General features: G+C 61.3%; 56 protein-coding genes (2 of these 56 cut by a window edge). 28 read left to right on the top strand and 28 right to left on the bottom strand.

Going from position 1 to position 56,184, the window contains the following annotated elements; genetic code table 11:
• Positions 1-525, bottom strand: the 5' end (the start) of a protein-coding gene (prpR, locus tag IT763_RS06745; RefSeq protein WP_206195283.1) for a propionate catabolism operon regulatory protein PrpR. The gene continues 1,062 nt to the left of window position 1, outside the view; the window shows 525 of its 1,587 coding nt (coding positions 1-525); its start codon is at positions 523-525; the stop codon falls past the left edge of the window.
• 244 nt (positions 526-769) lie between these two features.
• Between prpR and prpB the strand changes: the two genes are divergently transcribed.
• From prpB to IT763_RS06765, 4 genes are all read left to right on the top strand, one after another.
• Positions 770-1,660 (top strand): methylisocitrate lyase, encoded by an 891-nt coding sequence (prpB, locus tag IT763_RS06750; RefSeq protein ID WP_016928535.1) that lies wholly within the window; start codon positions 770-772, stop codon positions 1,658-1,660.
• Between the two features lie 33 nt (positions 1,661-1,693).
• On the top strand, positions 1,694-2,857 hold the full coding sequence (gene prpC / locus IT763_RS06755; RefSeq protein ID WP_016928534.1) for a 2-methylcitrate synthase: 1,164 nt from the start codon (positions 1,694-1,696) through the stop codon (positions 2,855-2,857).
• 50 nt (positions 2,858-2,907) lie between these two features.
• The gene (locus IT763_RS06760) at positions 2,908-4,359 is read left to right on the top strand and encodes a bifunctional 2-methylcitrate dehydratase/aconitate hydratase (protein WP_115436699.1); all 1,452 of its coding nucleotides are present in this window, start codon (positions 2,908-2,910) and stop codon (positions 4,357-4,359) included.
• A 79-nt stretch (positions 4,360-4,438) separates the two neighbouring features.
• A complete protein-coding gene (locus IT763_RS06765) occupies positions 4,439-5,068 on the top strand; it encodes a LysE family translocator (RefSeq protein ID WP_049299515.1) in 630 nt (209 codons plus the stop codon).
• Here the strand turns inward: IT763_RS06765 and IT763_RS06770 are convergent.
• The gene (locus IT763_RS06770; RefSeq protein WP_049299516.1) at positions 5,065-5,904 is read right to left on the bottom strand and encodes a helix-turn-helix transcriptional regulator; all 840 of its coding nucleotides are present in this window, start codon (positions 5,902-5,904) and stop codon (positions 5,065-5,067) included. The two genes, IT763_RS06765 and IT763_RS06770, sit on opposite strands and share 4 nt — an antisense overlap.
• A gap of 99 nt (positions 5,905-6,003) precedes the next feature.
• On the opposite strand from IT763_RS06770, the gene IT763_RS06775 reads away from it, so the two are divergent.
• Genes IT763_RS06775 through IT763_RS06790 form a run of 4 tightly spaced genes read left to right on the top strand, consistent with a single transcriptional unit; the run spans position 6,004 to position 11,016 of the window.
• Positions 6,004-7,428: an MFS transporter gene (locus IT763_RS06775; protein WP_033640935.1), complete on the top strand. Its 1,425-nt coding sequence runs from the start codon at positions 6,004-6,006 to the stop codon at positions 7,426-7,428.
• A 57-nt stretch (positions 7,429-7,485) separates the two neighbouring features.
• Complete coding sequence (locus IT763_RS06780; protein WP_206195284.1) at positions 7,486-8,115, top strand: FMN-binding negative transcriptional regulator; 630 nt, start codon at positions 7,486-7,488, stop codon at positions 8,113-8,115.
• Positions 8,116-8,153: 38 nt separating this feature from the next.
• Positions 8,154-9,113, top strand: coding sequence for a DNA-binding protein YbiB (ybiB, locus tag IT763_RS06785; protein ID WP_016928528.1), 960 nt, complete (start codon positions 8,154-8,156; stop codon positions 9,111-9,113).
• Positions 9,114-9,159: 46 nt separating this feature from the next.
• Positions 9,160-11,016: a M3 family metallopeptidase gene (locus IT763_RS06790; protein ID WP_151254862.1), complete on the top strand. Its 1,857-nt coding sequence runs from the start codon at positions 9,160-9,162 to the stop codon at positions 11,014-11,016.
• A gap of 63 nt (positions 11,017-11,079) precedes the next feature.
• On the opposite strand, the gene IT763_RS06795 is transcribed toward IT763_RS06790, so the two are convergent.
• Positions 11,080-11,715: a carbonic anhydrase gene (locus IT763_RS06795; protein WP_004939270.1), complete on the bottom strand. Its 636-nt coding sequence runs from the start codon at positions 11,713-11,715 to the stop codon at positions 11,080-11,082.
• 276 nt (positions 11,716-11,991) lie between these two features.
• Between IT763_RS06795 and IT763_RS06800 the strand changes: the two genes are divergently transcribed.
• On the top strand, positions 11,992-12,408 hold the full coding sequence (locus IT763_RS06800; RefSeq protein ID WP_049299520.1) for a putative T6SS immunity periplasmic lipoprotein: 417 nt from the start codon (positions 11,992-11,994) through the stop codon (positions 12,406-12,408).
• A gap of 68 nt (positions 12,409-12,476) precedes the next feature.
• On the opposite strand, the gene IT763_RS06805 is transcribed toward IT763_RS06800, so the two are convergent.
• The gene (locus IT763_RS06805; protein ID WP_016928525.1) at positions 12,477-12,737 is read right to left on the bottom strand and encodes a YdgH/BhsA/McbA-like domain containing protein; all 261 of its coding nucleotides are present in this window, start codon (positions 12,735-12,737) and stop codon (positions 12,477-12,479) included.
• A 169-nt stretch (positions 12,738-12,906) separates the two neighbouring features.
• The gene (locus IT763_RS06810; RefSeq protein WP_033640932.1) at positions 12,907-13,536 is read right to left on the bottom strand and encodes a flavin reductase family protein; all 630 of its coding nucleotides are present in this window, start codon (positions 13,534-13,536) and stop codon (positions 12,907-12,909) included.
• A gap of 118 nt (positions 13,537-13,654) precedes the next feature.
• Between IT763_RS06810 and rlmF the strand changes: the two genes are divergently transcribed.
• From rlmF to IT763_RS06840, 6 genes are all read left to right on the top strand, one after another.
• On the top strand, positions 13,655-14,620 hold the full coding sequence (gene rlmF / locus IT763_RS06815; RefSeq protein WP_170913119.1) for a 23S rRNA (adenine(1618)-N(6))-methyltransferase RlmF: 966 nt from the start codon (positions 13,655-13,657) through the stop codon (positions 14,618-14,620).
• A 210-nt stretch (positions 14,621-14,830) separates the two neighbouring features.
• Entirely contained in the window at positions 14,831-17,830 is a 3,000-nt protein-coding gene (locus IT763_RS06820) for a DUF4214 domain-containing protein (RefSeq protein WP_193842663.1), read from the top strand.
• 308 nt (positions 17,831-18,138) lie between these two features.
• Complete coding sequence (locus IT763_RS06825) at positions 18,139-19,443, top strand: PAS domain-containing methyl-accepting chemotaxis protein (RefSeq protein ID WP_206195285.1); 1,305 nt, start codon at positions 18,139-18,141, stop codon at positions 19,441-19,443.
• Between the two features lie 182 nt (positions 19,444-19,625).
• Positions 19,626-20,195, top strand: coding sequence for a TetR/AcrR family transcriptional regulator (locus IT763_RS06830; protein WP_197754618.1), 570 nt, complete (start codon positions 19,626-19,628; stop codon positions 20,193-20,195).
• 11 nt (positions 20,196-20,206) lie between these two features.
• Positions 20,207-20,845: an N-acetyltransferase gene (locus IT763_RS06835; RefSeq protein WP_206195286.1), complete on the top strand. Its 639-nt coding sequence runs from the start codon at positions 20,207-20,209 to the stop codon at positions 20,843-20,845.
• Complete coding sequence (locus tag IT763_RS06840) at positions 20,833-21,843, top strand: S9 family peptidase (protein ID WP_016928518.1); 1,011 nt, start codon at positions 20,833-20,835, stop codon at positions 21,841-21,843. Before IT763_RS06835 ends, IT763_RS06840 begins: the two co-directional genes overlap by 13 nt.
• A gap of 2 nt (positions 21,844-21,845) precedes the next feature.
• Here the strand turns inward: IT763_RS06840 and ybiO are convergent, their stop codons facing one another.
• The 6 genes from ybiO to dps form a co-directional block, all read right to left on the bottom strand.
• Positions 21,846-24,065 (bottom strand): mechanosensitive channel protein, encoded by a 2,220-nt coding sequence (gene ybiO, locus IT763_RS06845; protein WP_206195287.1) that lies wholly within the window; start codon positions 24,063-24,065, stop codon positions 21,846-21,848.
• Positions 24,066-24,219: 154 nt separating this feature from the next.
• Complete coding sequence (glnQ, locus tag IT763_RS06850) at positions 24,220-24,942, bottom strand: glutamine ABC transporter ATP-binding protein GlnQ (protein WP_004939230.1); 723 nt, start codon at positions 24,940-24,942, stop codon at positions 24,220-24,222.
• Positions 24,939-25,598 carry a glutamine ABC transporter permease GlnP gene (glnP, locus tag IT763_RS06855; protein ID WP_004939229.1) on the bottom strand — a complete coding sequence of 220 codons (660 nt, stop codon included), beginning with the start codon at positions 25,596-25,598 and terminating at the stop codon, positions 24,939-24,941. Before glnP ends, glnQ begins: the two co-directional genes overlap by 4 nt.
• A 102-nt stretch (positions 25,599-25,700) precedes the next feature.
• A complete protein-coding gene (gene glnH / locus IT763_RS06860; protein ID WP_019454486.1) occupies positions 25,701-26,444 on the bottom strand; it encodes a glutamine ABC transporter substrate-binding protein GlnH in 744 nt (247 codons plus the stop codon).
• Between the two features lie 339 nt (positions 26,445-26,783).
• Complete coding sequence (locus IT763_RS06865) at positions 26,784-27,050, bottom strand: DksA/TraR family C4-type zinc finger protein (RefSeq protein WP_016928515.1); 267 nt, start codon at positions 27,048-27,050, stop codon at positions 26,784-26,786.
• 142 nt (positions 27,051-27,192) lie between these two features.
• Positions 27,193-27,696, bottom strand: a complete 504-nt coding sequence (dps, locus tag IT763_RS06870; protein ID WP_016928514.1) for a DNA starvation/stationary phase protection protein Dps — start codon at positions 27,694-27,696, stop codon at positions 27,193-27,195.
• A gap of 357 nt (positions 27,697-28,053) precedes the next feature.
• Here dps and IT763_RS06875 point away from each other — a divergent pair, with 357 nt between their 5' ends.
• Positions 28,054-28,605, top strand: coding sequence for a shikimate kinase (locus tag IT763_RS06875; RefSeq protein WP_049299851.1), 552 nt, complete (start codon positions 28,054-28,056; stop codon positions 28,603-28,605).
• Here the strand turns inward: IT763_RS06875 and nanQ are convergent.
• Together nanQ and rhtA are read right to left on the bottom strand one after the other, a co-directional pair.
• Positions 28,587-29,054 (bottom strand): N-acetylneuraminate anomerase, encoded by a 468-nt coding sequence (gene nanQ / locus IT763_RS06880; RefSeq protein ID WP_016928512.1) that lies wholly within the window; start codon positions 29,052-29,054, stop codon positions 28,587-28,589. The genes IT763_RS06875 and nanQ overlap by 19 nt on opposite strands.
• A gap of 132 nt (positions 29,055-29,186) precedes the next feature.
• Positions 29,187-30,074, bottom strand: a complete 888-nt coding sequence (gene rhtA / locus IT763_RS06885) for a threonine/homoserine exporter RhtA (RefSeq protein WP_004939202.1) — start codon at positions 30,072-30,074, stop codon at positions 29,187-29,189.
• 400 nt (positions 30,075-30,474) lie between these two features.
• On the opposite strand from rhtA, the gene ompX reads away from it, so the two are divergent.
• Positions 30,475-30,993, top strand: a complete 519-nt coding sequence (gene ompX / locus IT763_RS06890; protein WP_004939201.1) for an outer membrane protein OmpX — start codon at positions 30,475-30,477, stop codon at positions 30,991-30,993.
• A 90-nt stretch (positions 30,994-31,083) separates the two neighbouring features.
• Here ompX and IT763_RS06895 read toward each other — a convergent pair whose 3' ends face one another.
• Complete coding sequence (locus IT763_RS06895; RefSeq protein WP_206195288.1) at positions 31,084-32,064, bottom strand: nitrilase family protein; 981 nt, start codon at positions 32,062-32,064, stop codon at positions 31,084-31,086.
• Between the two features lie 91 nt (positions 32,065-32,155).
• Between IT763_RS06895 and IT763_RS06900 the strand changes: the two genes are divergently transcribed.
• A complete protein-coding gene (locus tag IT763_RS06900; protein ID WP_016928509.1) occupies positions 32,156-33,028 on the top strand; it encodes a LysR family transcriptional regulator in 873 nt (290 codons plus the stop codon).
• 4 nt (positions 33,029-33,032) lie between these two features.
• On the opposite strand, the gene IT763_RS06905 is transcribed toward IT763_RS06900, so the two are convergent.
• The 6 genes from IT763_RS06905 to ltnD form a co-directional block, all read right to left on the bottom strand.
• The gene (locus IT763_RS06905; protein WP_016928508.1) at positions 33,033-33,563 is read right to left on the bottom strand and encodes a GNAT family N-acetyltransferase; all 531 of its coding nucleotides are present in this window, start codon (positions 33,561-33,563) and stop codon (positions 33,033-33,035) included.
• Positions 33,564-33,626: 63 nt separating this feature from the next.
• Complete coding sequence (locus tag IT763_RS06910; RefSeq protein WP_016928507.1) at positions 33,627-34,997, bottom strand: GntP family transporter; 1,371 nt, start codon at positions 34,995-34,997, stop codon at positions 33,627-33,629.
• A 106-nt stretch (positions 34,998-35,103) separates the two neighbouring features.
• The gene (otnI, locus tag IT763_RS06915) at positions 35,104-35,880 is read right to left on the bottom strand and encodes a 2-oxo-tetronate isomerase (RefSeq protein ID WP_016928506.1); all 777 of its coding nucleotides are present in this window, start codon (positions 35,878-35,880) and stop codon (positions 35,104-35,106) included.
• A gap of 3 nt (positions 35,881-35,883) precedes the next feature.
• On the bottom strand, positions 35,884-36,516 hold the full coding sequence (locus tag IT763_RS06920; RefSeq protein WP_371811605.1) for an aldolase: 633 nt from the start codon (positions 36,514-36,516) through the stop codon (positions 35,884-35,886).
• Positions 36,513-37,772, bottom strand: a complete 1,260-nt coding sequence (otnK, locus tag IT763_RS06925) for a 3-oxo-tetronate kinase (protein WP_305792054.1) — start codon at positions 37,770-37,772, stop codon at positions 36,513-36,515. The genes IT763_RS06920 and otnK overlap by 4 nt, the downstream gene beginning before the upstream one ends.
• Positions 37,772-38,686, bottom strand: coding sequence for an L-threonate dehydrogenase (ltnD, locus tag IT763_RS06930; protein ID WP_143778748.1), 915 nt, complete (start codon positions 38,684-38,686; stop codon positions 37,772-37,774). Before ltnD ends, otnK begins: the two co-directional genes overlap by 1 nt.
• Before the next feature lie 283 nt (positions 38,687-38,969).
• Between ltnD and ygbI the strand changes: the two genes are divergently transcribed.
• Entirely contained in the window at positions 38,970-39,740 is a 771-nt protein-coding gene (gene ygbI, locus IT763_RS06935; protein WP_206195289.1) for a DNA-binding transcriptional repressor YgbI, read from the top strand.
• A gap of 149 nt (positions 39,741-39,889) precedes the next feature.
• On the opposite strand, the gene IT763_RS06940 is transcribed toward ygbI, so the two are convergent.
• From IT763_RS06940 to IT763_RS06955, 4 genes are all read right to left on the bottom strand, one after another.
• Positions 39,890-40,417 (bottom strand): hypothetical protein, encoded by a 528-nt coding sequence (locus IT763_RS06940; RefSeq protein WP_143778750.1) that lies wholly within the window; start codon positions 40,415-40,417, stop codon positions 39,890-39,892.
• A gap of 122 nt (positions 40,418-40,539) precedes the next feature.
• Complete coding sequence (locus IT763_RS06945) at positions 40,540-41,307, bottom strand: molybdopterin-dependent oxidoreductase (RefSeq protein ID WP_033640918.1); 768 nt, start codon at positions 41,305-41,307, stop codon at positions 40,540-40,542.
• Entirely contained in the window at positions 41,300-41,905 is a 606-nt protein-coding gene (locus IT763_RS06950; RefSeq protein WP_048795952.1) for a cytochrome b/b6 domain-containing protein, read from the bottom strand. The genes IT763_RS06945 and IT763_RS06950 overlap by 8 nt, the downstream gene beginning before the upstream one ends.
• A gap of 13 nt (positions 41,906-41,918) precedes the next feature.
• A complete protein-coding gene (locus IT763_RS06955; RefSeq protein WP_049299846.1) occupies positions 41,919-42,542 on the bottom strand; it encodes a hypothetical protein in 624 nt (207 codons plus the stop codon).
• A gap of 140 nt (positions 42,543-42,682) precedes the next feature.
• Here IT763_RS06955 and IT763_RS06960 point away from each other — a divergent pair, with 140 nt between their 5' ends.
• Together IT763_RS06960 and IT763_RS06965 are read left to right on the top strand one after the other, a co-directional pair.
• Entirely contained in the window at positions 42,683-43,354 is a 672-nt protein-coding gene (locus tag IT763_RS06960; RefSeq protein WP_016928497.1) for a heavy metal response regulator transcription factor, read from the top strand.
• Positions 43,351-44,769, top strand: coding sequence for a heavy metal sensor histidine kinase (locus IT763_RS06965; protein WP_206195290.1), 1,419 nt, complete (start codon positions 43,351-43,353; stop codon positions 44,767-44,769). Before IT763_RS06960 ends, IT763_RS06965 begins: the two co-directional genes overlap by 4 nt.
• On the opposite strand, the gene IT763_RS06970 is transcribed toward IT763_RS06965, so the two are convergent.
• Together IT763_RS06970 and IT763_RS06975 are read right to left on the bottom strand one after the other, a co-directional pair.
• Positions 44,741-46,249: a HAMP domain-containing sensor histidine kinase gene (locus IT763_RS06970; RefSeq protein ID WP_206195291.1), complete on the bottom strand. Its 1,509-nt coding sequence runs from the start codon at positions 46,247-46,249 to the stop codon at positions 44,741-44,743. The two genes, IT763_RS06965 and IT763_RS06970, sit on opposite strands and share 29 nt — an antisense overlap.
• 3 nt (positions 46,250-46,252) lie before the next feature.
• Positions 46,253-46,966 carry a response regulator transcription factor gene (locus IT763_RS06975; protein WP_016928494.1) on the bottom strand — a complete coding sequence of 238 codons (714 nt, stop codon included), beginning with the start codon at positions 46,964-46,966 and terminating at the stop codon, positions 46,253-46,255.
• Between the two features lie 150 nt (positions 46,967-47,116).
• On the opposite strand from IT763_RS06975, the gene IT763_RS06980 reads away from it, so the two are divergent.
• From IT763_RS06980 to IT763_RS06995, 4 genes are all read left to right on the top strand, one after another.
• Positions 47,117-47,728, top strand: coding sequence for a cytochrome b/b6 domain-containing protein (locus IT763_RS06980; RefSeq protein WP_049299843.1), 612 nt, complete (start codon positions 47,117-47,119; stop codon positions 47,726-47,728).
• A 10-nt stretch (positions 47,729-47,738) separates the two neighbouring features.
• Complete coding sequence (locus tag IT763_RS06985; RefSeq protein ID WP_049299842.1) at positions 47,739-48,515, top strand: molybdopterin-dependent oxidoreductase; 777 nt, start codon at positions 47,739-47,741, stop codon at positions 48,513-48,515.
• A gap of 59 nt (positions 48,516-48,574) precedes the next feature.
• Positions 48,575-48,865 (top strand): pentapeptide MXKDX repeat protein, encoded by a 291-nt coding sequence (locus IT763_RS06990; protein ID WP_016928491.1) that lies wholly within the window; start codon positions 48,575-48,577, stop codon positions 48,863-48,865.
• 64 nt (positions 48,866-48,929) lie between these two features.
• A complete protein-coding gene (locus IT763_RS06995; RefSeq protein WP_176063490.1) occupies positions 48,930-49,400 on the top strand; it encodes a YkgB family protein in 471 nt (156 codons plus the stop codon).
• Positions 49,401-49,444: 44 nt separating this feature from the next.
• Here the strand turns inward: IT763_RS06995 and IT763_RS07000 are convergent, their stop codons facing one another.
• A complete protein-coding gene (locus tag IT763_RS07000; protein WP_004939112.1) occupies positions 49,445-51,484 on the bottom strand; it encodes a choline transporter in 2,040 nt (679 codons plus the stop codon).
• A gap of 400 nt (positions 51,485-51,884) precedes the next feature.
• On the opposite strand from IT763_RS07000, the gene betI reads away from it, so the two are divergent.
• The 3 genes from betI (at position 51,885) to betA (ending at position 55,912) form a co-directional block, all read left to right on the top strand.
• Positions 51,885-52,487: a transcriptional regulator BetI gene (gene betI, locus IT763_RS07005; protein WP_206195292.1), complete on the top strand. Its 603-nt coding sequence runs from the start codon at positions 51,885-51,887 to the stop codon at positions 52,485-52,487.
• A gap of 14 nt (positions 52,488-52,501) precedes the next feature.
• A complete protein-coding gene (gene betB / locus IT763_RS07010; RefSeq protein WP_016928486.1) occupies positions 52,502-53,974 on the top strand; it encodes a betaine-aldehyde dehydrogenase in 1,473 nt (490 codons plus the stop codon).
• Between the two features lie 225 nt (positions 53,975-54,199).
• Entirely contained in the window at positions 54,200-55,912 is a 1,713-nt protein-coding gene (gene betA / locus IT763_RS07015; protein ID WP_206195293.1) for a choline dehydrogenase, read from the top strand.
• Between the two features lie 108 nt (positions 55,913-56,020).
• Here betA and IT763_RS07020 read toward each other — a convergent pair whose 3' ends face one another.
• Positions 56,021-56,184, bottom strand: partial view of an FMN-binding glutamate synthase family protein gene (locus tag IT763_RS07020; protein ID WP_015377182.1) — the 3' portion only. The gene runs 1,462 nt beyond the window's last position; the window shows 164 of its 1,626 coding nt (coding positions 1,463-1,626); its start codon lies beyond the right edge, outside the window; it ends in the stop codon at positions 56,021-56,023.

The raw sequence follows: 56,184 nt of genomic DNA on the forward strand, positions 1-56,184 counted from the left end.
GGCGGTGAGCCCGGCCTCTTCCGCCAGATCGCTGATGAGGCCGGCGCCGACCACCGCCTGAATGCCGGCGGCTTTCAGCTCGGCGATCTGGCCGCGCGCGTCCTCTTCGGTGACGTAGCTGCGCTGCTCTAGCGGCAGATCGAAGGTTTGTTGGAACTCCAGCAGCGCGGGCAGGGGCGTTTTGTAGGTGATGACGCCGATCCGATCGGCGGTTCTGCGCGCCTTGCTCAGCGCCTGCAGCAGATCGAAGCCGCCGGGTTTGACCAAAATGACCGGCACCGACAGGCGGCTTTTCAGGTAGGCGCCGTTGGAGCCGGCGGCGATGATGGCGTCGCAAGGCTCGGTCGCCAGGCGAGCGCGGATATGCTGCACCGCCTCCTCAAAGCCGAGGCGGATCGGGGTGATGACCGCCAGATGGTCGAACTCGAGGCTGATATCCCGGAACAGATCGAACAGGCGGGTGATGGAGACGGTCCAGATCACCGGTTTGTCTGGCGTGCGGGACGGCGTGATGTGATCGCTCATGGTGGGTTACCGAATGAAAGTGGCTGCATTAGGTGTAGCCTTGTTTCAGTCATGTTTCAAATATGCCGATTGAAACCGCGATTGAAACGTTAACTGAAACGTTTTTTATCGCTTGGTCTGCCCAATGGCGACGCGAATTTTATAACTCACTTATTTTTATCGCTTTTAATTTTTTCCTCGCCAAAGTGCAACCTGGCCCGCCCCTTGCTCTGTCTGTTCCATCTAGCTAATCGGAGAGAACGTCATGACGCTGCGCTCACCCGGGCTCGCCTTTCGTCAGGCCCTGAGTAAAGAGAAACCCCTGCAAATCGCCGGCGCGATCAACGCCAACCATGCCCTGCTGGCCCAGCGGGCGGGGTTCCAGGCCATCTATCTTTCCGGCGGCGGCGTGGCGGCCGGTTCGCTGGGGCTGCCGGACCTGGGCATTTCAACGCTGGACGATGTGTTGACCGATATTCGCCGCATCACCGACGTCTGCCCACTGCCGCTGCTGGTGGATGTCGACAGCGGTTTCGGCGCATCGGCGTTCAACGTCGCCCGCACGGTGCGCTCGGTGAGCAAGGCCGGGGCGGCGGCGCTGCATATCGAAGATCAGGTTGGCGCCAAGCGCTGCGGCCATCGGCCCAATAAGGCCATCGTTTCCACCGAAGAGATGGTGGATCGCATCAAGGCGGCGGTGGATGCGCGCAGCGATCCGGACTTCGTGATCATGGCGCGCACTGACGCGCTGGCGGTGGAGGGGCTGGAGGCGGCCATCGAGCGCGCTCAGGCTTACGTGGCGGCCGGGGCCGACATGCTGTTCCCGGAAGCGATCACCGAACTGGGCATGTACCGCCGTTTCGCCGAAGCGACGCAGGTGCCGATCCTCGCCAACATCACTGAATTCGGCGCGACGCCGCTGTTCACCACCGACGAGCTGCGCAGCGCTCGGGTGGATATGGCGCTGTATCCGCTGTCGGCCTTTCGGGCGATGAACCGGGCGGCGGAGCGGGTGTACCGCGCCCTGCGCGAGGAGGGCACGCAGAAAAGCGTCATCGACACCATGCAGACCCGCAACGAGCTGTACGAAAGCATCAACTACTATTTGTTCGAAGAGAAACTCGACGCTTTGTTCGCTCGCCAGCGCGACGAATAAGCGCCATTCACGCAGAAGCCAAATGAGGACAGTATGAGCCAAGCGATCCCCCCGCAAAGCCCGACTGGCGTTAAGCCGAAAAAATCCGTGGCGTTATCCGGCGTGCCCGCCGGGAATACCGCGCTGTGTTCCGTAGGGCGCAGCGGCAACGATCTGCACTACCGCGGTTACGACATTCTCGATCTCGCGCGCCACTGCGAGTTTGAAGAGGTCGCCCATCTGCTGATCCACGGCAAGTTGCCCAACCGCGACGAGCTGCAGGCCTATAAACACCGTCTCAAAGCGCTGCGCGGCCTGCCCGCCAGCGTGCGCACGGTGCTGGAGGCGCTGCCGGCGGCGTCTCATCCGATGGACGTGATGCGCACCGGCGTTTCGGCCCTCGGCTGCACGCTGCCGGAAAAAGAGCAGCACGGCGCGGCCGGCGCGCGCGACATCGCCGATCGGCTGCTGGCGTCGTTGGGATCGATGCTGCTCTATTGGTATCACTACAGCCACAACGGCGAGCGCATTCAGCCTGAGACCGACGACGATTCCATCGGCGGCCACTTCCTGCACCTGCTGCACGGTGCAGCGCCTTCTGCCAGCTGGGAACAGGCCATGCATGCGTCGCTGATCCTGTACGCCGAGCATGAGTTCAACGCCTCGACCTTCGCCGGCCGGGTGATCGCCGGCACCGGATCCGACGTCTATTCGGCGATCGTCGGCGCCATTGGCGCGCTGCGCGGGCCAAAGCACGGCGGCGCCAACGAGGTGTCGCTGGAGATCCAGCAACGCTATGAAACGCCGGACGAAGCGGAAGCCGACATTCGCCGCCGCATCGATAACAAAGAGGTGGTGATCGGCTTCGGGCACCCGGTGTACACCGTCTCCGATCCGCGCCATCAGGTGATCAAAGAGATCGCGCTGCGCCTGTCGCAGGACGCGGGCGCGATGAAGCTGTATGACATCGCCGACCGGCTGGAAAGCGTGATGCGCGACACCAAAAACATGTTCCCCAACCTCGACTGGTTCTCGGCGGTGTCTTACCACCAGCTGGGGGTGCCCACCGAAATGTTCACGCCGCTGTTCGTCATGGCGCGGGTGAGCGGCTGGTCGGCGCACATCATCGAGCAACGGCAGGACAACAAAATCATTCGCCCGTCCGCCAACTATACCGGGCCGGAAGCGCGGGCGTTCGTGCCGCTGGATCAGCGCTGAGCGCCGATCGTTATCGTGTCGTTTTCACTATGGAGCCTTTGGGAATCATGATGCTTGAGTCTGCCAACACCGGCCGTCCGCCGTTCGATCGCGAAATGGTCGATATCGTCGATTATGTAATGAAAGAGGCCGTCGATACCCCGGCGGCGTACCGCACCGCTCACTATTGCCTGCTCGATACCCTCGGCTGCGGGCTGGAGGCGCTGAGCTACCCCGCCTGCAAGAAACTGATGGGGCCGGTGGTGCCGGGCGCCGAGGTGCTGAACGGCAGCCGGGTGCCGGGCACCCGTTTCCAGCTGGATCCGGTGCAGGCGGCGTTCAATATCGGCGCCATGATCCGCTGGCTCGACTTCAACGACACCTGGCTGGCGGCGGAGTGGGGCCACCCGTCGGACAACCTGGGCGGGATCCTGGCGGTGGCCGACTGGCTCTCGCGCCAGGCGGTGGCGGCGGGCAAAGCGCCGCTGACCATGCGGCAGGTGCTGATCGCCATGATCAAGGCGCATGAGATCCAAGGCTGCCTGGCGCTGGAAAACGCCTTCAACCGGGTGGGGCTGGATCACGTGCTGCTGGTGAAGGTGGCGTCCACCGCAGTGGTGGCGCAGCTGCTCGGCCTGAGCCGTGAGGCGATCCTGAACGCGGTGTCGCTGGCGTGGGTGGACGGGCAATCGCTGCGTACTTATCGCCATGCGCCGAACGCCGGCACCCGCAAATCCTGGGCGGCGGGGGATGCGACCGCCCGCGCGGTGCGGCTGGCGCTGATGGCCGCCACCGGCGAGATGGGCTATCCCTCGGCGCTGACGGCGCCGACCTGGGGATTCTACGACGTCTCGTTCGACGGCAAACCTTTCCGCTTCCAGCGGCCGTACGGCGCGTACGTGATGGAGAACGTGCTGTTTAAAATTTCGTTCCCGGCGGAGTTCCATGCCCAGACCGCCGTGGAGGCGGCTATGACGCTGCACCGCCAGATGCAGGCCGCCGGCAAAACCGCCGCCGATATCGCCAGGGTGAGCATCCGCACCCATGAGGCCTGCCTGCGCATTATCGACAAGCAGGGACCGCTGGATAACCCGGCGGATCGCGATCACTGCATTCAGTATATGGTGGCGATCCCGCTGCTGTTCGGGCGGCTGACGGCGGCCGATTACGAGGATCGGGTGGCCGAGGATCCGCGCATCGACGCATTGCGCGGCAAGATCCTCTGCCATGAAGATCCCGCCTTCACGCGCGATTATCACGATCCGGAAAAACGCTCGATCGCCAATGCGCTGACGGTGGAGTTCGCCGACGGCAGCCGTCTGGATGAGGTGGTGGTGGAGTACCCTATCGGCCATGCGCGGCGGCGTGAAGCGGGCATCCCGCTGCTGATCGAGAAGTTCAAAACCAACCTGGCGCGCCAGTTCCCGGCCCTGCAGCAGCAGCGCATTCTCGAGGTGTCGCTGGACCGGCAGCGGCTGGCGCAGATGCCGGTCAACGAGTATCTCGATTTGTGGGTGATCTGACGCGAGCGGCGCTGACAAGCCACGTCGGCGTCGCTATGATGGACGCTCCATTTCCGTCTGTCTTCTTATCAGGTGATTCATGGTTGATGCCGCAACGTTGTTGTTGTTTTCCGGCGCCTGCGTGGCGCTGGCGCTGACCCCCGGCCCGGATATGCTGCTGATCGCTTCGCGCAGCGTCAGCCAGGGGCGGCGCGCCGGTTTCGCTTCGCTGGCGGGCATTCAGCTCGGCACTTACTGCCACGCGCTGGCGGCGGCGCTGGGGCTGTCGCAATTGTTCGTCGCGGTGCCGCTGGCTTACGACGCGGTGAGAATGTTGGGCGCGGCCTATCTGCTCTATCTGGCGTGGAAAACGCTGCGATCCGGCAGCAGTCTGCAGGCTTCCGCCGGGTTGCAGGCGGTGCCGACGGCGCGCATTTTCCGTCAGGGATTGCTGACCAACATCCTCAACCCGAAGATGGCGCTGTTCGTGTTGGCGCTGTTCCCGCAGTTTATCGATCCGCGCGCCGGCTCGGTGGTGGTGCAGATGCTGGCGCTGGCGACGGTGCTGAATCTGGTCGGCTTGCTGATTAACGGCGGGGTGATCCTGGCGGTCAGCGGCATGAAAAGCCGTTTCGTCGGCCGTCGCTTCAGCGCCCGTTGGCCGAACTACCTGCTGAGCGGCGTGTTCGCCGGGCTGGCCTGCAAACTCATTTTCGACAGCCGTCGTTAATCTTCGCGCAGCAGCGCTTCAAACGCCGCGCTGGCCGGTTCGTCCGGCAGCGCGCTGTACATCACCAGCCGCAGGTGGTTCTCTTCGTCGACGATGAAAGAGGCGTGGTCAAAGGTGACCGGGCCGATCTCCGGGAGGGTGAAGCTGCGCCGCCCCTGGCAACGTCCGTGAATATCATGCTGCCGCCAGAGCTGGCGGAACTGCGGCGATACCTGCTCCAGCGCCTGTACCCGTTGGCGCATCACCTCATCCTCCGGCGCGCGGGCGTAGTCGCGGCGGAAGCTGGCCAGGATTTGCGGCGCCTGCGCCCGCCACTCCAGCAGGCGCGCATTGAGCTGCGGATCGGCAAACAGCATCCACAACATGTTGCGCTCTTGCGCCGGGCGCTCGCCGATGGCGAACAGCCGCTGCGCCGCCGGATTCCAGGCGATGATGTCCCAACTGAGGTTCATGACGTAGGCCGGCCGCAGCGTCAGGTCGTCCAGCAGGCGCCGCACCAACGGCGAAACCTGGCACCACTGATGGCCGACCGGCACCGGCGGGCGCTGATGTGCCAATAAAAACAGGTGGTAGCGGCCGGCGGCGTCGAGCTGCAGCACCCGCGCCAGATTTTCCAAAAACGTCACCGACGCATTGATTTCCCTGCCTTGCTCCAGCCAGGTGTACCAGGTGAGGCCGACGCCGGCCAGCGCCGCTACCTCCTCGCGCCGCAAGCCCGGCGTGCGGCGGCGGCTGCCGCTCGGCAAGCCGACTGACTCTGGCGACAGTTGTTCTCGCTTTTGCCGCAGAAAATCCCCCAGTTCGTGGCGGGTGCGTTCGAGGGTGCGTGGGGGCATGTCGGCCGTCCTGTTGCTGTCAGTAATAGTATAAATGGCTATATAGTAACAGTTTAAACTCTATTCCATACTGCGGCCATCATAATCTCTGGAGGTGGTATGGAACATTCATTATCTGTTGAACGGCGGGGATTGCCCGGTCTGCCGGTGCTGTTGTTAGGCGGCTTCGTCACGGTGTTCGATCTGTTTGTGGTCAACGTGGCGGCGCCGGTGATCCAGCAACAGTTCGCCGCCGATTTCGCCGGTATCGGTTTGATCGTCGCCGGTTATGAACTGGCGTTTGGGGTGCTGTTGATCGCCGGTGGGCGTCTGGGCGATCGCTTCGGGCGTCGGCGTCTGTTCAGCCTCGGTATGCTGGGTTTCACGCTGAGCTCCCTGTTGTGCGGGCTGGCGGGATCGCTCAGCCTGCTGATCGCCGCGCGTATCCTGCAGGGGGCGGCGGCGGCGCTGTTGTTCCCGCAAATTTACGCCTTGATGCGGGTGCTGTACGCGCCGCAACAGCGGCGGCGCGCCTTCGCCTGGCTGGGCATGACGCTGGGGTTGGCGGCAATCTTCGGCCAGATCCTCGGCGGATTTATCATCGAGGCCAACCTGTTCGGCAGCGGCTGGCGCATGATCTTTTTGATCAATTTGCCGATCGGCGCGCTGGCGCTGTGGGCGGCGCGGCGCATTCCCGAATCGCGAGTGGCGCAGGCGCAGCGGCTGGACGGCGTTGGCCTGTGGCTGGCGGCGGCCGGCCTGTCGCTGTTGCTGCTGCCGTTGCTGGAAGGCCCGGCGCGCGGTTGGCCGTGGTGGATCGCGCCGATGTTGGCATTGGCGTTGCTGACGCTGTGGGGCTTCCTGCGTTGGGAGCGCCGCCTGGCGCAGCGCGGTGATGATGCGGTGCTCGATCCGGCGCTGTTCCGCCAGGCGGGCTTCGCGCCGGGCATGGCGGTGGTGCTGGCGATTTATGCCACCGCTTCCTCGTTTTTCTTGTGCTTCGCGCTGCTGCTGCAGGCGGGGGCGGGGCTGACGCCTTTTCAGGCGGGCAGCCTGTTCGCCCCGGCCAGCGCGGCCTTTATGCTGGCCTCGATGCTGGCGCCCCGGCTGACGTTGCGTTGGGGCAACGGCGTGCTGAGCGCGGGCGTGGCGATTTACGCCGCCGGGTTGGCGCTATTGATGGCGCAGGCGCTGTGGGGCGGGGCGCTGGCGCATCCGCTGCGGCTGCTGCCGGGGTTGGTCGTGCTGGGATTCGGCCAGGCGCTGAGCATGACGCCGCTGCTGAATCTGGTGCTCGGTTTGGCGCCGGAGCGGCAGGCGGGCATGGCGGCGGGTCTGGTGGCCACCGTGCAGCAGGTGGGGGGCGCGCTGGGCATCGTGGTCAGCGGCGTCGGTTTTGTGCCGCTGTTGGCGAGCGGCGGCGCGGCGGAACGCTATGCGCAGGCCTTTGCCGGCGCGATGCTCTGTAATTTGGTGGCGATGGGCGTCGCCCTGATCTTGTTAAACCGGATCACTCGAAATACTCAGAAAGCGGATCTTAAGTAGGCCGCCGGCGGGTGCTTTACTGTTGTCATCATGAGAGCGCGATAAGGAGCCCCACTGATGTTTCAACCCGCCGCATTTCGCGAAGACGATCTGGATGCCCAACTGGCGTTGATCCGCGCCCACCCGCTGGGGCTGTTGGTCAGCCACGGCGAGCACGGATTGACGGCCGACCCGCTGCCGTTTGTGGCTGATGTCGAGCAGGGGCAGATCCGGCTGCGGGCGCACCTGTCGCGCGCCAACGAGCACTGGCGACGGTTGCAACAGGCGGCGGAATGTCTGGTAATTTTTCAGGGCCAGGAGGGCTATGTGTCGCCCGGCTGGTACCCGAGCAAGCGCCAGACCGGCAAGGTGGTGCCGACCTGGAACTACAGCGTGGTGCAGCTGCATGGCGTGCCGACGGTGACGGACGACCCGGCCTGGCTGCGCCGCCAACTGATCGATTTCACCGCGCAGCAGGAAGGGCGGCGTCCTGAACCCTGGCGGATCGAGGATGCGCCGGCCAACTACATCGCCGCACAGCTTAAAGGCATCGTCGGTATCGAGATCGCCGTCACCCGGCGCGAAGGCAAATGGAAAATGAGCCAAAACCGCAGCGCCGACGATGCCGGCGGGGTGATCGCCGGGCTGCGCGATGGCGATGAAGCGCAGCGGCGGCTGGCGGCGGAGGTTGAGCGGCGGCGCGGATAGGGTATGCTAACCGAAGAGTGAGCTGAGGGAACCTTCGGATGGATTACACCAAAATTATCAAAGAAATAGGCCGCGGCAAAAACCATGCGCGCGATCTGGATCGACAGACCGCCTTTGAGCTGTATCAGGCGATGCTGGCCGGGGAGGTCCCCGAGCTGGAGTTGGGCGGCATTCTGATCGCGCTGCGCATCAAGGGCGAAGCCGAAGAGGAGATGCTGGGGTTCTATCAGGCGATGCAGCAGCAGGTCTTGCCGCTGCAGGCGCCGCAGGGGCGGCCATTGCCGGTGGTGCTGCCGAGCTATAACGGCGCGCGCAAGCAGGCCAATCTGACGCCGCTGCTGGCGCTGCTGCTCGCGAAAGTGGGCCTGCCGGTGGTGGTGCACGGCGTGCTGGACGACAGCACCCGCGTGACCAGCGCCGAGATTTTCCGCGCGCTTGGGCTGCCGTGGTCGGAACAGGCCGCTCACGCCCAACAGCGTCTCGATAACGGCGAGGCGGTATTCATGCCGGTTTCCGCGCTGTCGGCGCCGCTGGCGCGGCAGCTCGGGCTGCGTTGGCGCATGGGGGTGCGCAACAGCGCCCATACGTTGGCCAAGCTGGCGACGCCGTTCGGCGAACAGGATGCGCTGCGTCTCGCCAGCGTCTCACACCCGGAGTATGTCGGCCGAGTGGCGTCGTTTTTCCGTCAGATCGGCGCCCGCGGGTTGTTGATGCACGGCACCGAAGGCGAAGCCTACGCCAATCCGCTGCGCTGCCCGCAGATTCACCATATCGTCGGCGGCGAACAGCGCATATTGCTGGAGCGCACCTTGCAGGATGAAACGCCGGCGTTGCCGGCGGCGAAAGACGCGGCAACCACCGCGCGCTGGACCGAGCGCTGCCTGGCGGGCGAGGTGGCGATCCCGCAGGCCATCCAGCGGCAGGTCGCCTGTTGCCTGGTGGCCGCCGGCGAGAGCGAGACGCTGGAGCAGGGGCTGAAACGCCTGCATCAGGCCTGAGCGCGACTATACTGGGATATTTCCTCATCGGCTGAGAAGGACGGTTATGCAACAGGCTCTCGATTACTTCAATCAATTGAACCAGGATTACCTCGACGTACACCGCGCCAAAGAAGAGCTGTTCTGGCAAAACTACATGGGCACCGGCGGCGAAGACGTCTCGGCGCGCTTTTCCGCCGCGGAAAGCGCCTATAAGCGCTTTATCGCCGAACCGCGCCGGCTGGCCGAGATCCGCAATCTGCTGGCCGGATTGGAAGCGTTGCCGCAGGAGGCGCAGCGCGATGCGCTGATCCACGGTCTGCAAGGTTGGCTGCGCTTTTTCGACTGCAACGCCATTGAAGACCCGCAGGCGCAGGCGCTGTTGGATCAGATCATCCACGCCGAATCCGATCTCTACTCGCGCCGCAAGAGCTATCAGGTCACCCATCTGAACGCCGATGGCCGGCGCGTGGCGGCTTCGCTCGGCGAGCTGTTGACCAACCAGGCGACCAACCCGAACGAAGACTACCGCCGCAGCTCGCAGCAGGCGCTGCGCGATCTGGAGCAATGGCTGCTGCATAACGGCCTGCCGGAGCTGATCGGCCTGCGCAACCGCTTTGCGCGCCAAATGGGCTATCGCAACTATTTCGACTACAAGGTGAACAAGACCGAGCGCATGACGCCGGAGCAGCTGTTCGCCATTCTGGATCGCTTCGAGCGGGAAACCCGCGAGGCCAACGCGCGCAGTCTGCAACAGCTGGCGGCCGAGAAGGGCAGCCAGGCGCTGGAGCCATGGAACGTCCGCTTCGCCAGCGCCGGCGACGTCACCCGCCAACTGGATCCTTATTTCCCGTTTTCCCGTTCGCTGGAACGCTGGGTCGACAGCTTCAAACGCCTGCACATCGGTTTTGGCGGCGCGGAGATGAACCTCGATCTGCTGGTGCGCAAAGGCAAGTATGAGAACGGCTTCATGCACGGCCCGGTGCCGCCGTTTGTACGCCAGGGGGAATGGGTGCCGGCGCGCATCAACTTCACCAGTCTGGCGCAGCCGGGGCAGGTGGGCAGCGGGGCTTACGGGCTTAACACGCTGTTCCACGAAGGCGGTCATGCGGCGCATTTCGCCAACATTCGCCAGAATGCGCCGTGCTTCTCGCAGGAGTTCCCGCCGACTTCGATGGCCTATGCCGAAACCCAGTCGATGTTCTGCGACAGCCTGCTGGACGACGCCGATTGGCTGAAACGCTATGCGAAAAACGCCGCCGGTGAGGCGGTGCCCGATGCGCTGATCGAAGCAGGCATCGCGGCGCGCCAGCCGATGCGCGCGTTCAACGAACGCCATATCCTGCTGGTGCCGTACTTCGAGTGGGCGCTGTATCAGTGGGATGACGGGCAGCGCACGCCGGAAGCCATCACCGCGCTGGCGCGCGAGGTTGAGCAGAAGATCCTCGGCATCAGCGGCAGCCCGCGCCCGACGCTGGCGATCCCGCATCTGCTGTCGCTGGAGTCCGCCTGTTCTTATCAGGGCTACCTGCTGGCGATGATGGCGGTGGAACAAACCCGCCACTTCTTCCTGCAGCGCGACGGTTATCTGACGGACAACCCGGCCATTGGCCCGGATCTGGCGCAACACTACTGGTTGCCGGGCAACAGCGTCAGCCATGACGACACGCTGCGCAGCCTGACCGGCGAAGGGTTTAATCCGGACTATCTGGCGCAGGCCTGCAACCAGACGGTGGCGCAGGCGTGGCATGAGGCGCAGCAGACGATGGCCGCCGCGGCCAAGCGCCCGCAGCCGCCGGCAGATTTCGATTTGCAGGCGCACATCCGGGTAGTGGATGGCGAGACGGTATTGGCGGACAACGCCGAGGGTGACGAGCGGATGTGCCGCGACTTCGCCGCGGCGATAGAGGCGCGTTTGGTTTAAGGCTGACAATAAAATCCACGCGGAAGCGTGGATTTTATTTAATGGTTAAAACCAGGCGTTATTTTATTCGAAATAGACGTCGGGATTATCGGCCAGAGACACGAAGCTCTTGGTGTTTCTATCCAGCGTGCGAATTTCGCCGCTTTCGATGTCGTACACCCAGCCGTGCAGGCGTAGCCCGCTGTTGCGCAGACCCACCGCCACAGAAGGATGGGTTTTGATATTATTTAGCTGAGCAATAACGTTCTCTTCCACCATAGCGTTAACTTTGTCTGTTTCGCTATTCCAGGTTTTCTTCTCGACCACCGCTTTTGCCGCATCCGCATAGTGCAGCCAGTGAGCTACCGCAGGCATGGGGTCGAGGCACTGGCAGGACGCGATAGCCTTCATGGCGCCACAGTTCGAGTGGCCACAAATCACGATATCAGTAACACCCAATGCCACCACTGCGTACTCGATGGTCGCAGAAACCCCACCCGGCTCCGGGCCAAAGGAAGGAACGATGTTGCCGGCGTTGCGGATAACGAACAGTTGCCCAGGTTCTTGCTGCGTCACCAGCTCGGGAACCAGACGGCTGTCAGAACAGGAGATGAAAAGCGCTTTAGGATTTTGGCTGGAGGCAAGGCTGCGAAACAGTTCCTTACGCTGTGGGAAAATCTCTTTCTGGAAACTGAGGAAACCTTCAATGATATGTTGCATACAACGCTCTCTGCATCTGTAGTCTGCGTAACATGATAATCATCCTCTTCCGTTAGTCCAGCCATAGGCAGGTAAAAAAATGTGTGTGCAAGCCCCCCCGCAAACCCCATTGAATACAGGGTTTCTGCCTGTTTGCGACAGAGTTTTCCGGCTCGTTGGCGCGCGGGGGCTGACGAAGCGGACGATAGGCAAATAGCTGTCGTATCTATTTAAAACTCGCTATGAAACCGTGTTACGGTTGTTCATCCAAGAGCCGCGTAACCCTAAGGCAATGAAATGAAAAAACTGACTTTTTTATTGGCGCTGGTATTACTGAGCGGCTGTGTGCAGGAGCGTCCCTGGTTCTATCCGGCAAACGTCAGCGTTAAAAATAATCGCGTATGCGTTAGCGTGCCGGACGATATTGCCGGAAAACGCGAGCTGGTGGGCATCGGAATTTATCAACCGGGGGCCGGCGGGAAGGCGGAATGGTCCACTTCGGTTGCGCCAGGTCAGCAACCGATAGCGGTGATGCCAGGCGAATGCCTGACGGAGGCTTTCGGCGGGTTCCAGATTGGGCATAGCTATTCGGTTGAGATTGCGACGGTCGGCAATGCGTCAAATGAGGCGCCGCGCAAATATTGGGCTGAATTTACAGTGGTTGCTGATAAAGCGGACGGCAAAAAACTCGCTGTCGTACCCATTCAGCGCTGACGTACGCGAACATCAAAAAAGCCCGCCGGGGTGATATCCGGCGGGCTTTTTGACGTCTGGGGCGGCGATTATTTGTAGATAACCGCAGTCGCGTGCATCAGGTTATTGCCGCTGGTAGAGGTGATGGTGAAAGCCTTGGCGCCTGCAGCATCGGCTTTGGCGGCCAGCTGAGACTTCAGGCTGCTCAGGTCGGTTGCGCCGCTGGCGACGATCACGCCGGCTTTTTCGAATTGGGCGGCATCCTGGGCGCTGACGTGTTCAGCGGCAAAAGTGCTGAAAGAAGCGGTGGCCAGGGCGATAGCGGCAGCAAAAGTTTTGATGGTTTTCATGTTCGTCATTCCTGTCAAAGTGAATTAGGGAGAAAGGGGTTTGCCTTTCGATGGGAAGATTATTGCGCAGTGACAGTCGGGATGAAATCGGAGAGTGTTGACAATTTTGTTCAGATTTTTTGATTATTAATTCCCCCCGTTCATCTTCTGCATAAACAGGGGGAGACGATCAGCGCGTCGGGCGCGCCAGATCGAAACGGTGCTGTTCGGAAATGCCGTAGTAGGCGGTTGGGCCGCCGGCGCGCAGGATAGGTTCGGCAGCGGCGGTCTGGTAGACGCCGTGTTCGTCCAGCAGCGCCGGATCGAGGTGCACCGCCACCACTTCGCCCAATATCAGCCAGGTCTCCACCTGTTCCCCGGCGGCGGTTTGCAGCTGAATGCACTGGGTCAGCCGGCATTCGAAGTTCACCGGGCTTTCGGCCACGCGCTCGGCTTTGACCCGGCGCCCGGGCAGCGGCGTGACGCCGGCGAAGGCGAATTCATCCTCGCCGCGCGGCAGGGGGATGGAACTGTGGTTCATCGCTTCCGCCAGCGGGCGTGTCGCCAGGTTCCAAACGAACTCACCGGTTTCCACGATATTCGCCACGCTGTCTTTCCAGCCGGTGCTGGCGAAACCGATGATGGGCGGGCGATAGTTGAAGCAGTTGAAAAAGCTGTAGGGCGCCAGATTACGCAAGCCGGCGGCGCTGCGGGAAGAGATCCAGCCGATGGGGCGCGGGCCGACGATGGCGTTCAGCGGATCGTGCGGCAGGCCGTGGCCGGCGGCGGGTTCATAATAATAACGAGATTCACGGTTCATGGGGCGTCCTGCGGCAATCGATGAAGCTTTCATTGTGCCGGGTTTCCCGCCGCTGCGCCATTGCGGGCCGGATGTGTTATCTTACGCGCCGGAAATCCCTTCAAGAGAGCCCGTCACGGTGGAAAAAAAGAAAACCTTCCCGCAGCAGAAAAGCGGCTTGCATCCGCGCAACCGTCATCGTTCGCGCTACGACTTCCCGGCGCTGATCGCCAGCTGCCCGGCGCTGGCGCCGTTCGTAAAACCGAACGCCTGGGGCGATGTCTCGGTGGACTTCGCCGATCCGGCGGCGGTGAAAATGCTCAACCGTGCGTTGCTGCAACACTTTTACGGCATCGAACACTGGGATATTCCGGCTGATTATCTGTGCCCGCCGATCCCCGGCCGCGCCGACTATCTGCATCACCTGGCGGATCTGCTGGCGACCAGCAACGGCGGCGAGATCCCGCGCGGCAAGGGCGTGGCGATCCTCGACGTCGGCGTCGGCGCCAACTGCATTTACCCGATCGTCGGCCTGCGCGAATACGGTTGGCGTTTCACCGGCTCCGAAATCGATCCGGTGTCGCTCAACTCGGCCAAGATGATCGTCGAGATGAACCCGACGCTGCGCAACAGCGTGCGCCTGCGGCTGCAAAAACAGCCTGAGCTGATTTTTAACGGCATTATCGGCGCGGCCGAGAAATTCGACGCCACCCTGTGCAACCCGCCGTTCCATGCGTCCGAGCAGGAAGCGCGCGCCAGCACCCGCCGCAAGCTGCATAAACTGGGCAAAGGAGAAGTGGCCGCCAAGCCGGTGCAAAACTTCGGCGGCAAGAACAATGAGCTGTGGTGCGAAGGCGGCGAAGAAGCCTTTGTGCGCAAGATGGTGGAGGAGAGCGTCGGCAAGGCCAACAACTGCCTGTGGTTCACCTCGCTCATCTCGAAAAACACCACGTTGCCGGCCATTTATCATGCGCTGAAGGTGGCGGGCGCGGCCGAGGTGCGCACCATCGAGATGGCGCAAGGGCAGAAGATCAGCCGCTTCGTCGCCTGGACCTTCCACGACGCCGAGCAACAGGCCGCCTGGGCAGCCGAACGCTGGCGCTAGGTCTTCAGGTGCCTCGGTATGGGAGCAAAGTCCCATACCGAGGATCGGTTTTCCCCGTTTTATTGACTTATCGCATCAGCATTTCTTAACTGTAGTCATACCTATAAAAACCCCTCCAGGCAGTGTGCAATGTCTCTCTTCGCGAGGTAGGAGACAGGCCGCGGCGCAGCCATGCCGCGAACTTAGTCCATTACACTGACGGGATTTATTATGATTCCTTTAGCTACGCAACAAGAGATCGGCGCCTTAATCATCGGCATTTTCGGGCGTTTGCCGACGGCGGCGGAAATCGATTACTACGACAGCGCATTTGATATCGGCAGCCAGCCGCCCGCCTATATGGCCAGAATTCTAATGAGCCAACCCGATGCTGGTTGGATGAGCGGCCAAAGCGAATACGACATTCTCAGCCAGGTTTATTTCTCCGTTTACAATAGCGCTCCCGATCCGGATTACATCAATGCCTTACTGCAACAGGGGCATTTCAACAGCGCTGTCGCCAGCGTCGTCATCGACCTCTTTAACTATCTGGGGGACGATCCGGTGATGCTGGCGCAGCGTGATGCGCTCGATCAGCGCATTGCAGAAGGTTTGTATCCCGGCACGGCCGCCGATGCCGCCGGCGGAAGCGGCGACGCGCAGGCGATGTTTTATCTGCTGCGAGCGCCCTGGCAGACCGATGAAATTGCGCATGACGGCAAGCTGCTCAATCAGGGGGGCGATCTGGCTGCGTTGGCGCAGAGCAAGATTGCCACCCTGCCGCTTAACGATCTTTCCGATCATGACTTCATTTTGCATCTGTTCGCTCAGGGATTCGAACGGCCACCGACGGCAACTGAACTGGCCGCTTACCAGCAACGGCTGGCGGAAGGCGCGACGCGCGGCGATCTGCTGGTGGATATGATCGCGCAGTTGCGCGGGGTGGTGGCGCCGGAAGATGCGGCGGCTCAACAGCATTTCAATGCGGCGGGCCAGGAATATTCGCCGGGCGAACTGCCGGCGACCGAGTATCTGGAGCAGATAGCGGCGCTGTTCCGTGCATTGCCCGAGCGGGCGGTGGACAGCGTCTCGCTGGACAATTGGAGCAAGACGCTGGCCTCCGGCACCTTGAGCTATGCCGAATTGGTCACGGCCCTTCTGGCGACGCCGGAATTTCAGGCGCAGATCGGTGGTTTACAGGGGGACGACTTTATTCAGCACGTCTATCAGGCGGTGCATGGCCGGGCGGCGAATGAACAGCAGTTGGACCACTACCGGACGTTGGGCGGCGACAAGGCCCTGGTCACGCAGGCGGTGATCGCCGATCTGATCAATGCGCCGCCGACAGGTGATGTTCAGTATGAACAGTGGATGTTCGCGCGCGATGTCGGCGCCAGCCTGGCGTATAAAACGACCGCGTCTCTCGCCACCAGCGAGGGCGGCGGCAACGCGTCGGGTACGGTGAATACGCATGCTCATCATACGCTGAGCAATGCAGAAACCGCCGTGCTTTTCAGGGTGTTCCTGGATGCTGACGCGGACGTCACGGTTGACCTGAGCTATGCCTCGCAGCTTTCTTACCTGATCGTCAATGGCGACGCTGCGGCGGATATCTGGCTGCACAATAACCCTGCGGCTCGGTATGGGGTGGACATAACGGTAAACAATGCCAATGTGACAGTGCATGGCACCTATGGCGACGATCGGGTGCAGCTCACTTCGCAGGCCGATCTCGCCGCCGCCCAAGGGCACTTTTATCTGAACAACGGCAATGACAGCCTGCTATGGGGAGGCAATGCCGATGGCGGCGCCAATCATGTGGGGTGGATATTCAGCGCCGATGGCGGTGACGGGCACGATATTTTGTCCGCCAACCTGATCGTCAAAATGACTTCGACGCTCGATCTCTTTGGCGTGCGCATCAGTACGGTGAGCAGCAATGCCGCCAATTTCAGTCATTTCGAACAGATAGATATGGCGGGTTACATCGGCCAGGCGGAAGCTACGCTGACGCAAATCGGTTGGAACGGTTACAGCACGAAAGCGCTGGCGACGAGTGCTCATGTGTTTGACTACGGGGTGCTGAGCGGCAACGCCACCGTAGAGGGAACGGACGGAGGGACGGTCGTGCAGAGCCGGGCGGCGCAGGCGCTTGGCCGTGAGGGATTGTTGCTGTCCGGCCGGGCGGATAACGTCAAAGTGATCAACGCCAATGCCGATGCGGCGCGCCTTGAAATCAGCGGCATCGGCGATCATGCGGACAGCCGGCTGGAGATAGCCTTCCTTGAGAATGCCACCGATCGTTTCGACCTGTTGTTCTCCGGGCGCGGTAATGCCGGCTCGTTGGCGCTTGACTCGCATGGCGATGAAAATCCATTGACATTGGTTGCCATTAACACCGGCGGCTGGGGAAATGGCGCCTTGACGCTGACGGGGCAAAATGATCAGGTGCAAGACATTACGTTGTCCGGCGGTGCGAATTTCAACCTGACGCTAACGGAGGGGTACACTCAGGTCCGCCAGGTTGACGCTTCGGCCTTTGCCGGTAATGGATTCACCCTGACGTCCTCTCATGGCGGCAGCGGTGACGGCACGATCATTCAAATGTTGGACTTGCTGCCGTTAAGTGGTGGCGCGCAGGCCAAATTGGCGCCGCTGCTGGAAGATCTTGGGCTACAGGGCGAACAGCTGTTGGTCAAAGGCGGAGGAGGCAGCGATCAATTTAACGTGCAGGGAGACACGACGATCGTGGCCGGCGCAGGGAAAAGCCACGTGACGCTGCAGAGCAGCACGGCGGCGTCAGGCGTGACGTTAAAAGACTTTTCGCTGACGCAGGGCAGCATCGACGATGTGCTTTCGGGCCTGCGGATTGCCCATGGCGCCGGCGCTAAGCTGGCGGATTATGGGGTCAGCGATGCGCAAGGCATGGAGGCGAGAATCAGCGCCCTGACGGCCGAGCAGGGCGGCAGCGCCAGCCAGCTGTTGGCCGCGTTGCTCGATCTCGGTCAGCCTGGAGCATTGAGCGCCAAGGTCGGGGTCAGCAGCGTTCTCGGCGAGCAAAACAGCAGCTACCTCATTGTCGATAACAATGATGACCACCGTCTGGATGCGGCGGACAGCGTCATCCTGCTCTTGGGGCAGGACCATCAAAGTTTGCTCAATGAACTGCGTTATGTGCCGGAAATCATGCTCAACGGCACGGTGACTGAGCCGGAGCCGCTGGTCGCGTAAGAGGCGATGTGTTAGCTCAACGGCGCCGGTTATCCTGCCGGCGCCGATAAAAATCCGCATTTTACCTTTCAATTTTCATTACTTACGTTATTCTCATTACGCATTTAATAATAAAAATCTTAGGTTGTTGGTTTATTTAAATTCGAATAATTACTTTACTGAATAAATAAATTTAATCCGGTTAATAGCAATAACCAGAAGGTTCGGCGCTGCCCGTTCCTTCCGCGATGGCACGTCTGCGTGTGGGCGCGGCATGTGGCCAGACAAAATAAGAAAAGCGCCATCATCTGCCACAAGGACTACACCTTATGCTGTTACGATTCAGTCAGTTAACTACCCACAAAGGCGCCGAACTGGGCGCGATAGAACACGCCGTTCCCATGATCGTATTCTCGCCCGACGGCACGGTCTTGCGCGTCAACGATCTCTTCCTCAACACGCTGGGATTTCAACGCGATGACGTGATTGGCCGGCATCACCGTATTTTCTGCGATCCGAACTATGTCGCCAGCCCGTTATATCGCAAGCATTGGGAGACGCTGAATAAGGGGCAGCCCATCACGGACACGATAAAGCGCATCGCGAAAAACGGCGAGGCGATGTGGCTGCAGGGCACCTACGCGCCGGTGCTGAATAAACAGGGTAAGGTGGTGGAAATCGTCAAGATCGCCAGCGAAGTGACCGAGCGAGTGACCCAGGCGCAGGAACACCGCAGCCTGCTGGCGGCGCTGAATCGATCGATGGCGATGATCGCTTTCACGCCGCAGGGCACCATTGTCAGCGCCAACGACAATATGCTGGCGCTGATGGGCTATCGGCTTGAAGAGGCGTGTGGGCAGTCGCATGCGGTGCTGTGCCCGCCGGCGTTCGCCGCTTCCGACGATTATCGGCGGCACTGGCAGCGCCTGGCGCGCGGCGAGTTCATCACCGGGCGTTTTGAGCGCGTCAACCGGCGTGGCGAACGGGTATGGCTGGAGGCCAGCTATAACCCGATCCTCGACAACGACGGCCAGGTGGTGAAAGTGGTGAAGATCGCCCAGGACATCACCCGGCTGATGCAACAGCAGCAGCATGAAGAAGAGATGGTGCGCAACGCGCATCATCTGTCGCTCGATACCGACCGGCAGGCGGCGCAGGGCGCGGTCATCGTGCAGCAGGCGGTGAAGGGCATGCAGCAGGTCGAAGCGGCGGCGCGCGAAACGTCGGGCGTGGTCACCGAGCTCGGCAAGTGCTCTCAGCAGATCGGCACCATCGTCGAAGCCATTCGTAAAATCGCCGCCCAAACCAATCTGTTGGCGATTAACGCCTCCATCGAAGCCGCCCACGCCGGTGAGCACGGGCGCGGTTTTGCGGTGGTGGCCAATGAAGTGCGCACGCTGGCGGAGCAGTCGCGCAAGGCGGCGACCGAGATCGAACGCATGACCAAGTCTATCCAGCAAGGCGTGGCGGCGGCGATCGCCGGCATGGCGACCTGCGTGGAACAGGCCGGCGGCGGTGTGGCATTGACCCACGATGCCGGAGAAGTGATCAACCAGGTCAATATCGGCATGCATGACGTCGTGAAGCTGATGCAGGCGTTTACGTCGGTGAAACAGGGCGACGCGTTGCACTGAGTCTGCCGGACGCCGCCCCTGAAAGCGGGGCGGCGTTTGTCTCTTCCCACCGATCTCTGCGCCGTTGAGCTGCGGTTCAATTTTACCGGTCTATGCTAGACTTGATATGAGCGAACGTTCGTTCATTCATTTATATCAATTTATGGCGCCAGGCGCCCCCTTCACCGTTTCGGGAGCTGCCGATGGGAAACCGAGAAAAGATTGTCGACGCTGCGCTGCACAGCTTTACCCATAAGGGATTTCACCAGACCAGCATGCGGGATATCGCCCAGGCGGCGGGCGTCAGCGTGGGCAACCTCTATAACCATTTTTCCGGCAAGGAGGCGCTGATCGGCGAGATCGCGCTGCTGGAAAACGGCGTATTCGCCGAGTTCGCCGCCGCATTGCGGGCCGAGAAAAAGCGGCCGAAAGAGGCGCTGTCGGCCTTTTTCACCGCCTATCACGCTTTTGTCGCCGAACCGGACAATGTGCAACTGACGGCGGAGATTGTGGCTGAAGTGGCGCGTAACCCGGCATTGGCCGAACCGTTCAGCGCCAACCAGCGGCAGTTGATTGAGGCGCTGGCGACGACGATCGCCGAGGCTCAGCAAATCGGCGAGATCGCGCCGGCGATAGCGCCCTTGCCGCTCGCGCAGCTGGTGCTGGACGTGATCGAAAGCCAAGCCTGGCGGCAGGCGATCTTTGCGTCGCCTGCGCCGGAGGGGGCCACGCCGGTGCGGCTGTTGGAACAACTGCTCTACCGGCATCCCTAGTCGAGGTTGATATGTTGCACATTGAGCCTTATCGCGACGCTGACCGGCTGCAAACGGCGGCGTTGATCTACGCCGCGTTCTGCGACAAATTCCAGCGCGCGCGCCGTCTGAGCGCCCGCCTTCAGTGGCGTCTGTTCTATCGGCTGTGGTGTTGGCGGCAAAGCGGCAGCCGGGAGCGCAGTTTCGTGGTGAAACAGAATGAACAGGTGGTGGCGGCCTTTGCCCTCAATGCGGCCGAGGCAGAGGGCGACGGCGGGTTGCGCCCGCGCGGATTGCCGATTTGGCGGCTGTGTCGCCGCTATGGCTGGCTGAACGTTTGGCGCATGTATCTGCAAATGGCGGTGTTGCAGCATGCCCCGGCGGCCGATGAGCTGTATCTCTCTTACCTGGCGGTGGCGGAGAATCAGCGCGGTAAAGGGGTGGGCAGGCGACTGCTGCAGTGGATGAATGACTACGCCGCCGAACAAGGCGCAGGCCGACGTCTGAGCCTGCATGTCAGCCGGCGCAACGTGAATGCGCAGCGTCTGTACCGGCGCTGCGGCTTTCAGGTGCGACGCGAAGAGCATTACGCCTTGCTGGGGCTGCTGTTCGGCCAGGCCGATTGGATATTGATGGAGAAACGCAACGGGGAGGCGACGTGCGCAAAATAGGGCTGTGCCTCGTGGCGCTGGTTTTGGCGGCGCTTGGCTGGGTGATTTACGTCAACGACTTTCGCTTTGTCACCGAACCGGTCGCGGTGACCGCCGGCGGCAATCGGTTGACCGGCACGCTGGTGCTGCCGGAGCATGCGCCGGTCAAGCCCGGCGTCGTGGTGTTCGTGCACGGCGATGGGCCGGCCAACGCCAGCCGCGACGAAGGCTATTACGGCATTTGGGAGGCGATGGCGCAGCAGGGCTATGCGGTTTTAGCCTTCGATAAGCCGGGCGTTGGCGGCTCCGGCGGCAACTGGCTGCATCAGACCATGGCGGATCGCGCGCGGGAAACCGTCGATATCATCGACTGGGTCCGGCGGGACGGGCGCTTCGATGCGCGCTGCGTGGGGCTGTGGGGCACCAGCCAGGCGGGGTGGGTGATGCCGGAGGTGGCGCGTTTGCGCCCCGACATCGCGTTTACGCTGGCGGTGGCGCCGGCGATCAACTGGCTGCGACAGGGGCGCTATAACACCCGGGCGGCGATGGCGGCGGCGGGGGATGATGAAGCGCAGATCCAGGCGCGCGAGGCGCATTGGCGCCATATCCAAACGCTGCTCGAACAATCGGACGGCTACGCGGAGTACCGCCGCGAGTATGGCGCCGCCGCCGCATTGAGCGCCGACCGCTGGCGCTTTATCCGCGCTAACATGGCCAGCGACGCGACGGCGGGATTGCGGCATTTCACCACGCCGGTGCACCTGATCCTGGGCGGGCGCGACGTCAATGTGGACGCGGACGAAACCGAGCGCGTTTACCGGCAAACGATCCCGGCCTCGCTGCTGACGGTGACGCGCATCGACGAAGCCGATCACGTGATGGTCAAGCCGCTGTTCGCGCGCCATCCGTGGCTGACCAACGTGGTGGGCCTGTTTGCCCCGCGTTCGGTGCAATACGACGCCTACCGGCAGGACGTGGCGGCCTTCCTGGCCGCTCAGCCCTGCGGGCGCGGGCGCTAACCTCAGATCGCCGCGGGCGGCGCCTGCTCGTCATGCGGCTGCGGCGCGCGGGAAATCTGCATCGCCTGCTGCGGCATGCCGATGCCGGCCCGATCGAAATGGATTTTCACCAGCCGGTCGAGAGCGTACTGCACCACCCACTGTTTCAGCGCCTGCGTGCGCACCGTCACGCGGGTGGTGAACGAGCGATCGCCCAGCGCCACCACGCCGTTGAAGACCGGCTCGCCAATCAGGAAATGCTTGACCTGTTCATCCTGCTTCAGCGCCTCGATGGCTTGATGCAGCACCGCATTGACCCGATCGATGTCCTCGTCGCGGCTGACGGTGTAATTGGCGCGGTACACCCCGAACTCACGCGCATAGTTGGCCAGCGTGGTGATCGAAGAGTACGGCACGATGTGATAGACGCCGTAGTCGTCGCGCAGGCCGATCGAGCGGATGGTCATGCGCTCCACGGTGCCGGTGATGCCGCTGACGGTGACGTATTCGCCGGTGTTCATGCCGTTTTCAAACTGGATGAACACGCCGGTGATCACGTCTTTCACCAGCGTCTGGGCACCGAAGCTGATGGCCAGCCCCAGCGCGCCGGCGCCCGCCAGCAGCGGCGCGATGTTCAATCCCACCTGGGACAGCACGATCATCACGGTGATGGTGCTGATAACGATAGCCAACACGTTGCGAAACAGCGTCAGCAGCGTGCGTTCGCGCGCGCTCGGCCGCACGCCGTTGCTCAGCTCCAGCGCCAGGCGGTGCTCGATGATGCTGGCCATCAGCGTCCAGCTGAACACGGCGATCAACAGGATCAGCAGAATATGCACCAGCCCGCCGAGCGTCCGCTGGCCATTTTCGCTGCCCGCCCATTGATACAGGTTGATCAGGTGCCAGGCATCGAGCAGGAACAGCGTCACCGCCAGCACCACCATCACCCGCAGTATCTTCAGCCCGTTCGGGATGTAGGAGTTGATGCGCCGCTCTAGCATCGGGTAGCGCAGATTGACGTCGGTCGGCAGTGAAATGCGGCGGAAAATCCAGCGGGTCAGCATGCCGGACAGCAGCGCGCCGACGCCGACCACCAACAGGCTTTTCACCGTGGCGCTCATCATAAAGCGCAGGCTGTTGCCGATGTCGAACTGGGACAGCACGAACAACACCAGAAAATAGGCGATCGCCAGCAGATGCCAGATATGCCCCAGGCCGCGCAGGATCACGCTGAAAAACGCCATCGACCGTTCGGCCAGCAGGTTGATCTGTTGCTGTATCGGCTTGCGGTTGTGCAGGATCAGCCAAATGGCGTACAGCGTCAGCGCCAGCATCACCACCAGGTTGACGGTGGCGGCGGCCGGGTAGCTTATTTGTACCGCCACCACCGGCACCACCACCATCAGGCCGTAGCCGATCAGACCGCTGAGCCAGGCGAGGCGCGTGTTCCAGTAGTGCGCGCTCCGGTCGCTGAAGGGGAAGGGGCGCAGATAGTCGAAGTTGGGGGCGAAAATCAGCCGCAGCACCGCCTTGAAAAATTCAATCACCGCGAAGGCGCTGAGAAACAGGGTCTGCAGCCGCAGAATGGTGGCGCTGTCGGCGTGGACGTGGCGGGCGAACAGATTGCCCGCCGCCAGCGCCAGCAGCAGCACCAGCAGATCGATGGCGAAAGCGCCGAGAATGGCGGCGGGGCGTTTATACCACGGGCCGCGCTGTAGCCGCGCATTGTGTCCCCAACTGCCCATGCGTTTGTACAGCGGCGCGATCAGCCGCCGGATCAGGTGGAACAGCGCAAAGGTGACCGCCACCGTCAGCAGAAAGTAGCCCAGCGCGCGGAAAAAGCCGGCGGGATTGAAAACGCGCTTCGGGCCGGAGTCGATCAGCTTTTGCAGCGCGCCGAGCTTTTGGTTAAAGGTGCCGATGCCTTCCTGCGCCAGCGAGTTCAGGCTGTCGCTCAGCGTAGCGGGCGTCGATTCTTCCGGCGTTGCCGGCGCGGCGGCGGAGGCGTCGCCGGCGGTCTGTTTCAGGTGGTTGATGAGTTCCGCGCGCGCTTGGTCGTCTTGCAGCAGATCGGCCAGCGCGGCGTAGGCGGCTTTCTGCTGCTCACTCTTGTCGGCGGGCGCGGGCGGCGCATTTTGCGCCAGCGCCGGTGGTGCGAAGACGTTCAGGGCCAGCAACAGCAGCAGGAAAAGCAGGTGTTCTCGCAGATGAGAACCTCGTCGGGAGTATGCGTTTGGCGGCATGGTTCCTCTCTTTGGCGTTCTGTGATCGGCGGATATAAAAGCAATACGATGAAAAACAATCAATATAGTAGGAAAGGTGGCGCGACGGGGCGTGGGAGAGCGTGCGGAATGAAAGCGGCGGGCGCGTGGCGCGCCCGCCGTTAAACCGCTTGGATCAGGACACGTGCTGCAGGAACTCCTGCAGACGCGGGCTTGGCGGATGATTGATCAGATCGTGCGGGTTGCCGTCTTCGGCAATCCGGCCCTTGTCGATAAAGATCAGGCGCGACGCCACTTTTTCGGCAAAGCCGACTTCATGAGTGACGATGACCATCGTCATCCCTTCTTCGGCCAGATCCTGCATGACCTTCAGCACTTCGTGGCGCAGCTCCGGATCGAGCGCGGAGGTCGGCTCGTCGAACAGCATCATTTTCGGCTTCACCGCCAGCGCGCGGGCAATCGCCACGCGCTGCTGCTGGCCGCCCGACAGTTCAGACGGGTAATGGTGGGCGCGCTCCGCCAGACCGACTTTGGCCAGCAGCTCGCGCGCCAGCTTTTCCGCATCGGACTTCTTCGCGCCGCGTACGCGGATCGGGCCGAAGGCGACGTTTTCCAGCGCTGTCAGGTGCGGGAACAGATAGAACTGCTGGAACACCATGCCGGCTTCCTGGCGGATCAACCGATCGTCCACTTTCGGATCGTTGGCTTTCAGGCCGTCGACGATCAGATCGCCGCTGGTGACTTCTTCCAGCTTGTTGATGCAGCGCAGCAGGGTGGATTTGCCGGAGCCGGACGGCCCGATGATCACCACCACTTCGCCTTTGTCGATCTTCAAATCGATGTTGTGCAGCACCTGGGTTTGGCCAAAATGCTTGGAGACGTTTTTAAATTCAATCACAGGATTTTCATCCTTCTTTCCAGACGACGCAGCACGAAGCTCAGCACCAGGGTAATAATCAGATAGATAACCGCCACGGCGCTCCAGATTTCCAGCGCGCGGAAGTTACCGGCAATAATTTCCTGACCCTGACGGGTCAGCTCCGCCACGCCGATCACGATGAACAGCGAGGTGTCTTTGATGCTGATGATCCACTGGTTGCCCAGCGGCGGCAGCATGCGGCGCAGCGCCAGCGGCATAATGACGTAGCGGATGGTTTCGCGGCGCGACAGGCCGAGCGCCAGGCCGGCCTCGCGGAAACCGTTATGGATAGACAGCACCGCGCCGCGGGTGATTTCCGCGATGTAGGCGCCGGAGTTGATCATGATGGTCACCACCGCCGCGGTGAACGGATCGATGCGCAAATCGGTGAACGCCATCGGCAGGGCGAAGTAGATGAACATCACCTGCACCACGATCGGCGTGCCGCGGATCACTTCGATAAACACCAACGCGATGTGGTTGGCGATCCAACCGCCATAGGTGCGGGCAAAGCCGGCGACGAGGCCGATGATCAGGCCGCCAATCAGACCGAGGACCGAAATCCACAGGGTCATTTTGGCGCCCTCTAACAAGATAGGAATGGCGGGCCAGATGGCGCTCCAGTCGAACTGCATGATATTTCTCCCGGTGATCCCAAACGTGGGTATCAGATACAACGAAGCGCAGGGGGTTAAGCGCCCCCTGTGCTTAAGTTAATAGCTTGCCAAATTCACAGCTTACTTAGGTTCGGTGCCGAACCACTTCTTGTAGATTTCGTTATAGGTGCCGTTCTCACGCAGGGTTTTCAGCGCGCCGTTCACCTTCTCGCGCAGCGCATCGCTGCCTTTAGGGAAGGCGATGCCATACTGCTGCGCTTCCAGCGAATCGCCGACGGTTTTGAACTTGCCGGCGCCAGCCGTCTTAATGAAGTATAGGATGTTTGGCGTGTCGTGCAGCACCGCGTCGGCGCGCTTGGTGCCCAGTTCCATATAGGCGTTGTCAATGTTCGGGAACTGACGCAGATCCTTGGTTTTGATGTGCTGCTTGGCGTAATCCACCGAGCCGGTGCCGCTCTTCACCGCCACCACTTTGCCGTTCAGATCGTCGATGCTTTTCACGCTGTTGTTGTCGGCATTGACCATCACCAGCAGGCCGCTTTTGTAGTAACCGTCGGAGAAGTCGATGGCTTTCTTGCGCTCATCGGTGATGGTGATGCCGGCCAGCGCCAGATCGACGTTTTTGGTCTGCAGCGCCGGAATGATGCCGCCGAAGTCCATCGGTTTCAGGGTGTAGTCCAGCTTCAGCTCTTTGGCGACGGCGGCCCACAGGTCGATGTCGAAGCCGACGTATTTGTCGCCTTGCTTGAACTCAAAAGGAACGAAAGCGGTGTCGGTGGCGACCACCAGTTTGTCTGCTGCGTGAGAACTTACGGCAAAGGCCAGGGAGAGTGCGGCCAGGGAGACTTTAAAAATCGACTTCATGAGAGGAATTCCTGTACAGGTTGCGGATTACCCATTTTTTATATTGCAGTTGGTGCCATGAAAAAATCGTGCCATGTTTTCAACTACTATAAAAACAAAGAGTTACTTCGTGATGTTGTGCCGGAAAGGCGAATTGTTATGGTTGTGCACCACAATGAGGCACCGAAATGGTGCGTAAGAATTATCTTGGTGCACGGGGCTATCATTAACCAAATTTTGGCTGTGAAACAACCGTTCTTTAACGTTTTTGCTTCAATATTGATAACTAACTCTAACTTTCATGATGCACCGACGGTGCAAGCGGGGGCCGCGAGAGGAGAAAAAGGGGAGCAGATAATGCTAACGCAACTGGCTGTCTTTGCTGCCGCGCCGGTTGTACAGGCTGGTGGCCGCGTGTTTTTTGTCTTGTTCGGTCTGGCAGGCGAGGCAATAACGCACCCCCTTCAGCGCCTTGCGGCGCGCCTCGGGGATCGGTTCTCCGCATTCCTGGCAATAGCGTTCGCTCTCGCCATGCCCGAGCGCATCACGCGCGCGCTGCACCGCATCGTCGACGGTAGAATCAATTTGATCTTGTACGGCGCCGTCCGCCGCCCAGCCGCTGGCCATCATCACCTCCTGATAAGGGAAACCTACCGTTTAATATGGGCCGTTTTTTGCACAATTCAACGACCGCGCAAAAGAAAACAGGCCGGGCGAAGCCCAGCCTGTTCTGCCCGGCACGACGGGCGGTCTGCAACGCGTTGCGGCGTTATTCGATATTGGATTCGATGAACCACAGGAACTTGTCCAGATCGCGCGAGGCGGCGGTGAACATGTCGGCGGTGTCTTCGTCTTCCACTTCGGTAATGGCTTTGCGGATGTCATTCGCCACCGCGCCGTAGCGATCGGCCAGCGCTTTCAGGTGTTCTTGCACGCTGTGGATATTGGTTGGATAGCTTTTCAGCGGCGTGCGATCGTTCACCACCTGTACGGTGCCCAGCGCCACGCCGCCCAGCTGCACCACGCGCTCGGCGAAGGTGTCCTGGTGCTCGATGATGGCGGTGCGGAAGCCGTCCAGCATTTCATGAACCGCGATAAAGTTCGCGCCACGCATGTTCCAGTGCGCCTGTTTGGTGATCAACGAGAGATCGATGAATTGCACGACCTGATGGTTCAGCGCCTTGATGGCGGCCAGTTTGATTTTTTCGTCCAGATCGTTACGGGTATACAGCAGATCAGAAGATTTCGTTTTCACCAGTTTAGCGGTACTCATATCAGATATCCTCTTGATTAGTCGTTGTCCTATTTCGTTACGGGATCAATTATAGCAGGGCTGTTTATTTTTGCCGGACGAAAATGGCTATTGCACAAATAGGGTTAGCCTACGAATAATTGGTCTGGTTGAATTTTTATTTAATGCAACAGCATGAAAAATATAATTATTTATCATTCACTGATTTATTGTTTATGGCTGTGAAAATTTACCTTGGTTATTTTATTTTTTCGCCTGCGGGTTTCGGCTAAATATCCGCTTTGTTATCGTGGTGTTAATTTCTCATCCATTCATATTGATAGCGGTAATTGATGCCGCTACAGTAGGGTAATTATCCTCTCTCTTTATAGGCGAATAATGAAAATTAACGTCGTCGGCACCAGCGGCAGCGGTAAAAGCACCCTGGCGCGTCAACTGGCGGAACGTCTTGACGTTCCCTATATCGAGATGGACAGACTCTATTGGCGGCCCGAGTGGCAGGGGACGCCCGATGGTGCGTTCCTGGCGCGGCTTGAGCAGACGCTGGCCGAAGCGGGAGGAGGCTGGGTGCTGGACGGCAACTACAGCCGCACGCAACCGATCAAGTGGCGCGAGGTCGATTATATCCTGTGGCTGGACTACGGTTTCTGCCGCACGTTGTGGCAAGCCGTGCGGCGCGCGTGCCGACGCGCGGCCAGCAAAAGCGAGCTGTGGCCGGGCACCGGCAATCGGGAAAGTTTCCGCCGTTCTTTCTTTAGCCGCGAGTCGATCGTGCTGTGGACGATCCGCACTTACTCGAAGAACCGGCGAAAATACCTGGCGGAGATGGCCCGTACCGATGCAGGGCACCGTTTCGTGCGCTTGCGCTCTCCCCGCCAGGCCGCCGATTTTCTACGGACGCTGCCGCAGGCTCACAGCAGCAGGCGGTGATGGATCCTCACCACCGCTTTCTTGACGTGCTGCGGCTGCTGCCACAGGCAGCCGGTCTTATGCGGTTCCATCTGGAAAAAGATCGCGAACATACCGTGCGTCATGTGCAGCGTTTGCGGGTGGCGTTTGATGTCCAGCAGCAGCAGGTCGCTATTTTCTGCATGCGGATGTTCGCGATGCCAGTCGCCCGCCAGGCCGTATTCGATGCGTTCTTCGCCGCTGATCAGCAGATGCAGCGCGATGTACTCCTGATGCATTTCGGCGCGCTTTTCCGCCGCCGGCACGGTGGTCAGCGTCATCACGTCCATAAAGATGTTATCGCCGTCGATCGGGTGATGGCCCAGTGCCAGTTCGGGCAGGTCGCATCGGCGCAACTCGGTCAGGGTTGAAACCAGCGCTGGCGCGAGTCCGCGGCCGAAGCGTGGGTTGAACAGGCTGTTATGAATCACTGTTATTCTCCATGTGAGCGAAAGTCCAAAGAGCCTGCGATACAGGCTAAGGGGAAGTATGCCGATTTGTCACGAGGAAAACAGTTAACCCGCCTGCATTCCGGCGTTGCGGTCGGCAGGCGAGTCAGGCGATCAGGAAAGGCTTTCGAGGCGCGGTTTGGGGCGAATGGTCAGGGCGGAACCCATGGAGGCGGCGATGATCGCCGCCAGCGCCAACCATTGTACGCCGCTCAGGTGTTCGCCGAGGAACAGCATGCCGGACAGCGCCGCCATCGCCGGCTCCAGGCTCATTAAGGTGCCGAAAGTGCGCGCCGGAATTTTGGGCAGCGCGATGATCTCCAGCGAATAAGGCAGCGCGGTGGAGAGGATCGCCACCGCCAGAGCGACCGGCAGAATATCGAGGTTGAACAGCACGCTGCCGGTTTGCCAGGCGCCGATCGGGCAGAACACCAGCGCGGCGATCAACGAACCGAGCGCCACCGTGCCGGGGCCGTGATCGCCGCCGGCCTTTTGGCCGAAAATGATATAGACCGCCCAGCAGGCGCCGGCGCCGAGCGCACAGGCGGCGCCGAACGGATCGATCCCACCTACGCCGTGGCCGAGCGGCAACAGGAACCACAACCCGGCGATCGCCAGCGCCACCCAGAGAAAGTCGATCGGCCGCCGCGACGAGAACATGGCCACCGCCAACGGGCCGGTAAACTCCAACGCCACGGCGATGCCGAGCGGCACGGTGCGCAGCGACAGGTAGAACAGGTAGTTCATCGCGCCGAGCGACAGGCCGTAAATCAGCAGCGGCAAGCGGCTGCCGGCGACGATGCGCATACGCCACGGGCGGAAGATAATGAACAGAATCAGGGTGCCGATGAAAAGACGCAGCGTCGTAATGCCTTCCGCGCCCACGATCGGGAACAGGCTTTTGGCCAACGAGGCACCGCTTTGGATAGACACCATGGCGATGATTAACAGACAGATGGGCAGCAGCGCGGAGGGCGCTCTGCCGGAAGTAGATAACGACATCCTTAACGGGCCTTTTTTGCGCCGTTCCTCAGCCTTGAGAAAACGGTCGAAACGGGGATGCGAGCAGTGTAAATGAAATGGCGAAAATCTGTCTGAGAAAAGCGCACATCGCGGTGAAATCCGCCGATCCTCGGATGAGATGTGGCGAATTTGGTCAAAAAGTGCGCTTTTTCTTAAGAATTATCTGGATATTAAATTGGTGATTTTTGTCACAGAAAGCCGTAGAATACGGCCGAAAATAGAGCGAAAAGAAGCAGATACACTGTTCTTGAAATCTTCTGTTACACGATATAAAGCATTAGACACTCATTTCAAGGCAGAGTTTCACGCTAATTTTTGTTATATTTTCAAAGCATGAACAAATGGATGTACTTAATAATAAAACGCGTTTGAGGTGGTTATGAAAAAAATTGCATGTCTTTCCGCAGTAGCAGCTTGCGTATTAGCAGTTAGCGCAGGTACCGCATTCGCTGGTCAGAGCACCGTATCCGCTGGCTATGCGCAGGGTGATCTCCAAGGCGTTGCTAACAAGGCCAACGGTTTCAACCTGAAATACCGTTACGAGTTCGACAACAACCCACTGGGTGTGATCGGCTCCTTCACCCACCTGGAAAAAAATCGTTCTGAAAGCGGTTTCTACAAGAAATCTCAGTACGATTCCATCACCGCAGGTCCAGCTTACCGCTTCAACGACTGGGCGAGCATCTACGGTGTGATCGGTGTTGGCTACGGCAAAAACATCGACAACGCCCAGGCTGGCGGTAACAAAGGTGGCAACAGCGACTACGGCTTCACCTACGGTGCCGGTCTGCAGTTCAACCCAATCGAAAACGTTGCCCTGGACGTTGGCTACGAGCAGAGCCGCATCCGCAGCGTGGACGTTGGCAGCTGGAACGTTGGCGTAGGCTACCGCTTCTAAGATTTCTTCATGCCTGCGGGCGTGAATGCGCGGCACCGGTTGCCGCGCGGATAAAAAATCCGCCTTCGGGCGGATTTTTTTTATCTGTCATTAGCTGCCGCGCCCCGTCGGCTGCGTCGAAAAGCGCGCGCTGCGGGCATCGCGCTCATAGCCTTGCGGTTCGGTCAGTAAACCGTACAGCTCGGGGCGGCGTCCGTAAATCCAGCGGCGGCCGGTGCTGAGCGGGATCAGCGTCAGATCGAGATCGGCGCTGACCAGCCGGTCCTCCGCCGCCCAGGTCTCCGCCACGATGCGGCCGTAGGGATCGAGGATCATCGCATTGCCGGTGCGTACCTCATCGTCATCGCGGCCCACGCCGTTGCTGAACAGCAAAAACAGCCCGTTGTCATGAGCGCGCGAGGGCAGCCAGCGCATCAGCCAGCCGCGGCCGTGTTCGCCGCGAAAGGCGGCTTCTATCGCCTGCGGATCTTCCGCTCGCCGCTGCCACAGCGCCGGTGGGATCGGCTTCATACCGTGCGGGCTGCGCGAATGGGTGCCGCCGGTCTGGTGCGGGGCCATCAACACCTCCGCGCCCAGCAGCGCCGTCGCGCGCGCATTCTCCACCAGATTGTTGTCCCAACAGATCAATACGCCCACGCGCACGCCCCAGGGGGTGTCGAACACCGTATAGCGATCGCCGCTGGCGAGAGCCGGATGTTCGAAGGCGTGCAGTTTACGGTGCACATGCAGCGCGCCGTCCGGCAGGCATACGGCGTAGGCGTTGTAGCAACGGCCGTCATCGCCCAGCTCGATCAGCCCGACGCCGATCGCCATGTTGTAACGCTCCGCCAGCGGGCGAATGCGCGCCAGCGAAGGGCTGGCCGCGATCGGTTCCGCCAGCGCCCGCACTTCGGCGTCGGACAGATGGCGTACGTGCCAATAGCCGGTGATGCACATTTCCGGGAAGGCCAGCAGCTGTACCTGCTGCTCGGCCGCCTGAGCGATAAAGCGCTCGATGGTCGACAGGTTGTAATTTTTATCGTTGGCGCGATGCTGGAATTGCACCGTGGCGGCGCGCAATGAGATGGTCATGGGGTCTCTCCGGTTAGGGTCTGCGTTGATTACAGCAGGTGGATTGATTACTGTATAATCAATTAAATTCCTTATTCGATAACTTAATGGAATGGATATAAAACAACTGCGCGCCCTGGTGGCGCTGGCCGAACAGGGCAACTATCGTCAGGCGGCGAGCCGGCTATGCATCAGCCAACCGGCGCTGAGCAAGCAAATTCAGGCGCTGGAAACCCAGCTCGGCATTCGATTGTTCGAGCGTGGCCGACAGGGGGCGGTGCTCACCGCCGGCGGGCAGCGGCTCTACCCGGAGGCGCAGGCGCTGGTGGCGCAGTACCAGCAGTTTCAGCGGCGCGCGCGGCGGGTGGCCCTCGGGGAAGCGGGGCGGCTGTCGCTGGGATTTGGCCTTTCCAGCTTTCATCTGGCGCCGCAGCTGGTGGCGGCCTTTCGCCAACGGTTCCCCGAGGTGGCGATCGGCCTGGAGGACTTGCCGTCGGAACGCCAGTATCAGCTGTTGCTGCAGGGAGAGTTGCAGGCGGGGTTCGTGCGTTTGCCGGTCAATACGCCGCTGTGCGGCGTGGCATTGCTGAGCGATCGGTTGGTGCTGGCCGCGCCGGGCGCGCTGGCGCTGCGCGCCGACGATCTGATGGCGCGTTTCAATCAGTTGCCGCTGTTGCAGCTGACGCCCAAACGCGGGCGCGGGCTGAGCGATCAGTCGCTGCGGTTTATCGCCGCTCACCGGTTGGTGCCGAATGTGGTGCAGCAGGCCGGTGATATCCAAACGTTGTTGGCGTTGGTTGCCGCCGGCGTAGGTGTCGCGCTGCTGCCGCACAGCATCACGCATATCGCGCCGGCCGGTATCGACATTTTACCGCTGAGCGGCGAGGAGACGGAGTGGCAGGTCGGTATCGCTTGGGATCCGCAGCGCGCCGACGCGCTGCGGGACAACTTCATTCAGACGGCGTTGACGGTGCAACGCGCTTAGGCATTCAAAGCGGGCAATGCATCACGACGATCGGGCTCTGGTGATACTCGCTGCGGTGGCTTTCGCTAAAGCCGACTTTTTTCGCCAGCGCCAGCGAGGCCTGGTTTTCCGGCGAGATGATGCAGACGGTTTGCGCGCCCGGCAGGTGCGTCTTACCCCAGGCCAGCGCCGCCCGCAGCGCCTCGGTGGCGTAGCCTTTGCCGTGCGCTGAGCTCACCAGCGTCCAGCCCATTTCCGGCGCGTCGAGCGCCGGGGTGATGTCGCGCAGGAAGTTGGAGAAGCCGATGCTGCCGAGATACTCGCCGCTTTGTTTGTCACGCACCGCCCAATACCCGTATCCCAGCAGCGCCCAGTGGCCGACGTAGCGCATCAGGCGCCCCCAGGAGTCTTCCCGGTCGCGCGGCGTGCCGCCGATATAGCGCACCACCAGCGGATCGGCCCACAGAGCGGCCAGCGAGTCGAAGTCGTCCAGCGTGTGCGCGTCCAGCCGCAGGCGTTCGGTGATAAGCGTTGGCGCGGTGTTGATTACGGTCATGTTGCTGCTCCTGCACAGGGTGAAAGGCGATGAAAAACAACGGCGTTCAGTATGCCAGAGAAATCACACCGCCAGCCACAACAGCCAGGTGAACAGAAAGCCGCTCAGGCCGAGCAGGGTGGTCAGCACCGTCCAGGTCTTCAGGCCATCGGCCACCGACAGCCCCAGATAGCGCGTGACGATCCAAAAACCGGAGTCGTTGACGTGGGAAAGCCCCAGTCCGCCGAAACAGGTCGCCAGCGTCACCAGCACCAGCTGCAGCTGATTCAACCCGCTGACCGCTTCCGACAACAGGCCGCCGGTGGTCAGGATCGCCACGGTGGCGGAACCCTGCGAAGCGCGCAGCGCCAGAGAAATGATAAACGCGGCGGGCACCAGCGGCAGGCCGATGGCCGTCAGCACTTCCGCCAGCGCCTTGCCGACGCCGGATTCCACCAACACCTTGCCGAACACGCCGCCCGCGCCGGTCACCAGGATCACCACCGCGGCGGTCGGCAGCGCGGCGCCCATCACGTCGCTGGCGTGTTGCAGACTCCAGCCGCGGCGCAGCGCCAGGAAGTAGAAGGCCAGCAGCAGGGCTATCATCAGCGCCACCGCCGGCGACCCCAGCAGAGACAGCGCATCGCGCAGCGCCGAGCCTGCCGGCAACAGCGTGGCGGAGACGGTGCCGAGCATGATGATGGCGATCGGGATGACGATCAGCGCCGCCACCAGGCCGGCGCCGGGCGGGTTGATGCGATCGCTGAGCGGCGCGTGATCTTCCGGCCGCGGCTCCGGCGCCGCCAGCTGCAGTTGTTCCAGCACCTCTATCGATAACGGATAGGTTTTGCGGTTGAGGTAGTTGGCGGCGAAATAGCCGATCACGCCGACCGGAATACAGATCGCGAGGCCGATGATGGTCAGCCAACCGATGTCGGCGTTGAGCAGGCCGGCGGCGGCGACCGGGCCGGGGTGCGGCGGCAGCGCGACGTGTACCGTTAACATCACGCCGGCCATCGGCAGGCCGAACTTCAGCGGCGACACTTTGGCGACCTTGGCGAAGCCGTAAATAATCGGCGCCAGAATGATAAAGCCGACGTCGAAGAAGACCGGAATGCCGAGGATAAATGCGGCGAGGGTCAGCGCGGCGACGGTATGTTTCGGCCCCAGCCCCTGGCTGAAGCGTTGCGCCAGCGACTCGGCGCCGCCCGAGTGTTCGATCATGCGCCCGAGCATCGCCCCCAGACCGATGATGATGGTCACCGAGCCAAGCACGCCGCCCATCCCGGCGGTCATCACTTTCATCACTTCACCGGTCGGAATGCCGCTGGCCAACGCCACCAGCAGACTGACCACCAACAGCGCGACAAAGGGTTGCACCTTCGCCTTGATCACCATCAATAACAGCAGCACCACGCCGAGTACGGCAATCAGCAACAGCAGAGAGGTAGACATGAAAAAAGCCTTTCGTTGGGTAAGCGTTGGGCACCGCGATCGCCGCGTGGCGATACGGGTGCGTTTCATTGTTATAAAATCGTTTTCCTGGTGTCGGCGTGCGGCTTTAGCGGTAAGGCTTCAGCCAGCCGAGTCCGGCGGCGGTGTCGCCACGCGGGCGGTATTCGCAACCGATCCAGCCCTGATAGCCGAGCGCATCCAGCTTGTCGAACAGCCACGGGTAATTCAGTTCGCCCTCATCCGGTTCATGACGATCCGGCACCGAGGCTATCTGGATATGCGCGTAGCGCCCGGCCAGCGTTTCCAGCAGCCCGCTGATATTGCCGTCCACTAACTGCGCGTGGAAAAAGTCGAACTGGATGAACACGTTCGGTCTCTCGATCGCCGCCACCGCTTCCGCCGCCTGATGTTGACTGGCGAACAGGTAGTCGGGCTTGACCGGTGGACTGAGCGCTTCGATCAGCACCTTGACGCCGTGCGGGGCGAAGGCGTCGGCGGCATAGCGCGCATTGGCGATAAAGGTGTCGAGATAACGCTGCCGATCCGCGCCCGCGGGCACCACGCCGGCCATCAGGTGCACGCAGGGGCAGGAAAGGGCGATGGCGTAGGCCAGCGCGCGATCGATATCAGCGCGCGCATCTTGCTCGCGGCCCGGCAGCGCCGCCAGCCCCCATTCGCCGGCGGCGACATCGCCGGGCGCGGTATTGAACAGCACCTGTTGCAGGCCGTGTTCGCGCAGCTTTTCGGCCAACAGCTCGGCGGGATGTTCGTAAGGGAACAGGAATTCCACCGCGCTGAAGCCTTGTTCGGCAGCGGCGGTGAAGCGATCGAGGAACGGCACCTCGGTAAACATCATCGATAAATTGGCGGCAAATTTAGGCATGGGTCAGCTCCGTAATTCGGCAATTTCATCATCGGTCAAATAGCGGATCGGACGATCGCCGAGGGTGAAGATCAGCCGCGCCGCATCTTCCATCTCTTCGGCATTGTCCGCCGCCGCTCGCAGGCTTTTACCGGTCACCACCGGCCCGTGGTTGGCCAGCAAAAAGGCGCGGTGGGTCGGCGCCAGGCGAGCCAGATCCTGCGCCAACCTTTCGTCACCGGGGCGATAGTAGGGCACCACCGGCACCTTGCCGACGCGCATCACCACATAGGGGGTGAACGGTTTGATGGCGTTGTCGACGTCCAGCCCCTGCAGGCAAGAGAGCGCCGTGAGGTAGGTGCAATGCAGGTGCACCACCGCTTTGCATTCAGGATTGTTCAGATACAGCGCTCGGTGAAAGCTGATCTCTTTCGACGGCTTGTCGCCGGAGAGCCAGTCGCCGTTCAGGCTCACTTTAGACAGGCGATCGGCCTGCAGCTCGCCCAGGCAAGAGCCGGTCGGCGTCGCCAGCAGCGCGCCGTCTGGCAGCAACAGCGAGAGGTTGCCGGCGGAACCGGTGGCGTAACCGCGTTGAAAAAACGAGGCGCCGAGGCGCACCATCTCTTCGCGCGCCTGTTGTTCGATGGTCATGGTCATACTGGAAACTCCGTTTGCGCGCGCGCGAAGAAGGCTTCATCGCCAAAATTGCCTGATTTCAGCGCCAGGGAAATCGCCCGATCGCTGGCGCGCACCCAGGGAACGCCGGGGGAAATGCTGGGGCCAATATGGAAGCCGCGAATGCCCAGCGCCTGCGTGACCACGCCGGAGGTTTCTCCGCCGGCGACGATAAAGCGGCTGAATCCCAACTGGCGCAGTTGCACCACCAATTCGGCGAACAACGCCTCCACCGCCTCGCTGGCGGCGCTACCGTGCTGCCGTTGCGTTTGCTGCAGCGCTTCCGGCGCCGCGGTGGCGTAGATCAGCGGGGCAAGCGCCTCCCCGGCGTGATGCTGCGCCCAGTGCGCCAACTCGGCGGCGTAGGCGGCGCGTGCCTGCGGTTCGAGGCAACGGTCGATATCGATGGCCTGCGCCGAAGCGCGCTCGCGATAGTGCGCCACCTGCCGGTTAGTCATCACAGAACACGAGCCCGACAGCACTGCTGCCTTTTCCCCCTGCGGCGCGCCGGCCGCCTCTGCCGCACGATCGCCGCTTTGCGCCCATTGCCGCGCCAGGCCGATCGCCAGGCCTGAACCGCCGGTCACCAGCTTCATCGTTTTCAACGCTTCACCCTGGATGAGCAGATGCCGCTCGTTGAGCGTATCCAGCACCGCGTAGCGCACGCCTTCCTGGGCCAGTTGGCGCAGCTTCTCGCTGACCGCCTCGGCGCCGCGATCCATTTCCGCCGCCGTCACCAGCCCGCAGCGCCCGGCGGCCTGGGATTCCATCAGGCGCAGCAGGTTGCTGTCGGTCATTGGCGTGACCGGGTGATGACGCATGCCGGATTCAGACAGCAGCTGTTCCCCGACGAACAGGTGGCCCTGATAGACCGTGCGGCCGTTTACCGGCAACGCCGGTGAGACAACCGTGAAATTTTCCCCCAGCGCGGTGAGCAGGGCGTCGGTCACCGGGCCGATATTGCCCGGTGCGGTGCTGTCGAAAGTGGAGCAGTATTTGAAGTAGAACTGGCGGCAGCCCTGTTTTTGCAACCAGGCCAGCGCCTGCAACGACAGTTCGACCGCCTGTTCTGCCGGGCAGGAACGCGATTTCAGGCTGATGACCGCCGCCTGTGCATTGATCTGGGTTTCGTCTTGCGGCACGCCGTTCAGCTGCACCGTCGGCAGGCCGTTTTGCACCAGAAAACTGGCGATGTCGGTCGCGCCGGTAAAGTCATCCGCGATTACGCCAAGCAGCATCAGAGCGCCTCCTTTTTCTGCGGCAGATCGATGCCGGTAAAGATTTTGATTACCGCACTGTCATCTTCTTTACCGTAACCGGCGTTGCTGGCGGCAGTAAACATGGTAAAAGCGGTAGAGGCCAGCGGCAGCGGGAAGTGCAGCGCCTTGGCGGTATCCGCCACCAGCCCCAAATCCTTGACGAAGATATCCACCGCCGATTTGGGCGCATAGTCGCCGTCGACCACGTGGCGCATGCGATTTTCGAACATCCAGGAGTTGCCGGCGGCGTGGGTGACCACGTCGTACATCACGTCCAGCGGGATGCCGGCGCGGGCGGCCAGCGCCATAGCTTCCGCTCCGGCGGCGATGTGCACGCCGGCCAACAGCTGATGGATGATTTTTACCGTCGCGCCCAGACCGATCGTCTCGCCGATGCGGTAAACCTTGCCGGCGATGGCGTCCAACACGGGTTGCAGACGCTCGAAGGTGGCGTCGGCGCCGGCGGCCATCACCGTCATCTGGCCTTCCTCCGCCTTGGCCGCTCCGCCGGAAACCGGCGCGTCCAGCATCGGTAGCCCGTAGTCCAGCAGCCGTTGCTCGATCTGTTTGGCGTCATCGGCGGAAATGGTCGAAGAGACCATCACCGCGGTGCCTGGCTTGAGCTTTGGCGCCAGGCCTTGTTCGCCGAACAGGATCTGCTTCACCTGGGCGGCATTCACCACCAGCAGCAGCACGGCGTCCAGCTCGGCCGCGAAGTCGCACGCGCTGGTAGACGTTTGTTTCGCGCCAGCCTGCTGCAGCGTCGCCAGCGCCTGCGGATTCAGGTCCGCCCCGTAGGTGGTCAATCCGGCGCGGAGGCACGAACGCGCCGCGCCCATGCCCATCGCGCCCAGTCCGATGATGCAGACGGCATAATTCCCTGGGTGTGTCATACTGCACTCCTGTTAATTTTAGTGATAATTTGTTTTGTTGTGTTAAATGTAAGCGCTTGTCGATGGTTTATCCGCGATCGATATCACAATAATTAACAATGTGTGAAACGAGTTTTTCGTCTGATTTCTGGCCCGTATCAACATTATTATTATGTTTTTAAATAAGTTTATGTTTACCTGGCCTAACTGCGCGCGTCGTCACGCCGCGAAAAATTAGGGCTATCGGCGAACGAAAATTGACGTAAAATCACAATTATTATCACCGCAGCAACGAGAGGGAACCGTGATACCTGTAGAACGCCATCAACAAATTCTTGCGCTGGTATCCGAACGCGGCGTCGTCAGCATTGCCGAGCTGACCGAACGGCTGGGGGTATCGCACATGACGATCCGCCGTGATTTGCAAAAACTGGAGGAACAGGGCGCGGTGCAGTCGGTCTCGGGCGGCGTGCAGGCGCCCGAGCGGGTGGCGAGCGAACCTTCGCACCAGGCCAAAGAGGGGATGTTCAGCCGGCAGAAACTCGCCATTGGCCGGCTGGCGGCGCGGCAAATTCCCGCCGGCAGCTGTATCTATCTGGATGCCGGCACCACCACGCTGGCGCTGGCGAAACAGATCGGTGAACGTGACGATTTGACGGTGGTGACCAACGACTTTGTCATCGCCGGCTTCCTGATCGAACACAGCCAGTGCAGAATCATCCACACCGGCGGCACCGTGTGCCGGGAAAACCGCTCCTGCGTCGGCGAAGCGGCGGCACAGGCGCTGCGCGGTCTGTTTATCGATCTGGCGTTCATCTCCGCCTCTTCGTGGAGTATGCGCGGCCTGTCGACGCCGAACGAAGACAAGGTGATGGTGAAGAAGGCCATCGTCGAGGCCAGCCGCCGCCGCATTCTGCTCAGCGATACGTCCAAATACGGCAAGGTCGCGACCTACCTGGCGCTGCCGATCGCCGCCTTTGACGCCGTCATTACCGACGAAGGGTTGCCCGCCGCCGCGCGGGAGGCCATTGAGCACGCGGGGATTGCATTGCTGACGGCGGGAGAAGAGGAATAAGAACGAAGCGGGATCAGGATGAAAGTTCGGTATCGATGCCACGTGCGGGCGGTTCACTGGCTTCAACGCCGCCGCGTTCACGCCATTCGCGGCGCCTTTGTTCCCACCACTCTTCGTGGAAAGCTTGCATCTCTTTCAGGCGCTGTTCCTTAACGTGCTGCTGGTAAGTGTGGGATGCTATGGGGGTTACGCGGGATTTCGATGACATAGAGGCCGTCCTTTATAAACTCTATTTTGTATAAATAATGCCCTTTGTGGGCGTATTTTTTCAACAATAAATCATAAATTTTAGCTAATGCTGGCCTTAACGGTGCGCTTAAGATGAGCCTGGCATGATACTGATAGGCAAACTTGAGAAGGGTTTCCCCGATGCCAACTACGAATAAGCGTTCGCGTTGGAAAAGGGTATAACGCATTGCGGTATAGGTATCGAAAGCTGAGCGCCGATGCCTGTCTGCGTCGCTCAACGCCTTAACATCATAAAACTCCAGAGAGAAAGCATTATTGAGGAGAGCCGTGTCCACATACACTGGGGCAAACCAATGGTGCATGTTTTGCCCAATTTTCTTGAAATCCAAATGATAGATGGCCGTTTTACCATCATCTTTTCTGACCGCAATCTGATACCTGTATGTGTCTGCTACCCCTGTATGTGACTCCCTCACATCAATCTCCATGATAAAATCCTTTTTACTATTATTTTTCCTATAGTTATCCCCTTTGTGACGAACAGATTATTAATCGCGGCGGAGACAATCCTCCAGCCGCCGATGAGGGTTGTGCGCAGCGCCGCGCAAAACTAAATGCCGCTGAACCAGTTGTAGCCCTGATCCTCCCAATAGCCGCCCGGATTGACGTCGCTGACGAAGATCGCGGCGATATGTTTGGCGTTTTTGAACCCCAGTTTGGTTGGCACGCGCAGCCGCAGCGGGTAGCCATAGTCCGCCGGCAGCGCCTTGCCGCCGAAATCCAGCGCCAGGATGGTCTGCGGGTGCAGCGCGGTGGCCATGTCGAGGCTGGCGTAGTAACGATCGGCGCATTTGAAGCCGACGTAACCGGCATTCAGATCCGCGCCGACGTGCTGCAGAAAGGTGCGCAGCGGCACGCCGCCCCATTGACCAATGGCGCTCCAGCCCTCAATGCAGATCAGACGCGTGATCTGACTTTGCTGTGGCAGCCGCTGCAGCTGTTCCAGCGTCCAGGGCGCTTTTTTCTCCACTTTCCCCGCGACCTCAAGCCGATAGCCGGCAAGATCGATCTCGGGGACGTTGTATTCCGGGTAAAACGCGTTGAAGGGGAAAGGCTGGGTAATCTGATCGGGGCGGTAAGTTTGCGCCAACCGCTGGCCGCTGAACAGCCAGGCCTGCACCCGGTCGTTCCAGCGCGACATGGCCCACAGCACCTTATCCACCCGATCGCCGTCTTGCAGGTTGCAACCGGTGAGCATGGCGATGCCGCCCAGCGTTAGCCCGGAGCGCAACATCAGCCGGCGTTGCAGATTGACCAACTGCTTTTTTTGGTCCGGTTCCAGCGTCGGCGCGGCTGCCCGCTGTTTTTTCTCATTCATGTTTGCCACCCGTTATCATCGCCCACAGAGTTTTGGGCACGACAGCCACCATAAAGACGTGGATCGCCACGAACAGGCCGATGCCTGCCATGGCGAAAAAATGCACGTAGCGTGCGAAATCGAAGCCGCCAAACAGCGCGACCAATCCCTGCAGCTGAACCGGCTTCCAAATCGCCAGGCCGGACAGCACCAGCAATAGACCCAGCGCCAGTACGCCGAGGTACATCAGTTTCTGAATGGCGTTATAGTGGCCATGCCGGTGGCGCAGGCGCAGCGTCAACGCCAGCCAGATATCCTGCCGCAGCGCGCCGATGCGAAGCGGCAACAGATCGCGGCGAAAATGACCGCTGAACAGGCTCCACAGCAGATAGCAGACGGCGTTGAGCGCCAATAGCCACATCACCGCCAAATGCCAACCAATCGCGCCGCCCAGCCAACCGCCCAGCGTCATCTGCGGCGGAAAGCGGAAATCGAACAGCGGCGAGGCGTTGTAGATTTCCCAACCGCTCATGAACATGCACACCATGGCGAACAGGTTGATCCAATGAGTGATTCGAACCGGCCAGCGATGCACCGGCCGCGACGCGTTGGTTTTCATGGCTTTCCTCCGGTTACATCGGCGGCACGGTGCCGTCTTTGCCGGCGGAAATGCGGGTGGCGACGCGCTGGCCCTTATCGTCGGCGGCGGAGAACAGCACGATGTGCACGCCCGGTTTCAGCAGGCTCAGATCGCCCGGATCCAGCGTCACGATCGGCACGTCTTCCGGCACGACGACGGTTTTCTGCTGGTTGCCGTAGGTGACGGTCAGGGTGCGGCCGTTGGATTTGAGCAGTTTACCGACGGTGCCGTTGGTCATGGTGTCCACTTTGCCGTCGGCGGATTCCCAGGCCGAATGCCCTTCGCCGGTGCCGCGCAGGCTGGCAGCGAACACGTGCACCTCCAGCGCTTTGAGCGTGCCGTCCGGCTGCGGCACGGCGGCGGTGCCGATAAAACTGTCCGGTTTGATGTCGTCCAGCGTGGCTTTGGAAACGCTGAGCACTTTGGTCTGATCGTTCAGCTTGACGCTGAGTGTCTCGCCTTTGCGATCGGTCAGTTGCAGATTGCCGTCGGCAACCTGGCTGATGGTGCCGCGCAGCGGCGCAATCACCTTGCCCGGCGGTTGGGCGGCGGCCAAGCCGCTGGACAGCAGTAATGTGGATAACAATAAACCGGCTATACGATGACGGGTAATCATAACGTTCTCCTGAAATGAGTTTGCCGGTTAAGCATGGTTGACCTACTGGGTCAGCGCCATGGCCGTTTGATGACATTAATGTCATCAAGTTTGTCCGCCGAAACTGCTAGTATTTTTGCAGACGTAACGAGGTGGCGAGCATGCGAATACTGGTTGTTGAAGACGATATCGGCACAGGGGATTACCTGAAGAAAGGGCTGGGTGAGGCGGGCTACGGCGTCGATTTGGCGCGTACCGGCACCGATGGGCTGTTTCGCGCGTTGGAGCAGGATTACGATGCGATCGTGCTCGATGTCATGCTGCCGGGGCTGGACGGCTGGCAGGTCATCGAGGTGCTGCGCAAGAAAAGCGACGTACCGATCCTGTTTCTCACCGCCCGCGACGGCGTGCAGGATCGCATCCACGGTCTGGAGCTGGGCGCGGACGACTATCTTATCAAGCCGTTTTCCTTTACCGAGCTGGTGCTGCGTTTGCGCACCTTGCTGCGCCGCGGGCCGGCGCGCGAAGCCGATCATTACGCCATCGCCGATCTGCAGTTGGACGTATTGCGCCGCCGGGCGGTGCGCCAGGATCAGGTGATCCCGTTGACCAACAAGGAGTTCATGCTGCTGCATCTGCTGGTGCGGCGCGAAGGCGAAGTGCTGTCGCGCACGCAGATAGCCTCTCAGGTGTGGGACATGAATTTCGACAGCGACACCAATGTGGTTGACGTGGCGATCAAACGCCTGCGCGCCAAAATCGACCGGCCGTTCGACGTCAAGCTGATCCACAGCGTGCGCGGCATCGGCTATGTTTGCGAGCCGCGCTCGTGAACGCCCGCGCTTCACGTCGGCCGGTGTCGCTGACGCTGCGCACCGCCATGTTGTTCGCGCTGGTGGCCGCCTGCGTGGTGAGCGGGACGGGCTGGTATCTGTTTGGCGCCATGCGTCAGGAAATGACGCTCCGCAGCGATCTGCAGGTGACCGGGCGCATCGAGTATTTCCGCCATTTACTGGGGCAGCGCTTTCCTTTGGCGCGTCTGACCGCCAATAACGGCCTGTTCGAAAATATGCTGGGCAATGAACAGGACGTGCTGATTTTCCAAATCCCGGGGCAAAAGCCGCTCATCAATGTGAATCCGGCCAGGGTGGCCCTGCCGCCGATCGCGCCGACGCCGCCCGAACAGGCGCAGACGCTGGCCGCCGTGCGCGGCGGGGAAACGGCGCAGGGGGTGCCGCTGCGCGCGGCGTCGGCGATGGTGCGCCTGGAAGACGGCAGTTTGCTGCAGATCTCCGCCGCGCACGTCATGGTCAATGAGCAGAAGATGCTGGCGCGTTACCGGTGGCGTATTGTCGCGGCGGTCATTGTGGCTTTCCTGCTGATTGCGCTGCTGGGCTATGGGGTCATGCGCCGGGGATTGAAGCCGCTATGGCGCATGGCGGCGCAGGCGTCGCAGATCGCGCCCAATACATTGTCGACGCGCCTCAGCGAACAGGGGGCGCCGAAGGAGTTACAGCAGCTGACCCGTTCGTTCAATGCGATGCTCGATCGGTTGAATGAAGGTTATCAGCGGCTGACGCAGTTTTCCGCCGATCTGGCCCATGAGATCCGCACCCCGGTGGGCGCGTTGATGGGCCAGTGTCAGGTGGCGCTGTATCAACCCCGCAGCGTGGAGGAGTACGAAACCCTATTGTCGGACAATATGGATGAGCTGGAGCGTATTTCGCGCATGGTGGAAAACATCCTGTTTCTGGCGCGCGCCGGTGAGGCGCAGTCCGCGCTGAACTACAGTCGTCTGGATGTGGCGGCAGAGCTGCGGCGGGTGGCGGATTACTTCGAAGGGCTGGCGGAAGAACGCGGCATCGCGCTGAGCTGCGAGGGGGAAGGCGAGCTGAAGGCGGACGCGATGTTGTTCCAGCGGGCGCTGAGCAACCTGGTGGCCAACGCGGTGCGTTATGCCGACGAAAACAGCCTGATCGTCCTGCGGGCTGAACGGCGCGCCGATGCCTGGTGGGTGCAGGTCATCAATCAGGGGCCGCCGATCGCGCCGGCACAGCTGGAAAAACTGTTCGATCGTTTCTACCGCGCCGATCCCGCGCGCAGCGCCGGCAGCCACGCCAGCGGCCTCGGGCTGTCTATCGTACGCGCCATCATGATGCTGCACGGCGGTGAGGTGCGCGCCGAATGTACCGGGCGCGCGTCTGCCGCCAGCCTCATTTTCAGCCTGCGGTTCCCGCTCGCGCAATAACCGTTGTGCCGGACTCACGCGGCGGAATGGCAAAGCGGAAGCAGGCGCCGCTTTGCGGTTGTTCAATCAGTTGGATGTCGCTGTCGTGCAGTTGCAGAATGCGCCGCACGATCATTAACCCCAGCCCGCCGGCGGGGCGTTGGGCGCCGCTCAGGATCGACGGCCGCACGAACAGATCGGCGCGCAGCGTCTGCGGAATGCCGGGGCCGCTGTCGCTGACCTGCACCATCACCCGACCTTCCTGCCGCCACAGCCGCACGCCAATGTCGCCGCCGGGCGGCGAATGGCGAATGGCGTTGTCCAGCAGGTTGGTCAGCACCCGCTCAATCATGCTGAGATCGGCGAACACCGGCGGAATGCCGGGAGCGATGTCGGCGTGCAGCCGCTGATTGCGCGCCTCCGCCGCCAGCTCGAACTTCTGGAACACGTCTTGCAGCAGTTCGCTGAGAGAGAAGGGTTCTTTCTGCGGTTTCACCACGCCGTACTCCAGCCGCGCCAGCTCGAACAGCTCCTGCGCCAGCTTGCCCACCTTGCGGCTCTGCGCCAGCGCGATCTCCAGATAGCGGCGCCGTTCGGTGTCGCTCAGGGCGGCGGCCTTGACCGACAGCGTTTCCAGATAGCCGTGCAGCGAGGTGAGCGGGGTGCGCAGATCGTGCGAGACGTTGGCGATGAATTCGCGCCGCAGCCGATCCTGCTGCGCCAGCGTTTGCCACTGTTCGGCGAGACGCTGCGCCATGCGGTGAAAGGCCTGTTGCAACTGACTGACCTCGTCGCGCCCGGCCGGCGCCGCCGGCAGCGCCGCGTAGGCCTGCACTGCCTCGATGCCGCCGCTGTCCAGCGCATTGACCTGGCGGGTCAGGCGCCGGATGGGGCGAGTGACCCAGTAAAACGCGAAACCGCCGGCCAGCAGGCTGAACAGCACCATCACCCCGGAGGTCCACAGCGCCATCCTGACCGCCGAGTTGAACTGGGCGTTGCTGGCCAGCGCCGTGTACTCCTCACCGAGCAAGACCACATACAGGTAACCTTCGATCCGGCCGTCGACCTTCAGCGGCGCAACGCTGAACACCTTGCGCCCGTCCGCACTGCGCGGATCGTCGCCGTACACCGGCATCTGCGCGCCATCGAGCAGCGCCTGCAGCGGCACCAGCGCGACCCGCTGCCGCTTCAGATGCCCGGCCGGCGCGGCGTTGCCGATGATTGCGCCCTGCTTGTCGAGCAGATAAACCTCAACGCTGGGGTTCACCGCCATCAGCTGATCGAACAGGGTATGCACCGCCTGCGGATCCGGCCCGTTCACCCCCAGCAGCGGATTGCTGTCGGCGATATGCTGCGCCAGGTTGCCGGACAGGCGCTGGATCACCGCCTGGCTGTACTGGGTATTGCTGCGCACCTGCATCCAGCCGGAAAAGGCGCAGCCGATGACGATCAGCAGCGCGAAGATCAGCGTGAGGCGCTGCGCTAACGTAAGGTTTTTCATGGCTCACTCTTGCGGCGCGGCCGCGAATTTATAGCCCATGCCCCACACCGTGAGGATGCGCTCGGGTTCCGCCGGATTGCGCTCAATCTTGATGCGCAGCCGGTTGATATGGGTGTTGACGGTGTGCTCATACCCTTCGTGCTGATAGCCCCAGACCTGATTCAACAGGCTGAGGCGCGAGAACACCTGGCCCGGGTGGCGGGCGAAAAAGTACAGCAGGTCGAATTCGCGCGGCGTCAGCTCGATCGGCTGTTGGTGCAGGCGCACCTCGCGGGCGATAGGATCGATGGTCAGATCGTTGAAGCTGAGCGCGCCGGCGTCCATGCGCAGGTTGCGGCTCATCGCCTCCTGGCGGCGAAACAGCGCCTTGACCCGCGCCACCAGCTCCAGCATAGAAAAGGGTTTGGCCAGATAGTCGTCGGCGCCCAGCTCCAGCCCCAGCACACGGTGCACCTCGCTGGAGCGCGCGCTGGTGATGATGATCGGCGTGTAGCGCGTCATGGTGCGCGCCCGGCGGCAAATCTCCAATCCGTCCACGCCCGGCAGCATCAGATCGAGGATCAAGGCGTCCCAGCCGCCCTGTTCCAGCATCGCCATGCCCTGATTGCCGTCGGCGGCGTGGCTGATGGCGTAACCCTCGTCACGCAGATGCAGCTGCAGCAGCTCGGCGATGTCGCCGTCGTCTTCGACGATCAAAATTCGTTTTGGCTTGTCCATTCTCATTACCGCTGATTGCCCGATTCTCTCTGAAGTCTACACAACCGCCATCGGCGGAGTTATCACATTTTATTTAACTCTGCGTGAGGTCTTGGGGAACAAATCCGGGGAATACTCGGTTCATCGCATCGTTAGCTGGCAGGAATCGTTATGAGCCTCACTCTCACCCCGGAACAACGACAGACCGTACATCCGCTGTGGCTGCGGTTAACGCATTGGCTGAATGCGCTGGCGATGCTGATCATGGTGACCAGCGGCTGGCGCATCTACAACGCCTCGCCGCTGTTCAACTTCAGCTTTTTCAACGAGCTGACGCTCGGCGGCTGGCTGGGCGGCGCGCTGCAGTGGCACTTCGCCGGCATGTGGCTGTTTGGCGTCAACGGGCTGTGCTACCTGCTGCTTAACCTGACCAGCGGGCGTTTCAAACGCAAATATTGGCCGCTCAGCCCGAAGCAGTTTCTCGCCGATGTTGGCGCGGCGTTGCGCGGCCGGTTGCAGCACGCCGATCTGCGCCACTACAACATGGTGCAGCGCGTGGCCTATCTGTCGGTGATGCTCCTTGGTGTGCTGAGCGCGCTGTCCGGACTGGTGCTGTGGAAATCGGTGCAGTTTCCACTGCTGCGCACGCTGCTCGGCGGCTATGAAGCGGCGCGCTATATCCACTTTTTCACCATGTCGGCGCTGGTGGCCTTCGTCGCGATCCATCTGGTGATGGTGGCGCTGGTGCCCCGCACGCTGTTGGCCATGCTGCGCGGACGCTAAGGAGTGAATGATGGAAAAGGATAAACAAATCATGACGATCGTTGAAGGGCAGGCGATCGTCAAAGAAGCGCAGCGCTTGTTGACCGCGTCATCCCGCCGCCGCTTTCTGCGCAACGGCCTGACGTTGGGCGGTATCGCCATGCTTACCGGCTGCGATCTCAGCGGCAACGCCAACGTCGAGCAGGCGTTGAGCCGCATTTCGCGCCTCAACGATCGGGTGCAGGGCTGGCTGTTCAACGGCGATCGTTTGGCGCCGGTCTACCCGGAGTCGATGATCACCCGGCCATTCCCGTTCAACGCCTTTTACGCCGAGGAGGACGCGCCCGACATCAACGGCGACGACTATCGGCTGGAGGTGGCGGGGTTGGTGCAGGACAAGCGCGCCTGGAGCCTGCCGCAGCTGCATCGGATGGCGCAGGTCAGCCAGGTGACGCGTCATATTTGCGTCGAGGGTTGGAGCGCTATCGGCAAGTGGGGCGGCGTGCCGTTCGCCACCTTTCTCAAGGCGATCGGCGCGGATCTGAGCGCCCGCTACGTCAGCTTCAAATGCGCCGACGACTACTACACCAGTATCGACATGGCCACCGCGTTGCATCCGCAGACGATTATCGCGCTGACCTACGACGGCCAGATCTTGCCGCGCAAGTACGGCTACCCGATGAAGCTGCGCATGCCGACCAAGCTGGGCTACAAGAATCCGAAGCACATTCAGGTGATCGAGGTCACCAACCGCTTCCCGGGCGGTTACTGGGAAGACCAGGGTTACAACTGGTTTGGCGGCAGCTGAGGCGGCCGCCGGCCATTCTCCGGCACTCCGGTGCCTTTGACATGACGGAAGGAAATACCATGAAAAAGTTATTCGCAATGATGATGTGCAGCGCGCTGATGCTGGGCGTGGCCGGCGCCAACGCCGCGGACGGCATGAGCAAAGACGCGATGAAAAAGGACGGCATGAGCCAGATGTCGCACGACGGCATGGCGAAAGATGGGATGAAGAAAGAGTGCATGGGCAAGGACTGCATGAAGAAAGACAAGATGGGGAAAGACGCCATGAAAAAGGATGGCATGGCGAAAGACGGTATGGCCAAAGACGGCATGAAGAAAGACGAAATGAAAAAGGACGCGATGGGGCAGTAAGCCGCCGTACCCCGCGGCCGCAAGCGGCAAACCGCGGCGGCCGCGGGCAACATAAGGAGAGAGGATGATGCTGGCGACATGGCTGAGGCGCTTTCGGCGCTCGAACGGGGACGTTATCTTTATGCGCGCGGCGCTGGTGGTGATCTTCGCCGCCTTCGGCTACGCCAAGTGGTTTGATTACGAAGCGCAGGGACTGGTGCTACTGATCGGCAACAGCCCGCTGCTGAGCTGGATGCACCAGGCGTTCGGCATCCGCGGCGCCAGCTATGCGCTGGGCGTCGCCGAGTGGAGCTTCGGTTTGCTGCTGCTGGCGGGATTCTGGTCGCGGCGGCTGGGGTTGCTGGGGGCGATCGGATCGACGGTGACCTACCTGACCACGCTGACGCTGATCTTTTCCACGCCGGGCGCCTGGGAGCCCTCCGCCGGCGGTTTTCCCGCCATGGCCGGCGCCACCAGCTTTTTAATCAAGGATCTGGTGTTGCTGGCCGGTTCCCTGGTGCTGTTGAAAGCCGATTTGCCGGCCGAGCAGGCATAAAAAAGGGCGTAGCCTGGCTACGCCCTCTCGTTATTGATTGACCGTCACATATCCGGGAAGGTCAGGGTGCCCCCCGGCGCTTCGCGATGAATGTGCAGGAAGTTCAGGTGCTTCTCATACTGGTCGAGGATATCGCCAATCACCTGTTCCTTGCTGTAGTCCATCAGGTCGTTGCCCTGGGTGCCTTCCATCAGGAAGGTTTCCAGCCGGTAGTAGTGCGACTTGCCGGAGCGGGCGCGGTAGGTGAAGCCCGGCACCGAGTAGCGCATCGGCCAGATCTGATAGATGAAGTTCTGTTCCTCGCCCAAGTGCACCAGCAGCTCCAGGTGGTTCAGGCGTTCGTCTTCGGTCGGCGGCACTTCGCTGAACTCCACTTTCGCGCCGCGCAACTCCAGCTCGCGCGCCACGTCCTGCATCGCCGGACGGCAAACCTTATCCAACATTTTCTGCGTGTACTGCGTGCCCGGGTAGTTCATCACCCGCGACAGACGCTGTTTCCAGTTGAGCACGTCGTGGCTGGAGACCGGCACCGGCGCCAGGGTGCTGAGCGCGCTGGCCTTGCGGTAGTCTTCCACCCGCAGCGATTTATACAGCCCGGCCATCACGAAGAAGATCACGAAGCTGAACGGCAGGCCCATGATTACCGTGGTTTTCTGCAGCGCCGGCACGCCGTCGGTCATCAGCATGCCGATGGTCAGCAGGCCGATGGCCACCGACCAGAAAATCCGCAGCCAGTTCGGCGCATCATTATTGATGTCGGCCAGGCGCGAGGTGAAGTTGCCCAACACCAGCGAGCCGGAGTCCGCCGAGGTGACGTAGAACAGCAGGCCGGTGATGGTGGCCACCGAGGCGCTGAAGGTGAAGCCGGGGTATTGCGCCAGCAGGCTGTAGAAGCCGCGCTCCGGGAACTGCATCACTTCCTGAGCAAACTCGGCGTTGCCGTGGATGATCTGGTACAGCGCGCTGTTGCCGAAGATAGACAGCCACAGCAGGGTAAACACGAACGGTATGATCAGCGTGCCGACCACGAACTGACGAATGGTGCGCCCGCGCGAGATGCGCGCCAGGAACAGGCCGACGAACGGCGACCACGCCACCCACCAGGCCCAGAAGAACAGCGTCCAGTTGTTCATCCACTCCACCGGCCGATCGAAGGCGAAGCTGTTGAGCGTCATGCCCATAAAGCGGTTGACGTAATCGCCGACGTTAAGCACCAGCGCGTTGAGCAGGAACTCGGTGTCGCCGAAGAACAACACGAACAGGATCAGACCCAGCGCCAGCAGCACGTTCAGCTCGGACAGGATGCGGATGCCCTTGTTGACGCCGGAAGTCACCGAGATGGTGGCCATGATCACCGACAGCAGGATCAGCGAGCCCTGCACCGTCAGGTTTTCCGGGATCTCGAACAATACCTTGAGGCCGTAGTTGAGCTGCACCACGCCGATGCCCAGCGTGGTGGCGATGCCGAAGATGGTGCCGAGCACCGCGGCGATGTCCACGCTGTGGCCGATCGGGCCGTTGATGCGCTTACCGAAGATCGGGTACAGCGCCGAGCGGATGGTCAGCGGCAGATTGTAGCGATAGCTGAAGTAGCCGAGGGCGATGCCCATCAGCGCATACATCGACCAGCCGGTCAGGCCGTAGTGGAACAGCGTCCAGACCATCGCCTGGCGCGCGGCCTCCAGCGTTTGCGCGTCGCCTTCCGGCGGCATCATGTACTGGGTCACCGGCTCGGCGACCGAGAAGAACATCAGGTCGATGCCGATGCCGGCGGCGAACAGCATCGCCGCCCAACTCATCAGGCTGAACTCCGGTTTGGACTGTTCCGGCCCGAGCTTGATGGAACCGAAGCGCGAGGCGGCGATAAACACCACGAACACGATGTACAGCGTCGCCGCCAGCAGGTAGTACCAACCGAAGGTGGTCGATACCCAATTCAGCGTGCGGGTGATCCACTGCCCGGAGAAGTCGGTGAAAAAGATGGTCATCAGCGAGAAGGCCAGGATCAGCCCCGCCGAGGTGAAGAAAACCACAGGGTTGAGGCGGTCCTGCTGCGGTTTGGAGGAGGTTTCGCGTGTTGTCATCGTCATCCTCTGAACTGAGTAAAATCGTGCCGCTCCGCATTTCGGGGCGCGTTGGCGCCGCCGGAAAACGGGCGAATGAAGGCGGCGACCATCCCCATGGGAATGGCCTGAGTAACGCCGCTTTCGCCTGTTGCTGAAGCACCGGAGCGCTTCGCGGCGGGAACCGCTTACAGCCACTGATTTTGGTCAGATTCGTTAATTACCTCACAAAAATCAGCCAGTTCCACAACCAGATAGTACAAATTTTTAACCAGGCGGCAATAAAATATATGCAATTTTTATTGAACGTTCAATCAAAAAAAAGTTTAATAGTCCTCATGATGACCTGAATCACGGGCGAAACGGCAGTGAAATTTGCCCGCTGAGATAAGGCCGAAGTCGGTTTTGTGAGAGTCGAAATATGCCAAAGGTAGGAATGCAGCCAATCAGAAGGCAGCAGTTGATTGATGCCACGCTCGCCGCGGTAAACGAAGTGGGAATGCATGACGCCACCATCGCGCAGATTGCGCGGCGGGCCGGCGTTTCCAACGGCATCATCAGCCATTATTTCAAGGACAAGAACGGCCTGCTGGAAGCCACGATGCGCTATCTGATCAGCCATCTGGGCAAGGCGGTGAAATTGCGCTTGCAGGCGCTCACCGATAACAGCCCGGCGGCGCGGCTGCAGGCGATCGTCGCCGGCAACTTCGACGACAGCCAGATCAACAGCGCGGCGATGAAGACCTGGCTGGCCTTTTGGGCCAGCAGCCTGCACCAGCCGCAGCTCAACCGGCTGCAGCAGGTGAACGGCCGCCGGCTTTATTCCAACCTGTGCGCCGAGTTTCGCCGCGTCATGCCGCAGCCGCAGGCGCGGTTGGCGGCCAAGGGGCTGGCGGCGCTGATCGATGGGCTGTGGCTGCGCAGCGCGCTGCGCGGTTCGGCGTTCAATCAGGCGCAGGCGCTGGCGCTCACGACCGAATACATCACGTTCCAACTCCGGGGGCAAACGCCGCCCGGAGGCTAACTCAAGGAGATCCTATGTCCCGTTTTGGCTTGCAGAAGCTCTATATTCATGGCGCCTATGTAGACAGCACCGCTGGAAAAACCTTCAACGCCATTAATCCGGCGAACGGCGAAGTTCTGGCTGAAGTCCAGTCCGCCGGCGCTGAAGACGTCGATCGTGCGGTGGCCAGCGCGGCCAGCGGGCAGAAGGTGTGGGCGGCGATGACGGCGATGGCGCGTTCGCGCATCCTGCGTCGCGCGGTGGATATTCTGCGCGAGCGCAACGATGAGCTGGCGGCGCTGGAAACGCTGGATACCGGTAAAGCGATGTCGGAAACCACCGCGGTGGACATCGTCACCGGCGCCGACGTGCTGGAGTACTACGCCGGCCTGATCCCGGCCATTGAAGGCGAGCAGATCCCGCTGCGCGATACCTCGTTCGTCTACACACGCCGCGAACCGCTGGGCGTGGTGGCCGGCATCGGCGCCTGGAACTACCCGATTCAGATCGCGCTGTGGAAGTCCGCGCCGGCCCTGGCGGCGGGCAATGCGATGATTTTCAAACCGAGTGAAGTCACGTCGCTGACGGCGCTGAAGCTGGCGGAAATCTACACCGAAGCCGGCCTGCCGGACGGCGTGTTCAACGTGGTGACCGGCAGCGGCGCGGAGGTGGGGCAGTACCTGACCGACCATCCGGGCATCGCCAAAGTCTCTTTCACCGGCGGGGTGAAAACCGGCAAGAAGGTGATGGCCAACGCGTCGGGTTCGACGCTGAAGGAAGTCACCATGGAACTGGGCGGCAAGTCGCCGCTGATTATCTTCGACGACGCCGATCTGGATCGCGCCGCCGATATCGCCATGATGGCCAACTTCTACAGTTCCGGCCAGGTGTGCACCAACGGCACCCGCGTCTTCGTGCCGGCGGCGCTGCAGGCGCAGTTTGAGGCGAAAATTCTCGAGCGCGTGAAACGCATTCGCCTCGGCGATCCGACCGATCCGCAAACCAACTTCGGGCCGCTGGTCAGCTTCGCGCACATGGAATCGGTGCTGCGCTTTATCGAGAGCGGCAAAAACAGCGGCGCGCGCCTGCTGTGCGGCGGCGAACGCGTCACCCACGGCGAATTCGGCAAGGGCGCTTATGTGGCGCCGACGGTATTCAGCGACTGCCGCGACGACATGGAAATCGTGCGCGAAGAGATCTTCGGACCGGTGATGAGCATCCTCAGCTACCAGAGCGAAGAGGAAGTGGTGCGCCGCGCCAACGACACCACCTTCGGCCTGGCCGCGGGCGTGGTGACCCACGATCTGGCCCGCGCGCACCGCGTGATCCACCAACTGGAAGCCGGCATTTGCTGGATCAACACCTGGGGCGAGTCGGCGGCGGAAATGCCGGTCGGCGGCTACAAGCAGTCCGGCGTTGGCCGCGAGAACGGCCTGACCACGCTGGAGCACTACACCCAGATCAAATCGGTGCAGGTCGAGCTGGGCGAATACGCCTCGGTATTTTAACTATCCCCGTCGTCTTTCCAGCTACAGCGTTGTTGGCTGCGAGCGCAGACCCCAGTCACTTACTTGAGTAAGCTCCTGGGGCTCTGCGCCCTTGCCGGCTAGCTGTAACTCGAAATCCATAGGGGATATATCCTTTTTTGCATCCAAAACTGCCTTGATATATTCAGCATGCGGAATTCAAGCCATTCGCATCATTCAGGCATATGAATATTTAGGAGATAATGAATGGAATTTGACTACATCATTATCGGTGCCGGTTCCGCCGGCAACGTGTTAGCCACCCGATTGACCGAAGACGCCGACGTCAGCGTCCTGCTGCTGGAAGCCGGCGGCCCGGATTACCGGATGGATTTCCGTACCCAGATGCCGGCCGCGCTGGCGTTTCCGCTGCAGGGCCGCCGCTATAACTGGGCGTATGAAACCGATCCTGAGCCGCACATGAACAACCGCCGGATGGAATGCGGCCGCGGCAAAGGGCTGGGCGGTTCATCCCTGATCAACGGCATGTGTTACATTCGCGGCAACGCGATGGACTTCGACAACTGGGCCAAGGCGCCGGGTCTGGAAGACTGGACCTATCTGGACTGTCTGCCGTATTTCCGCAAGGCGGAAACGCGCGATATCGGCCCGAACGATTACCACGGCGGTGATGGCCCGGTGAGCGTCACCACGCCGAAGGCCGGCAACAACGAACTGTTCCACGCCATGGTGGAAGCCGGCGTACAGGCGGGCTATCCGCGCACCGACGATCTGAACGGTTACCAGCAGGAAGGATTCGGCCCGATGGACCGCACCGTGACGCCGAAAGGGCGCCGCGCCAGCACCGCCCGCGGTTATCTTGATCAGGCGCGTTCACGGCCGAACCTGAAGATCGTCACCCATGCGCTGACCGACCATATCGTGTTCGACGGCAAGCGCGCAGTGGGCGTCAACTATCTGCAGGGCGACAGCAATCAGCTGACCCATGCCAAAGCGCGCCGCGAAGTGCTGCTGTGCGCCGGCGCCATCGCCTCGCCGCAAATTCTGCAGCGTTCGGGCGTCGGCCCGGCGGCGCTGCTGAAAAGTCTGGACATCAACGTGGTGCACGATCTGCCGGGGGTGGGGGAAAACCTGCAGGATCACCTGGAGATGTACCTGCAGTACGCCTGCAAGAAACCGGTGTCGCTGTATCCGGCGTTGCAATGGTTTAACCAGCCGAAGATCGGTGCGGAGTGGCTGTTCAACGGCACCGGCATCGGCGCCAGCAACCAGTTCGAGGCCGGCGGTTTCATTCGCAGCCGCGCAGAGTTCGCCTGGCCGAACATTCAGTATCACTTCCTGCCGGTGGCGATTAACTACAACGGCAGCAACGCGGTGAAAGAGCACGGTTTCCAGGCGCACGTCGGTTCGATGCGTTCGCCGAGCCGCGGCCGGGTGCAGGTGAAATCGAAAGATCCGCGCCAGCATCCGAGCATTCTGTTCAACTACATGGCGACCGAACAGGATTGGCAGGAGTTCCGCGACGCTATCCGCATCACGCGCGAAATCATGGCGCAGCCGGCCTTGGACGAATACCGCGGCCGCGAGATTAGCCCAGGGCCGGAGGTGCAGACCGACGAGCAGTTGGACGCCTTCGTGCGCGAGCACGCCGAAACCGCCTTCCACCCGTCCTGCTCGTGCAAGATGGGCGAAGACGAAATGGCGGTGGTCGACGGCCAGGGCCGGGTGCACGGCATGGAAGGATTGCGGGTGGTGGATGCGTCAATCATGCCGCTGATCATCACCGGCAACCTGAACGCCACCACCATCATGATCGCCGAGAAGATCGCCGATCGCATTCGCCAGCGCACGCCGCTGCCGCGCAGCACCGCCGACTACTACGTCGCCGGCGATGCGCCGCTGCCGCGCAGCACCGCCGACTACTACGTCGCCGGCGATGCGCCGGTGCGCAAGCAGTAACCGACACGCCCTCTCGCCGTTGAGGGGGAGGGCCGCCGTAGCAAGCAACCCCTCTCCATATGCTCTTCCCCAAGGCGAGGGGGCAACTCTCTTTTATCCCTTATCCCATCATGCCGCCGGCAGCGAGATCGCCTGATCGAAACTGGTGGGCGTCGCCATGCGCCACATGCGGGCGTAGAACTCGCTTTTGATCTCCGGCTGCAGCAGCGCGCCGGGCTCCAGGTAGTAATAGATATCGGCGTACACCTTGATCTCGGTCGGCGTGATGCGGC

It is taken from the genome of Serratia sp. CMO1 (assembly GCF_015689115.1).
GTDB lineage: Bacteria > Pseudomonadota > Gammaproteobacteria > Enterobacterales > Enterobacteriaceae > Serratia > Serratia marcescens.

Bases quoted from the DNA above. Each gene is read 5' to 3' on its own strand.
- IT763_RS06775 (WP_033640935.1), top strand. From the start codon at position 6,004: ATGGAACATTCATTATCTGTTGAACGGCGGGGATTGCCCGGTCTGCCG.
- IT763_RS06995 (WP_176063490.1), top strand. From the start codon at position 48,930: ATGATGCTGGCGACATGGCTGAGGCGCTTTCGGCGCTCGAACGGGGAC.
- IT763_RS06790 (WP_151254862.1), top strand. From the start codon at position 9,160: ATGCAACAGGCTCTCGATTACTTCAATCAATTGAACCAGGATTACCTC.
- IT763_RS06780 (WP_206195284.1), top strand. From the start codon at position 7,486: ATGTTTCAACCCGCCGCATTTCGCGAAGACGATCTGGATGCCCAACTG.
- IT763_RS06895 (WP_206195288.1), bottom strand. From the start codon at position 32,064: ATGACCATCTCATTGCGCGCCGCCACGGTGCAATTCCAGCATCGCGCC.
- IT763_RS06760 (WP_115436699.1), top strand. From the start codon at position 2,908: ATGCTTGAGTCTGCCAACACCGGCCGTCCGCCGTTCGATCGCGAAATG.
- IT763_RS06985 (WP_049299842.1), top strand. From the start codon at position 47,739: ATGGAAAAGGATAAACAAATCATGACGATCGTTGAAGGGCAGGCGATC.
- IT763_RS06795 (WP_004939270.1), bottom strand. From the start codon at position 11,715: ATGCAACATATCATTGAAGGTTTCCTCAGTTTCCAGAAAGAGATTTTC.
- ltnD (WP_143778748.1), bottom strand. From the start codon at position 38,686: ATGACACACCCAGGGAATTATGCCGTCTGCATCATCGGACTGGGCGCG.
- IT763_RS06920 (WP_371811605.1), bottom strand. From the start codon at position 36,516: ATGACCATGACCATCGAACAACAGGCGCGCGAAGAGATGGTGCGCCTC.
- IT763_RS06975 (WP_016928494.1), bottom strand. From the start codon at position 46,966: ATGGACAAGCCAAAACGAATTTTGATCGTCGAAGACGACGGCGACATC.
- IT763_RS06940 (WP_143778750.1), bottom strand. From the start codon at position 40,417: ATGGAGATTGATGTGAGGGAGTCACATACAGGGGTAGCAGACACATAC.
- IT763_RS06955 (WP_049299846.1), bottom strand. From the start codon at position 42,542: ATGATTACCCGTCATCGTATAGCCGGTTTATTGTTATCCACATTACTG.
- prpC (WP_016928534.1), top strand. From the start codon at position 1,694: ATGAGCCAAGCGATCCCCCCGCAAAGCCCGACTGGCGTTAAGCCGAAA.
- IT763_RS06800 (WP_049299520.1), top strand. From the start codon at position 11,992: ATGAAAAAACTGACTTTTTTATTGGCGCTGGTATTACTGAGCGGCTGT.
- betA (WP_206195293.1), top strand. From the start codon at position 54,200: ATGGAATTTGACTACATCATTATCGGTGCCGGTTCCGCCGGCAACGTG.
- betI (WP_206195292.1), top strand. From the start codon at position 51,885: ATGCCAAAGGTAGGAATGCAGCCAATCAGAAGGCAGCAGTTGATTGAT.
- IT763_RS06910 (WP_016928507.1), bottom strand. From the start codon at position 34,997: ATGTCTACCTCTCTGCTGTTGCTGATTGCCGTACTCGGCGTGGTGCTG.
- otnK (WP_305792054.1), bottom strand. From the start codon at position 37,772: ATGCTGCTTGGCGTAATCGCGGATGACTTTACCGGCGCGACCGACATC.
- ybiB (WP_016928528.1), top strand. From the start codon at position 8,154: ATGGATTACACCAAAATTATCAAAGAAATAGGCCGCGGCAAAAACCAT.
- IT763_RS06810 (WP_033640932.1), bottom strand. From the start codon at position 13,536: ATGAACCGTGAATCTCGTTATTATTATGAACCCGCCGCCGGCCACGGC.
- ompX (WP_004939201.1), top strand. From the start codon at position 30,475: ATGAAAAAAATTGCATGTCTTTCCGCAGTAGCAGCTTGCGTATTAGCA.
- prpB (WP_016928535.1), top strand. From the start codon at position 770: ATGACGCTGCGCTCACCCGGGCTCGCCTTTCGTCAGGCCCTGAGTAAA.
- IT763_RS06905 (WP_016928508.1), bottom strand. From the start codon at position 33,563: ATGACCGTAATCAACACCGCGCCAACGCTTATCACCGAACGCCTGCGG.
- IT763_RS06970 (WP_206195291.1), bottom strand. From the start codon at position 46,249: ATGAAAAACCTTACGTTAGCGCAGCGCCTCACGCTGATCTTCGCGCTG.
- IT763_RS06765 (WP_049299515.1), top strand. From the start codon at position 4,439: ATGGTTGATGCCGCAACGTTGTTGTTGTTTTCCGGCGCCTGCGTGGCG.
- IT763_RS06980 (WP_049299843.1), top strand. From the start codon at position 47,117: ATGAGCCTCACTCTCACCCCGGAACAACGACAGACCGTACATCCGCTG.
- glnP (WP_004939229.1), bottom strand. From the start codon at position 25,598: ATGCAGTTCGACTGGAGCGCCATCTGGCCCGCCATTCCTATCTTGTTA.
- IT763_RS06865 (WP_016928515.1), bottom strand. From the start codon at position 27,050: ATGGCCAGCGGCTGGGCGGCGGACGGCGCCGTACAAGATCAAATTGAT.
- dps (WP_016928514.1), bottom strand. From the start codon at position 27,696: ATGAGTACCGCTAAACTGGTGAAAACGAAATCTTCTGATCTGCTGTAT.
- IT763_RS06945 (WP_033640918.1), bottom strand. From the start codon at position 41,307: ATGAATGAGAAAAAACAGCGGGCAGCCGCGCCGACGCTGGAACCGGAC.
- IT763_RS06770 (WP_049299516.1), bottom strand. From the start codon at position 5,904: ATGCCCCCACGCACCCTCGAACGCACCCGCCACGAACTGGGGGATTTT.
- IT763_RS06830 (WP_197754618.1), top strand. From the start codon at position 19,626: ATGGGAAACCGAGAAAAGATTGTCGACGCTGCGCTGCACAGCTTTACC.
- IT763_RS06960 (WP_016928497.1), top strand. From the start codon at position 42,683: ATGCGAATACTGGTTGTTGAAGACGATATCGGCACAGGGGATTACCTG.
- IT763_RS06805 (WP_016928525.1), bottom strand. From the start codon at position 12,737: ATGAAAACCATCAAAACTTTTGCTGCCGCTATCGCCCTGGCCACCGCT.
- IT763_RS06875 (WP_049299851.1), top strand. From the start codon at position 28,054: ATGAAAATTAACGTCGTCGGCACCAGCGGCAGCGGTAAAAGCACCCTG.
- IT763_RS06900 (WP_016928509.1), top strand. From the start codon at position 32,156: ATGGATATAAAACAACTGCGCGCCCTGGTGGCGCTGGCCGAACAGGGC.
- IT763_RS06990 (WP_016928491.1), top strand. From the start codon at position 48,575: ATGAAAAAGTTATTCGCAATGATGATGTGCAGCGCGCTGATGCTGGGC.
- betB (WP_016928486.1), top strand. From the start codon at position 52,502: ATGTCCCGTTTTGGCTTGCAGAAGCTCTATATTCATGGCGCCTATGTA.
- IT763_RS07000 (WP_004939112.1), bottom strand. From the start codon at position 51,484: ATGACAACACGCGAAACCTCCTCCAAACCGCAGCAGGACCGCCTCAAC.
- IT763_RS06950 (WP_048795952.1), bottom strand. From the start codon at position 41,905: ATGAAAACCAACGCGTCGCGGCCGGTGCATCGCTGGCCGGTTCGAATC.
- otnI (WP_016928506.1), bottom strand. From the start codon at position 35,880: ATGCCTAAATTTGCCGCCAATTTATCGATGATGTTTACCGAGGTGCCG.
- ybiO (WP_206195287.1), bottom strand. From the start codon at position 24,065: ATGCCGCCAAACGCATACTCCCGACGAGGTTCTCATCTGCGAGAACAC.
- glnH (WP_019454486.1), bottom strand. From the start codon at position 26,444: ATGAAGTCGATTTTTAAAGTCTCCCTGGCCGCACTCTCCCTGGCCTTT.
- rhtA (WP_004939202.1), bottom strand. From the start codon at position 30,074: ATGTCGTTATCTACTTCCGGCAGAGCGCCCTCCGCGCTGCTGCCCATC.
- IT763_RS06825 (WP_206195285.1), top strand. From the start codon at position 18,139: ATGCTGTTACGATTCAGTCAGTTAACTACCCACAAAGGCGCCGAACTG.
- IT763_RS06820 (WP_193842663.1), top strand. From the start codon at position 14,831: ATGATTCCTTTAGCTACGCAACAAGAGATCGGCGCCTTAATCATCGGC.
- IT763_RS06835 (WP_206195286.1), top strand. From the start codon at position 20,207: ATGTTGCACATTGAGCCTTATCGCGACGCTGACCGGCTGCAAACGGCG.